Annotated in this window: 59 protein-coding genes and 2 pseudogenes (2 of these 61 only partly in view); 37 read left to right on the plus strand and 24 right to left on the minus strand. The window is 65.7% G+C overall.

Annotated features, from left to right (window positions below; genetic code table 11):
• The 3 genes from HZ99_RS18660 to HZ99_RS18670 form a co-directional block, all read left to right on the plus strand.
• On the plus strand, nt 1-315 hold the final stretch of the coding sequence (locus HZ99_RS18660) for a ParB/RepB/Spo0J family partition protein (protein ID WP_008786716.1). Its footprint begins 1,707 nt before the window's first position; 315 of the gene's 2,022 nt are visible here — the last part of the coding sequence; the start codon falls outside the window, past its left edge; it ends in the stop codon at nt 313-315.
• 107 nt (nt 316-422) lie between these two features.
• Nucleotides 423-632 carry a hypothetical protein gene (locus HZ99_RS18665; RefSeq protein ID WP_032941617.1) on the plus strand — a complete coding sequence of 70 codons (210 nt, stop codon included), beginning with the start codon at nt 423-425 and terminating at the stop codon, nt 630-632.
• A 787-nt stretch (nt 633-1,419) separates the two neighbouring features.
• Complete coding sequence (locus HZ99_RS18670) at nt 1,420-1,734, plus strand: DUF736 domain-containing protein (RefSeq protein ID WP_032941615.1); 315 nt, start codon at nt 1,420-1,422, stop codon at nt 1,732-1,734.
• A 383-nt stretch (nt 1,735-2,117) separates the two neighbouring features.
• Here HZ99_RS18670 and HZ99_RS18675 read toward each other — a convergent pair whose 3' ends face one another.
• Complete coding sequence (locus HZ99_RS18675; RefSeq protein WP_008786720.1) at nt 2,118-2,411, minus strand: helix-turn-helix domain-containing protein; 294 nt, start codon at nt 2,409-2,411, stop codon at nt 2,118-2,120.
• A 296-nt stretch (nt 2,412-2,707) separates the two neighbouring features.
• Here HZ99_RS18675 and HZ99_RS18680 point away from each other — a divergent pair, with 296 nt between their 5' ends.
• The 10 genes from HZ99_RS18680 to HZ99_RS18720 all read left to right on the plus strand — a co-directional run bounded on the left by HZ99_RS18680 (nt 2,708) and on the right by HZ99_RS18720 (nt 10,207).
• Nucleotides 2,708-3,058 carry a DUF2958 domain-containing protein gene (locus HZ99_RS18680; RefSeq protein WP_020996168.1) on the plus strand — a complete coding sequence of 117 codons (351 nt, stop codon included), beginning with the start codon at nt 2,708-2,710 and terminating at the stop codon, nt 3,056-3,058.
• Between the two features lie 106 nt (nt 3,059-3,164).
• Nucleotides 3,165-3,347 carry a hypothetical protein gene (locus HZ99_RS28720; RefSeq protein ID WP_008786722.1) on the plus strand — a complete coding sequence of 61 codons (183 nt, stop codon included), beginning with the start codon at nt 3,165-3,167 and terminating at the stop codon, nt 3,345-3,347.
• 54 nt (nt 3,348-3,401) lie between these two features.
• Nucleotides 3,402-4,172 (plus strand): DUF2285 domain-containing protein, encoded by a 771-nt coding sequence (locus HZ99_RS18685; protein WP_008786723.1) that lies wholly within the window; start codon nt 3,402-3,404, stop codon nt 4,170-4,172.
• A gap of 112 nt (nt 4,173-4,284) precedes the next feature.
• Nucleotides 4,285-4,569, plus strand: coding sequence for a helix-turn-helix transcriptional regulator (locus HZ99_RS18690; protein WP_011241663.1), 285 nt, complete (start codon nt 4,285-4,287; stop codon nt 4,567-4,569).
• A 26-nt stretch (nt 4,570-4,595) separates the two neighbouring features.
• Entirely contained in the window at nt 4,596-5,453 is an 858-nt protein-coding gene (locus HZ99_RS18695; protein ID WP_020996166.1) for a replication initiator protein A, read from the plus strand.
• Nucleotides 5,454-5,706: 253 nt separating this feature from the next.
• Nucleotides 5,707-6,345, plus strand: a complete 639-nt coding sequence (gene parA / locus HZ99_RS18700; protein ID WP_008786726.1) for a ParA family partition ATPase — start codon at nt 5,707-5,709, stop codon at nt 6,343-6,345.
• Nucleotides 6,342-6,626: a hypothetical protein gene (locus HZ99_RS18705; RefSeq protein WP_032941614.1), complete on the plus strand. Its 285-nt coding sequence runs from the start codon at nt 6,342-6,344 to the stop codon at nt 6,624-6,626. The genes parA and HZ99_RS18705 overlap by 4 nt, the downstream gene beginning before the upstream one ends.
• A complete protein-coding gene (locus HZ99_RS18710; RefSeq protein WP_032941613.1) occupies nt 6,623-7,168 on the plus strand; it encodes a DUF2840 domain-containing protein in 546 nt (181 codons plus the stop codon). Before HZ99_RS18705 ends, HZ99_RS18710 begins: the two co-directional genes overlap by 4 nt.
• The gene (locus tag HZ99_RS18715; protein WP_020996165.1) at nt 7,165-7,764 is read left to right on the plus strand and encodes a S26 family signal peptidase; all 600 of its coding nucleotides are present in this window, start codon (nt 7,165-7,167) and stop codon (nt 7,762-7,764) included. Before HZ99_RS18710 ends, HZ99_RS18715 begins: the two co-directional genes overlap by 4 nt.
• Before the next feature lie 448 nt (nt 7,765-8,212).
• A complete protein-coding gene (locus HZ99_RS18720) occupies nt 8,213-10,207 on the plus strand; it encodes a relaxase/mobilization nuclease domain-containing protein (protein ID WP_019396546.1) in 1,995 nt (664 codons plus the stop codon).
• 6 nt (nt 10,208-10,213) lie between these two features.
• On the opposite strand, the gene HZ99_RS18725 is transcribed toward HZ99_RS18720, so the two are convergent.
• The 9 genes from HZ99_RS18725 to HZ99_RS18765 form a co-directional block, all read right to left on the minus strand.
• A complete protein-coding gene (locus tag HZ99_RS18725) occupies nt 10,214-10,480 on the minus strand; it encodes a glutaredoxin family protein (protein ID WP_008786730.1) in 267 nt (88 codons plus the stop codon).
• A 10-nt stretch (nt 10,481-10,490) separates the two neighbouring features.
• Complete coding sequence (locus tag HZ99_RS18730; protein WP_008786731.1) at nt 10,491-11,189, minus strand: DUF305 domain-containing protein; 699 nt, start codon at nt 11,187-11,189, stop codon at nt 10,491-10,493.
• A gap of 224 nt (nt 11,190-11,413) precedes the next feature.
• Nucleotides 11,414-12,610, minus strand: coding sequence for an MFS transporter (locus HZ99_RS18735; protein ID WP_008786732.1), 1,197 nt, complete (start codon nt 12,608-12,610; stop codon nt 11,414-11,416).
• A gap of 91 nt (nt 12,611-12,701) precedes the next feature.
• The gene (locus HZ99_RS18740; RefSeq protein ID WP_019396549.1) at nt 12,702-13,094 is read right to left on the minus strand and encodes a MerR family transcriptional regulator; all 393 of its coding nucleotides are present in this window, start codon (nt 13,092-13,094) and stop codon (nt 12,702-12,704) included.
• Between the two features lie 50 nt (nt 13,095-13,144).
• Nucleotides 13,145-14,650, minus strand: a complete 1,506-nt coding sequence (locus HZ99_RS18745) for an efflux transporter outer membrane subunit (RefSeq protein WP_008786734.1) — start codon at nt 14,648-14,650, stop codon at nt 13,145-13,147.
• A 20-nt stretch (nt 14,651-14,670) separates the two neighbouring features.
• On the minus strand, nt 14,671-17,847 hold the full coding sequence (locus HZ99_RS18750) for an efflux RND transporter permease subunit (RefSeq protein WP_008786735.1): 3,177 nt from the start codon (nt 17,845-17,847) through the stop codon (nt 14,671-14,673).
• The gene (locus HZ99_RS18755) at nt 17,844-19,082 is read right to left on the minus strand and encodes an efflux RND transporter periplasmic adaptor subunit (protein ID WP_008786736.1); all 1,239 of its coding nucleotides are present in this window, start codon (nt 19,080-19,082) and stop codon (nt 17,844-17,846) included. The genes HZ99_RS18750 and HZ99_RS18755 overlap by 4 nt, the downstream gene beginning before the upstream one ends.
• A gap of 424 nt (nt 19,083-19,506) precedes the next feature.
• Nucleotides 19,507-19,884 (minus strand): ArsR/SmtB family transcription factor, encoded by a 378-nt coding sequence (locus tag HZ99_RS18760; RefSeq protein WP_008786737.1) that lies wholly within the window; start codon nt 19,882-19,884, stop codon nt 19,507-19,509.
• Between the two features lie 43 nt (nt 19,885-19,927).
• Complete coding sequence (locus HZ99_RS18765) at nt 19,928-21,025, minus strand: cation diffusion facilitator family transporter (protein ID WP_008786738.1); 1,098 nt, start codon at nt 21,023-21,025, stop codon at nt 19,928-19,930.
• Between the two features lie 224 nt (nt 21,026-21,249).
• Between HZ99_RS18765 and HZ99_RS18770 the strand changes: the two genes are divergently transcribed.
• Together HZ99_RS18770 and HZ99_RS18775 are read left to right on the plus strand one after the other, a co-directional pair.
• Complete coding sequence (locus HZ99_RS18770) at nt 21,250-21,507, plus strand: metal-sensing transcriptional repressor (RefSeq protein ID WP_019396551.1); 258 nt, start codon at nt 21,250-21,252, stop codon at nt 21,505-21,507.
• Between the two features lie 9 nt (nt 21,508-21,516).
• Entirely contained in the window at nt 21,517-22,827 is a 1,311-nt protein-coding gene (locus tag HZ99_RS18775; RefSeq protein WP_008786740.1) for an MFS transporter, read from the plus strand.
• Nucleotides 22,828-22,865: 38 nt separating this feature from the next.
• Here the strand turns inward: HZ99_RS18775 and HZ99_RS18780 are convergent, their stop codons facing one another.
• Nucleotides 22,866-23,222 (minus strand): ArsR/SmtB family transcription factor, encoded by a 357-nt coding sequence (locus tag HZ99_RS18780; RefSeq protein ID WP_008786741.1) that lies wholly within the window; start codon nt 23,220-23,222, stop codon nt 22,866-22,868.
• A 238-nt stretch (nt 23,223-23,460) separates the two neighbouring features.
• Here HZ99_RS18780 and HZ99_RS18785 point away from each other — a divergent pair, with 238 nt between their 5' ends.
• From HZ99_RS18785 to HZ99_RS18800, 4 genes are all read left to right on the plus strand, one after another.
• Complete coding sequence (locus HZ99_RS18785) at nt 23,461-25,956, plus strand: heavy metal translocating P-type ATPase (RefSeq protein WP_008786742.1); 2,496 nt, start codon at nt 23,461-23,463, stop codon at nt 25,954-25,956.
• 15 nt (nt 25,957-25,971) lie between these two features.
• A complete protein-coding gene (gene cueR, locus HZ99_RS18790; RefSeq protein WP_038445154.1) occupies nt 25,972-26,451 on the plus strand; it encodes a Cu(I)-responsive transcriptional regulator in 480 nt (159 codons plus the stop codon).
• A 16-nt stretch (nt 26,452-26,467) separates the two neighbouring features.
• A complete protein-coding gene (fdx, locus tag HZ99_RS18795) occupies nt 26,468-26,806 on the plus strand; it encodes an ISC system 2Fe-2S type ferredoxin (RefSeq protein ID WP_008786744.1) in 339 nt (112 codons plus the stop codon).
• 217 nt (nt 26,807-27,023) lie between these two features.
• Nucleotides 27,024-27,782, plus strand: a complete 759-nt coding sequence (locus HZ99_RS18800) for a MauE/DoxX family redox-associated membrane protein (RefSeq protein ID WP_008786745.1) — start codon at nt 27,024-27,026, stop codon at nt 27,780-27,782.
• 74 nt (nt 27,783-27,856) lie between these two features.
• Here the strand turns inward: HZ99_RS18800 and HZ99_RS18805 are convergent, their stop codons facing one another.
• Nucleotides 27,857-28,051 carry a heavy-metal-associated domain-containing protein gene (locus tag HZ99_RS18805; protein ID WP_003821167.1) on the minus strand — a complete coding sequence of 65 codons (195 nt, stop codon included), beginning with the start codon at nt 28,049-28,051 and terminating at the stop codon, nt 27,857-27,859.
• Nucleotides 28,052-28,108: 57 nt separating this feature from the next.
• On the minus strand, nt 28,109-28,483 hold the full coding sequence (locus tag HZ99_RS18810; RefSeq protein ID WP_008786746.1) for an Lrp/AsnC family transcriptional regulator: 375 nt from the start codon (nt 28,481-28,483) through the stop codon (nt 28,109-28,111).
• Here HZ99_RS18810 and HZ99_RS28730 point away from each other — a divergent pair.
• The 3 genes and pseudogenes from HZ99_RS28730 to HZ99_RS18820 all read left to right on the plus strand — a co-directional run.
• Nucleotides 28,440-28,598, plus strand: a pseudogene (locus tag HZ99_RS28730) (4-hydroxyphenylpyruvate dioxygenase); the annotation flags it as partial. The gene HZ99_RS18810 and the pseudogene HZ99_RS28730 overlap by 44 nt on opposite strands.
• Nucleotides 28,599-28,884: 286 nt before the next feature.
• Nucleotides 28,885-29,829, plus strand: a complete 945-nt coding sequence (locus HZ99_RS18815) for a LysR family transcriptional regulator (RefSeq protein ID WP_008786747.1) — start codon at nt 28,885-28,887, stop codon at nt 29,827-29,829.
• Complete coding sequence (locus HZ99_RS18820; protein WP_008786748.1) at nt 29,826-30,104, plus strand: EexN family lipoprotein; 279 nt, start codon at nt 29,826-29,828, stop codon at nt 30,102-30,104. The genes HZ99_RS18815 and HZ99_RS18820 overlap by 4 nt, the downstream gene beginning before the upstream one ends.
• Here the strand turns inward: HZ99_RS18820 and HZ99_RS28735 are convergent.
• Nucleotides 30,094-30,345, minus strand: a complete 252-nt coding sequence (locus HZ99_RS28735; RefSeq protein WP_124014400.1) for a hypothetical protein — start codon at nt 30,343-30,345, stop codon at nt 30,094-30,096. The genes HZ99_RS18820 and HZ99_RS28735 overlap by 11 nt on opposite strands.
• On the opposite strand from HZ99_RS28735, the gene HZ99_RS18825 reads away from it, so the two are divergent.
• From HZ99_RS18825 to HZ99_RS18885, 13 genes are read left to right on the plus strand one after another with little or no spacing between them, the layout of a single operon-like run.
• On the plus strand, nt 30,340-32,343 hold the full coding sequence (locus tag HZ99_RS18825) for a conjugal transfer protein TraG (RefSeq protein WP_019396555.1): 2,004 nt from the start codon (nt 30,340-30,342) through the stop codon (nt 32,341-32,343). The genes HZ99_RS28735 and HZ99_RS18825 overlap by 6 nt on opposite strands.
• Nucleotides 32,340-32,804 carry a CopG family transcriptional regulator gene (locus HZ99_RS18830; protein ID WP_008786751.1) on the plus strand — a complete coding sequence of 155 codons (465 nt, stop codon included), beginning with the start codon at nt 32,340-32,342 and terminating at the stop codon, nt 32,802-32,804. Before HZ99_RS18825 ends, HZ99_RS18830 begins: the two co-directional genes overlap by 4 nt.
• On the plus strand, nt 32,801-33,853 hold the full coding sequence (gene trbB, locus HZ99_RS18835; protein WP_008786752.1) for a P-type conjugative transfer ATPase TrbB: 1,053 nt from the start codon (nt 32,801-32,803) through the stop codon (nt 33,851-33,853). Before HZ99_RS18830 ends, trbB begins: the two co-directional genes overlap by 4 nt.
• Complete coding sequence (locus tag HZ99_RS18840) at nt 33,850-34,233, plus strand: TrbC/VirB2 family protein (protein ID WP_008786753.1); 384 nt, start codon at nt 33,850-33,852, stop codon at nt 34,231-34,233. The genes trbB and HZ99_RS18840 overlap by 4 nt, the downstream gene beginning before the upstream one ends.
• Nucleotides 34,230-34,502, plus strand: coding sequence for a VirB3 family type IV secretion system protein (locus HZ99_RS18845; protein ID WP_008786754.1), 273 nt, complete (start codon nt 34,230-34,232; stop codon nt 34,500-34,502). Before HZ99_RS18840 ends, HZ99_RS18845 begins: the two co-directional genes overlap by 4 nt.
• A 12-nt stretch (nt 34,503-34,514) precedes the next feature.
• Nucleotides 34,515-36,968 (plus strand): conjugal transfer protein TrbE, encoded by a 2,454-nt coding sequence (gene trbE / locus HZ99_RS18850; protein ID WP_008786755.1) that lies wholly within the window; start codon nt 34,515-34,517, stop codon nt 36,966-36,968.
• Nucleotides 36,965-37,690 carry a P-type conjugative transfer protein TrbJ gene (trbJ, locus tag HZ99_RS18855; RefSeq protein WP_008786756.1) on the plus strand — a complete coding sequence of 242 codons (726 nt, stop codon included), beginning with the start codon at nt 36,965-36,967 and terminating at the stop codon, nt 37,688-37,690. The genes trbE and trbJ overlap by 4 nt, the downstream gene beginning before the upstream one ends.
• A gap of 12 nt (nt 37,691-37,702) precedes the next feature.
• The gene (locus tag HZ99_RS18860; protein ID WP_008786757.1) at nt 37,703-37,987 is read left to right on the plus strand and encodes a hypothetical protein; all 285 of its coding nucleotides are present in this window, start codon (nt 37,703-37,705) and stop codon (nt 37,985-37,987) included.
• Nucleotides 37,984-39,354 carry a P-type conjugative transfer protein TrbL gene (trbL, locus tag HZ99_RS18865; RefSeq protein WP_021221531.1) on the plus strand — a complete coding sequence of 457 codons (1,371 nt, stop codon included), beginning with the start codon at nt 37,984-37,986 and terminating at the stop codon, nt 39,352-39,354. The genes HZ99_RS18860 and trbL overlap by 4 nt, the downstream gene beginning before the upstream one ends.
• A gap of 24 nt (nt 39,355-39,378) precedes the next feature.
• Nucleotides 39,379-40,083: a conjugal transfer protein TrbF gene (trbF, locus tag HZ99_RS18870; protein ID WP_008786883.1), complete on the plus strand. Its 705-nt coding sequence runs from the start codon at nt 39,379-39,381 to the stop codon at nt 40,081-40,083.
• Nucleotides 40,080-41,078 carry a P-type conjugative transfer protein TrbG gene (trbG, locus tag HZ99_RS18875; RefSeq protein ID WP_008786882.1) on the plus strand — a complete coding sequence of 333 codons (999 nt, stop codon included), beginning with the start codon at nt 40,080-40,082 and terminating at the stop codon, nt 41,076-41,078. The genes trbF and trbG overlap by 4 nt, the downstream gene beginning before the upstream one ends.
• A 2-nt stretch (nt 41,079-41,080) precedes the next feature.
• Entirely contained in the window at nt 41,081-42,355 is a 1,275-nt protein-coding gene (locus tag HZ99_RS18880; RefSeq protein ID WP_008786881.1) for a TrbI/VirB10 family protein, read from the plus strand.
• Nucleotides 42,352-42,594, plus strand: a complete 243-nt coding sequence (locus tag HZ99_RS18885) for a DUF2274 domain-containing protein (protein WP_008786880.1) — start codon at nt 42,352-42,354, stop codon at nt 42,592-42,594. The genes HZ99_RS18880 and HZ99_RS18885 overlap by 4 nt, the downstream gene beginning before the upstream one ends.
• Nucleotides 42,595-42,888: 294 nt before the next feature.
• Here the strand turns inward: HZ99_RS18885 and HZ99_RS18890 are convergent.
• The 6 genes and pseudogenes from HZ99_RS18890 to HZ99_RS18915 form a co-directional block, all read right to left on the minus strand.
• Nucleotides 42,889-43,329 (minus strand): annotated as a pseudogene (locus HZ99_RS18890) (acyl-CoA dehydrogenase family protein); the annotation flags it as partial.
• 185 nt (nt 43,330-43,514) lie between these two features.
• Nucleotides 43,515-44,291 (minus strand): hypothetical protein, encoded by a 777-nt coding sequence (locus tag HZ99_RS18895; RefSeq protein ID WP_038445161.1) that lies wholly within the window; start codon nt 44,289-44,291, stop codon nt 43,515-43,517.
• A gap of 305 nt (nt 44,292-44,596) precedes the next feature.
• Nucleotides 44,597-45,343, minus strand: coding sequence for an L-cystine ABC transporter ATP-binding protein TcyN (tcyN, locus tag HZ99_RS18900; RefSeq protein ID WP_038445163.1), 747 nt, complete (start codon nt 45,341-45,343; stop codon nt 44,597-44,599).
• A gap of 3 nt (nt 45,344-45,346) precedes the next feature.
• Nucleotides 45,347-46,012, minus strand: a complete 666-nt coding sequence (gene tcyL, locus HZ99_RS18905; RefSeq protein WP_029299561.1) for a cystine ABC transporter permease — start codon at nt 46,010-46,012, stop codon at nt 45,347-45,349.
• Entirely contained in the window at nt 46,012-46,806 is a 795-nt protein-coding gene (tcyJ, locus tag HZ99_RS18910; RefSeq protein ID WP_038445165.1) for a cystine ABC transporter substrate-binding protein, read from the minus strand. Before tcyJ ends, tcyL begins: the two co-directional genes overlap by 1 nt.
• Before the next feature lie 272 nt (nt 46,807-47,078).
• A complete protein-coding gene (locus HZ99_RS18915) occupies nt 47,079-48,071 on the minus strand; it encodes a D-cysteine desulfhydrase (protein ID WP_038445167.1) in 993 nt (330 codons plus the stop codon).
• A gap of 167 nt (nt 48,072-48,238) precedes the next feature.
• Between HZ99_RS18915 and epsC the strand changes: the two genes are divergently transcribed.
• Together epsC and betT are read left to right on the plus strand one after the other, a co-directional pair.
• Complete coding sequence (gene epsC / locus HZ99_RS18920) at nt 48,239-49,165, plus strand: serine O-acetyltransferase EpsC (protein WP_038445169.1); 927 nt, start codon at nt 48,239-48,241, stop codon at nt 49,163-49,165.
• A 405-nt stretch (nt 49,166-49,570) separates the two neighbouring features.
• Nucleotides 49,571-51,535 carry a choline transporter BetT gene (betT, locus tag HZ99_RS18925; protein WP_181883241.1) on the plus strand — a complete coding sequence of 655 codons (1,965 nt, stop codon included), beginning with the start codon at nt 49,571-49,573 and terminating at the stop codon, nt 51,533-51,535.
• A 101-nt stretch (nt 51,536-51,636) separates the two neighbouring features.
• On the opposite strand, the gene tauD is transcribed toward betT, so the two are convergent.
• The 4 genes in view from tauD to tauA are tightly spaced (at most 16 nt apart) and all read right to left on the minus strand, a layout consistent with a single transcriptional unit that may run on beyond the window.
• On the minus strand, nt 51,637-52,473 hold the full coding sequence (tauD, locus tag HZ99_RS18930) for a taurine dioxygenase (protein WP_038445174.1): 837 nt from the start codon (nt 52,471-52,473) through the stop codon (nt 51,637-51,639).
• A 12-nt stretch (nt 52,474-52,485) separates the two neighbouring features.
• Nucleotides 52,486-53,313, minus strand: a complete 828-nt coding sequence (gene tauC, locus HZ99_RS18935) for a taurine ABC transporter permease TauC (RefSeq protein WP_038445176.1) — start codon at nt 53,311-53,313, stop codon at nt 52,486-52,488.
• Complete coding sequence (gene tauB, locus HZ99_RS18940) at nt 53,310-54,089, minus strand: taurine ABC transporter ATP-binding subunit (protein WP_038445178.1); 780 nt, start codon at nt 54,087-54,089, stop codon at nt 53,310-53,312. Before tauB ends, tauC begins: the two co-directional genes overlap by 4 nt.
• Nucleotides 54,090-54,105: 16 nt before the next feature.
• A protein-coding gene (tauA, locus tag HZ99_RS18945) for a taurine ABC transporter substrate-binding protein (protein ID WP_038445179.1) crosses the window boundary here: on the minus strand, nt 54,106-54,467 show its 3' portion. Its footprint extends 616 nt past the window's final position; the window shows 362 of its 978 coding nt (coding positions 617-978); its start codon lies beyond the right edge, outside the window; it ends in the stop codon at nt 54,106-54,108.

Consider the following 54,467-nt stretch of genomic DNA (forward strand, 5'->3'; position numbering starts at 1 on the left):
GTGACGCCCCGCGCTGCACAGCACCAAGCCGGCGCCGAACTGGCGCAGGCCGTTGGGCTGGACATGGCCGCATGGTGGAAGCCTACCGATGAGGGTTATTTCCGGCATGTGCCGAAGGCCGCGATTCTGGAAGCCGTGGAGCAGTTTGCCCCGTCGCACGTCACCCGGCTGGCGAAGTTGAAGAAGGCCGACATTGCCAGCGAAGCCGAACGGCTGGCGGATGGCACAGGCTGGATGCCTGCCATCTTCGCCACCGAAGGCACGCAGAAAGCCACGCAGGCAGAACCGCAGGAGCAGGATGACGCCCCGGAGTAAGCCGAGGCAATGGCGGATGAACTCGCCGTCGCGCTGGCCGCTTGACCCGCGCCGACAGCAAGCGCCCCGGCCTCGACCGGGGCGCTTCGCTGGAAGGAGAACACCCCATGACCCGCATCCCCACCAGCCGCCCACGCATGGCGGCGATCTACGCCCCTGGCACGGTACGCGCCCGCCGCTGGCACGGCGATGGCGACGTGCGTGGCTACCGTCCGCCTTGCGGCTGGACGGCCTGCGCCGACCTGACCGACATTCACCCCATCACGGGCCGCGCCTTGCCGTGTGCCGTGTGGTGGATTGTCGAAACGAAGGAATAACCACGATCAGCCCCGCGCCCACGCCCTTCCGACCTGGGCGCGGGAGACGCAAAATCCGGGCGCGGCGGTGGCCGCGCCCGGTTTCAAGGCCCAAAGCCAGAACGCCCCTTCGCCGCCTTCGGGCAGGCGGCGAAGGGGCGGCGCACAAGCGGCCTTGTGCGCGAGAAACCTGCGAAGCCCAACAGAGCGTCGGCGCACAGCGCCGACGACATGCCGAACGCGCCCCGCCGCAAGGAGCGGGACTTGTGGGGCTACGCCCCGGCTTGCTGCGGCAGGTTGCACGAAAGCGTGCCGTCCTCGACGCTGGCGGTTCGTCGCCTGTACGTCACGAAGGACGGCTCACCGACACACCGCCCGACCCTGTATGGAGCTTCCACACCACCCCTCACGCAAGAGGCCGCCTGCTACGTCAAGGGCGCTTGCGCCCTTGTCTCCGGTGTTGTCCTTGCCCGTGTCAGGGCGCAGGCCGGTGAAGCCGTCACGCGGGGATGCCGAGTCGGCCATGTCTCCATTCGGGAGCGGGCGGCCAGTACGTCCTTGTGTTGTTGTGAATCCTGGCGGTGGCACGGCTGCGCCTTGGGCTTCATGGCCGCAACCTTCCAGCGAAAACAATTTCCCCGCCTTTGTCACTGCGTTCGGCGGCTTCCTCGCGCAACAAATTCTTTTCGCTTCCAGGCGCTCCACTGCGTTGCGCCCGCAAGCGGTGCGGCCCGCCCATCCCCCGCCTGACGGATCACAACAAGGACGCACTGGCGCGACCTTGTTCAACCCGAAAGGAGAAATCATCATGGCTAACATCGGCACCTTCACCGCAGACAAAGACGGCTTCACCGGCCAGCTTCGCACCCTGACCCTCAACGTCAAGGCCAAGCTGGTTCCCAACGACAAGGGCGAGAACGAAAGCGCCCCGGACTTCCGCCTCCAGGCGGCCGGCCACGACTTCGGCGCGGCGTGGAAGAAGACCAGCGAGGCCAGGCGGGATTACCTGTCGGTGGCCATCGACGATCCTTCGTTCCCGGCGACGGTCTATGCCCGCCTGATCGAAGGTGAGAACGGCACGCATGACCTGATCTGGTCGCGCAGCAAGCCCAAGGCGGGCTGACTGCCGCCCACCGCGCCCCGTCCATTGCGACGGGGTGCGGTGCTGCTGATCGCAGCACCGCACGCACAGGGTTTCGGCGGTTGCCTCATGCCCGGCGTGTTCAGGGCAGGCATCGCATCGGTGATGGTCGAATGTTCCGAAGCCCGCGGCAGCAGGAACAGCATGGCGTGTCGGCGCGATGCGCCGCCGGGCTTTCGAGCTGCGCCCCGTGCCGCTTTTGTCGTCACGGCCATTCGGCTTCAATCCCTCACGCCTTCGCGCCTGCGGCGCTGCGCGCTTTGCTTGCCTCCGGGGGAAAGCCCTGCGGGCTATCCCCGCCGCGCTGCGCTTGGCCACCCTTGAACACCGCCGAACCGGCTACGCCGGATCGGCCCGGCCCGCGCCTACGGCTGGGCCGCCGCTGCGAGCTGGCGTTCAGCCTCGCTCATCAGCACTGCCGTGCTGCACTCAAGCGCACCGGCGATCTTGAAGATCAGTGCCAGCGTGGGCATGTGTTCGCCACGCTCGACCTTGCCCATGTGCGAACGCTCGATGCCGGCCAGGTGCGCCAGCGATTCTTGCGCAATCCCTCGTTCCATCCGTAGCGCGCGCACCGCCGCGCCGAAGGCTTGCGCCAGGTCGGCATCAAAGGTGGTAACGCCGGCCGGTCGGCCTGGCTGAACGGATCGCTTCTGCATAGACAGAAGCGTCGAAGCGAAGGTCAATTAAAACCACGTTATATTTAACTCATTGGCGAAAAAACGCTGTTCCGTGTTTTTACGGAAATCCGCCTCTACGGTTTCCGACAGAACCGGGGAATCGCATCCGTGTCTTTCCGGCTTCCTACAATTCCGCTTCTGCGCTTGCGTGCTTCTGCGGATGCGATGGCTTGCGCATCCGTGCTTCCCCACGAAAGCACGGAGACGGTTAGGCGGTTCCGTGCTTCGACGCAGAAGCGCATCCGCGCATCCTCGGTTTCGTGGAGGTTCCGGCCATGACCTTGCCACTTGTCACCACCGACGAACGCGCCCGGCTGCTGGCCCACGGCGCGGCGCTCGCTGCCGGCCAAGGCATCGACCCGCTGCCCGTGGTGCGGCTGTTCACCCCGGACGCGCATCTAACCTGGCTGCTGGTGTCGCTCGACCCGGTGGACGGCGACACGGCCTACGGCCTGATCGACCTCGGCATCGGCATGCCTGCGCTGGGGACGGTCAAGCTCTCCGACCTGGCCGGCATCGTCGGCCCGTGCAAGCTGCCGGTGCGACGGGATCGCTATTTCCAGGCGCTGCGCCCGCTGTCGGAGTACGTCCGGTTGGCGCAGGAGAACGGCGCGATCACGGACTGATGAAAGCCAGCGCAGTCCGGCCAGCCGGGGCGCATTGTGACTATTTCAGTCTTACCCAAGACCTGCACGGTCTGGATCGGCATTTTTGCACCGAAGCGGTGCGACCATGCTGGAAACAGTCATGATCTTTGGCGCGGACTGCGCCACGGTATCCGGTGCCGCGCACCATTTCCGGGTGTCGCAGCCGTCGCATTCAGACGATTTCCGCAACGCGCAGGAGCCAAACGGTCTTGACACCGACAGTTACAGCTTAACCTTTCTTGATGACGACCTGATGGCGATTCGATAGCTCCCGCACGGCGGAACCCGTGGCGACGCGCCCCAAGCACAGGGAGGTCTCGCCATGACTGATCGCAGCGCCGAGCATTGGTATCCGACAGCGGCCTATCTCTACGTCCTGCACCTGGACGGCCCCGCGCTGGCCTGGGAGTACCTGCGCCGAAATCCCAACTACCGCCGCGACTGGCTGCGCCGTCGCCGCCGACCGGACGCAGCGCAGGCATGGGGCCTGCGCCTGCTGGAAGACCCGGCCCTGGATGCGCGCGACGCGCATCCAATCTGGTTCCCCGATCACGATGCCGTGGTGCAGCTCTACCCCGATGCCGACCCGCCACCCGAAGCCCATGCCTTCGAGTTCTGGCGCGTTCCTGGCCGCAAGCAACTGATCCACGATGGCAAGCGCCTGGTGCTGGTGTCGCACTGGCCCGGCTGCTGCCTGCGGCTCGCGCTCGGGCCGGGCCTGGAAGACGGCATGGCCTACCTCTACGCCACCCGCGCGTGCGCCACGCCCTGCGCGCGCTATCGCACCCTCGCGGCCGAGCTGGATGCACTGTCGGCCGCTCCCGTCGCCACGCCTGCGGCGGCGGCGCGCTCCCGGCCCACACCGGCCGCAGTGCTCGAACTGCACACCTTGCAGGCGCTCGACGCCACCCTGGCGGGGGCGTCCTTGCGCGAGGTGGCCGAAGGCTTGTTCGGCGCGGATGCCGTCGTGGCCGACTGGCACAAGGACAGCGCTTTGCGTGCCCGTGTGCGGCGGCTGGTGCGGCGTGGCGACGCGTTGATGCGCGGCGGCTATCGCAGTCTGGCGCAGCTTCCGCCAGTCGCATCGCAGTAAGGGGGGACGTTTTGCAGTCCCTGCAATTCGTCCCTTAGCAAGAAGCCTGAATTTCTTGAAAGTGCCTCTATCCGGCCGCGTGGTGTGGCCGAGCTTGATGGAGGTACATCCCATGCGACCCGCTCCCTTGCGGCCTGCCGCCGCTGCTGTCGCTGCGCCCGCGCAGCCCCAACGCTATCTCACCAACGACGAAGCCGCCGACTACCTGCGCCTGTCGCCGCGCACGCTGGAGAAACAGCGCGTGATCGGTGGCGGGCCGAAGTTCCGCAAGTTCGGCCGCCGCGTCATGTATGCCGTGAGCGACCTCGATGCCTGGGCCGATGCGCGCAGCTACGCGGCGACTTCCGACCCGGAATATGCCGAGCGGCATGCGGGCGACTACCGTGACGGCCGCTGATTTCTGGCTCGCCGGTGGCCATCGCCATGTCCAGCCCATCGCTGCCCCTGCGGCAGCGACCAGTGCAGCAGCGCGAACAGCTCGACCTGTTCCGTGCGCTGCCGGGCGACATGGCGCCGCGCGACAGCCAGGACTTGATGGCCTTTCCGTTCTTCTCGCTGGCGAAGTCGCGGCGCACTGCGCCGATCGACTTCCAGGCGGGCGGCATCACCATCCGCGTGGAGGGCACGCAGGAACACGGCATCGCCACGATCTGGGATGCCGACATCCTGATCTGGGCTGCCAGCCAGATCGTCGAAGCCAAGGACGCGGGCATCAAGCCATCCCGGCTGATGCAGGTGCGCCCCTACGAGATCCTGCGTTTCATCGGGCGCGGTACGTCGCTGCGCGACTACCAGCGCCTCAAGGCGGCCCTGGATCGCCTGCAATCGACCACGGTAGCCACGTCCATCCGCGAAACCACGGGAAGGCGGCTGCACCGCTTCTCGTGGATCAACGAGTGGAAGGAACTGGCCGACGCCAGCGGCACGCCGCTGGGCATCGAGCTGATCCTGCCGGACTGGTTCTACGCGGGCGTGGTGGACGCCGCCCTGGTGCTGACCATCGACCCGACGTACTTCCGGCTCACCGGCGGCATCGAGCGGTGGCTGTACCGCCTGGTGCGCAAGCATGGCGGCCGGCAGGAGCACGGCTGGCAATTCGACTTCCAGCACCTGTACCGCAAGTCGGGCAGCGTGGCGCGTTTCTACGACTTCGCCGCCGACCTGCGTGCGCTGGTGGCACGGCAGTCGTTGCCCGGCTACGTCCTGGGCATCGAGCGGATGCCCGGCGAGAAAACCGAACTGCTGACTTTCCGGCGGGTGCCGTCCACGGCACGGGGATAAGTCTGGGAAAAGCTGTTAATTCACTCGTGCTATCAGGCAACAGGAGGCTCGTGCTATCAGGCAACAAATCCTCGTGCTATCAGGCAACAAAATCGGCTGCAAACCTGCGCCAGCGTTGGATTTTTCGGCCCTCTAACATTCCTAACTTAAATTCTCTAACTTTTAGTAGAGAAGCGCTGTTTCGGTGGACAACCACCCAACGGCACCAAACCCAGAAGCGAAAGACCGGCTTTCCAACACGGAGGGCCGCGCCATGATCCTCGCTCTGCTCAACCAGAAAGGCGGCGTCGGCAAGACCACGCTCGCCACCCACATCGCGGGCGAACTGGCGCTGCGCGGCCAGCATGTCGTCCTGCTCGATGCCGACCCGCAGGGTTCATCGCTGGACTGGACGCAGCGCCGGAGCCAGCAAGGCTTGCCACGGCTGTTCAGCGCAGTGGGTCTTGCCCGCGAAACGCTGCATCAGGAAGCGCCAGAACTCGCCAAGAGGGCCGATCACGTCATCATCGACGGCCCGCCGCGCATCGCCGCCTTGGCGCGCTCCGCGCTGCTGGCGGCCGAGCGCGTGCTGATCCCGGTGCAGCGCAGCCCCTACGACCTTTGGGCCAGCTCGGAAATGGTTTCGCTGATCCGCGAAGGCCAGGTGTTCAGGCCTGCGCTGCGCGCGGCCTTCGTCATCAACCGGCGCGTCAGAACCACCATCATCGGCCGCGAGGCGCGGCAATCGCTGGCAGAACAGCCGCTGCCTGTGCTGCGCTCGGAAGTGCATCAGCGCATCGCGTTCGCCGACAGCGTGGCCGCTGGCCGGCTCGCACGCGAGACAGCGCCCGACAGCGCCGCCGCCCGCGAAATCACTGCTCTGGTGGACGAACTGCTGCGGTGGCCGACATGACAGCGCAGCAGCCACCCAACAGCAAACGCACGGGCAAGCGCGTCGGCATCGGCGCACGTCCGCCCGCGAATCCGCACGCCGAAGCGTGGATTCGCCAGGGCGACGCCGATGCGCTGGGCAAAGGCGACCTCTACACCGCGCGCCTGACCCTGGACATTACGCCCGCCATGCGGGCGCGCATCAAGGTGTCGGCCTTCACGCAAGGCGTGACCGTGGCCGACTTGCTGCGCGGCCTGCTGGAGCGGGAGTTTCCCGATCACCGCAGGGAGAACACGCCATGACCACATCCGCTTCGCCGGCCGCTGGCGCGGCCACGGCTGCGCTGCCGCCGCATCCCGCAGCACTCGCCGGACAGGCCGGCAATGTTCCGCTGACGCGCGTTTCGCTGGCCTACCTCGAACATCGCTTCAAGCTCTACCTGCGCTTCGGCGAACCGGCGCGCACGCTTCCGCTCGACCGCTGGCGGCGCTGCGCGGTGTTCCTGCCGGGCGCGATGCTCTGCCGCATCCGCTGGCAGGCCAACGATTACGGCACCGTGCGCTGGCAGCTCATGGTGATGCAGACCGCCACGCCGCTCGATGCCGTGCAGCGCATCCCCGGCGTGCAGCCGGGCGCGCGTCTGCTGCTGCACACCGAAGGCGATGCCAACGTGCGCGCCGTGCTGGAGCGCATCGACGGCATCGAGGCGCTGGGCATCGCCCTCATCGACGTGTCGCCCGCATACTGGTGCACGCTGGGCAACCGTCTTGCGGCTCGCCTTGCGCTGCCCGAATACACCGCCGAGCGGCATACCGCCTCGCTGGCCGGGAAGGTGCTGCCATGACCGCCCCGACCACCACGGCCAATGCGCCTGCCGTGCCGCCGCGTCCTCGCTCACGCCTGCGCGCTCGCATCGTGCTGGCGACACTAACCGCCATCGGCTTCGCTGCGCTGGCCTGGGCGGCTTTCGTGTCGCCGCTGACGCGTCTGACCTACAACCCGTCCGACAGCGTGGCTGTCGGCTGGTATCGCATCGACCCGCTCGACCCGCGCACCGCCTCGCTGCCACGTCCGTTATCCGTGGACAGCATCGTGCTGGTGCCGCTTCCGGCTACGGCTGCCGCGCTCGCTGCGCAGCGCGGCTACCTGCCGACGCGCGTTCCGCTGCTCAAACGTGTGGGCGCGGTCGCGCCGCAACACGTCTGCATCGTCGCCGGTCAGGTACGCATCGACGGCGTGCCTTCGGCCGCCGCGCTGCCTGCCGACCGGCTGGGCCGGGCGCTGCCGTCCTTGCAGCTTTGCCGCCGCCTTGAACCGGGCGAACTGTTCCTGTTGGGCGTGACGAATCCGGCATCGTTCGACAGCCGGTATTTCGGCCCGGTCAGCGCATCCGCCGTGATCGGCATTGCGCGCCCGATCTGGCTGGAGACACGCCCATGACGGCCGCCGATTCGCTGTGCTCCGGCGTGCCATCGGGCATGTCGTTCTCGCTGTTGTTGCCGTGTCGTCGCGTTTGCCGTGCGGGTGCCAATCCAGCGAATTGGGCACCGCACGTCGCGCTGCCTTCGGCGCAGCCGTCCAACGTGCAGGCGTCTTGCCTCGAACGCTGCCGGCCTGCGGCCATTGGCGCGTTCGCCGGCGGACTGGCTGCAAGCAGCGCAGCGCCGCCGGGCCGCCGACGCCCGGAGCGACAGCGAAGGGCAAAGGCGGAAGGCAAGACAAAAGGACGCGGCACCGGGCCGCGTCGAAAGCCAGTCTGCACATGGGGGTGGCGCGGCACGGAGCGGCTTTGCCGCCGTGCCGCGTTCGGCGCGAAGGTCGCGCCAATGCAGGCATGTCCGCGTGCTTCGCACGACAGGACACGCCAGAGCTTGCAGGGAGCGCAGCCATGACCGACCGCCGCGACGACGATTTCCGCGTGCGCCCCAGCGCCCCGAAGAACCGGGGCAAGGGCCAGGGGCAGAGCTTCGTTTCCAAGGTGCTCAAACAGGCGGGCAAAGCCAGCAGCGGCAAGTCCACGGTGCGCCGTCCGGCATCGGCGAGTGGCACCGGCCAGCGGCCCGGCTCGCGCCTGGGGCGCGGCCACACGGCAGCACGCTTCGCCGGGGCGAAGCTGACGCCTATGTCGCGGCGCGCGACCATCAAGACGCTGCTGGTGAACCACCAGCGGGCCAGCCCGCAGTCGCTCGCCAAGCACCTGCGCTACATCGAGCGCGACGGCGTGGGCCGCGACGGCGAGCCGGGCCAAGCCTACGGGCCGCAGACAGACGTGGCCGATCTCGACGCCTTCAAGGAACGCTGCGCCGACGACCGGCACCATTTCCGCTTCATCCTCTCGCCCGAGGATGGCGCGGAGCTGGAAGACCTGCGCACCTACACGCGGCACCTCATGGGCCGCATGGAGGCCGACCTGGGTACGGGCCTCGATTGGGTGGCCGTGAACCACTGGAACACCGACAACCCGCACACGCACATCGTCGTGCGCGGGCGCGACGACACCGGCAAAGACCTCATCATCGCGGGCGACTACATCGCCGATGGCTTCCGCTATCGCGCCGCCGAGCTGGCGACCGAATGGCTGGGGCCGCGCACCGAACTGGAGATCCAGCAGACCTTGCAGCGTGAGGTGGAGCAAGAGCGGTGGACGAGCCTGGATCGCACCCTCAAGCGTGAGATAGGCGAGGCCGGCGGCGATGGCCTGGTGCGCGTCGAAAGGTTCAACGCCCCCCGCTTGCAGCGCCAACGCCTGATGCTAATCGGCCGCCTGCAACACTTGCAGCGCCTGGGCCTGGCCGACGAGACGCAGCCCGGCACCTGGGCCATCCATGCCGATGCGGAAAAGACATTGCGCGCGCTGGGCGAGCGCGGCGACATCATCCGCACCGTGCAGCGGGCCATGCGCGGCGAGCCGCGCGAGCTGGCCGTGTTCGAGCCGGGGGACGATGGCCGAACCATCCTCGGCCGTGTGGCCGCGAAGGGGCTGGCCGACGAGCTGCGCGACCGGGGCTATCTGGTCATCGACGGGGTGGACGGCAAGGCCCATTACGTCGCGCTCAACGCCCGCGACGAGCTGGCGAACTACCCGAGCGGCGCCGTGGTGGAGGTGAAAGGCTCGGCCGACGTGCGCGCAGCCGACAAGAACATCGCCGCGCTGGCGAGCGATGGCCTGTACCGCACTGACCATCACCTGGCGATCGGGCAGGGCCGGGCCAAGGCCGGACGCGACCCGCAAGAAGTCGTCGCCGCCCACATCCGCCGGCTGGAGGCCCTGCGTCGGGCCGGCATTGTGGAGCGCGTTGCCGAAGGGCTATGGAAGGTGCCGGACGACCTGGCCGAGCGTGGCCGCCAGTACGACGCGCAGCGCCTGGGCGGCGTGGCCGTGGAGCTGAAATCGCACTTGCCCATCGAGCGGCAGGCCCGCGTGATCGGGGCCACGTGGCTCGACCAGCAGTTGATCGGCGGCGGCTCGGGCCTGGGCGACCTGGGCTTTGGTGGCGAGGCCAAACAGGCCATGCAACAGCGCGCCGACTTCCTGGCCGAACAGGGGCTGGCCGAGCGGCGCGGGCAGCGCGTGATCCTGGCGCGCAACCTGCTGGGCACACTGCGCAACCGGGAACTGGCACAGGCCGCGAAGGGCATTGCCGCTGAAACCGGCCTGGAGCATCGCCCGGTGGCCGACGGGCAGCGCGTGGCTGGCATCTACCGGCGCAGCGTCATGCTCGCCAGCGGGCGCTACGCGATGCTGGACGACGGCATGGGATTCAGCTTGGTGCCGTGGCGGCCGGTGATCGAGCAGCGGCTGGGGCAGCATATCGCCGCCGTGGTGCGCGGTGGCGGCGTATCTTGGGAGCTTGGACGGCAGCGCGGGCCAAGTATTTCTTGAGACCCTTCATCTACTTGTCGAACGGCCGAGCGCCTTCATCAGCCCCGGCTTCTGGCTCGCAAAGGTGCCATAGAAGACCTCATTACCGATGAGCGTGATCGGAGCCACGCGCACGCCGGTTCGTGACTTGGCTTCCGCAGAAATCTTCGGGTCGGTCAGGTCGCGTTCTTCAAACACGATGCTCTGCTGGGACAGCCACTCCTTCAGCACCCGACAGTCCGGGCAGGCTGGAGTGCTATAGATGATGATGCGCGGGGTGCTGGCTTGGTTCATGGTCGTGCCTTCACTTTCCCCGAGCGGCAAGCCAGCTCTTCATCATGGCGATCTCTCCTTCCTGCGCAGAGATAACCTCCTGAGCCAACTCGCGGACCTCCGGGTCCTTGCCGTACTGCAACGCCACCTTGGCCATGTCGATCGCGCCCTGGTGATGCGGGATCATGCCGCGCATAAAGTCCACATCGGCATCGCCGCTGAAGTCAATCATCATGTCGGCGTGCATGCGGTCATTGCCGGCACGGTAGGCGGTCGTCGAGGCGTCGCCCGAGCTGCCGGTCGCCGCCTGTTGGCCGCGTTCTCCAAGCCACTTATTCATCATGGCGATCTCGCCTTCCTGCGCAGAGATAACCTCCTCAGCCAACTTGCGGACCTCCGGGTCCTTGCCGTACTGCAACGCCACCTTGGCCATGTCGATCGCGCCCTGGTGGTGCGGGATCATGCCGCGCATGAAATCGACGTCGGCGTTGCCAGTGAACTGCGCTCCCATCCCCGCGTGCATCTGGTCGTTCACGGCGCGATACGCGGTCGTGGAAGGGCTGTCATTGGCCGAGGCGCTGGAGGGCATCGCGTGCCCTTGGTGATCTCCGCTCGCATTGGCCTGCATCACTTCACCCGACGGGACCACCTTCTTCTGAACGGCCATCAGGCCGATGGCGACCACGACGGCGCCCGCAATGAACAACAGGCTGAACTTGTTGACTCTCATGAAAAACTCCTTGAATGAGATTGATGGAGTCACTGTAGGGCTTCCCATTGTTGGAAGGTCAAGCCCCTCATTTCGCCGTTGATGCCGATGAAGACCCTCGGCGCAAGATCCAGTCCTTCACTTCCGCCGCCTACGACAACGCGCTGTCGAAGCTGCAGCGGTGGAAGCAGGTGATGTAGCGCCTGAGGCGACCGCTAGATGGAACACCTCCCGCATCGGCCCGATCAGCCCGGACCTAGCCGCACCGGCTTTCGCGCGGTCTGCCACAGCAGCGGCACCAAGATCAGCGCCAGGGCCGGGAAGATCATCCAGTTGACCGCCTGCCAGCCCGAGCTGTGCAGGATCGATCCCGCGAGGAACGACACGGCCGCCGTGGCGGCGAAGACGAAGAAATCGTTCATGCCCTGCGCCTTGCTGCGCTCGGCCGGGGTGTGGCAATCGGTGACCACCGCCGTCGCGCCGATGAAGCTGAAGTTCCAGCCGATGCCCAGCAGCGCCAGCGAGCCCCAGAAGTGGGACAGGCCGAGCCCGCCCAGGGCCACCACCCCGGAGGCGGCGAGCAGCACCATGCCCACGGCGGTCACGCGCTCCTTGCCGTAGCGCACCATCAGCCGCCCAGTGAAGAAGCTCGGCCCGAACATCGCCAGCAGGTGCCACTGGATGCCCAGGGCGGCGTTGTCCACCGAATGCCCGTGGTTGACCATCGCCACCGGCGCGGCGGTCATCACGAACGCCATCACCCCATAGGACACCACGCCCGCGGCCACGGCCAGCGCGTAGCGCGGCATCGCCAGGAGCTGCAGCACCGTGCGGCCGCTGTCGGCGGCGGCTTCGGCCGGGGTCTGGCGCGGCGTGCGCAGCATCAGCAAGATCGGCAGGGCGATCAGCGGCAGCAGCGCCTGGCTGAGGAAGCTGCCGACGTAGGGCGTGCCCGCTACCGCGTCGCGCGTGAAGATCACCAACTGCGGCCCGATGATGGCACCCGCGAGACCCCCCACCATTACCCAGGAAATCGCCTTGGCCTTGAGCGCGTCCTCGGCGGTGTCGGCGGCTGCGAAGCGGTAGCTCTGCACATACGCGCCGTAGAAGCCCGCCAGGAAGGTGCCGGCGCAGAAGATCCAGAACGAGGCCAGCATGATGCCCAGCGCGGCGATCAGGCCCGAGGCCACGCCGAAGCCGACCCCGACCACGTATCCGTTGCGGCGGCCATGGCGCCGCATGATGAACGCCGCAGGCAAGGTGCCGATGGCAAGACCCAGGCCGAACAGGCTCACGGGCAAGGTGATCCAGGCCGAGTCCTTGGCAAGCTGCTGGCCGACCAGCCCGCCCAGCGACATCACGATGGGCGCGCTGGCGCCACCGAGCGCCTGCGCGGCGGTGAGAACGCCGATGTTTCGGCGCGTGATGCTCTGGTCGGTCATGGGCGGTCTTTCTTGTTCGTTTGTCTGGCCGGAAATATTACACGCATGAATATATGTTCAGTTATCCGACCATGATTCGGCCATGCGATGCTCATGAACCGCCGCAACCTGGTCGCTCCTCGCAAATCTCCCGAGCGGCAGAAGGAACAGCCTGCCGTTCCAATGCGAGCAGGTGCTCTTTCACCCGGGTCAGTTGCGCCATGCGTTCCTCGACATAGGCGAGATGGTCCCGGACAGCCTGCGTCAGCAGCTCGGGTTCCGGGGACTCGCGATGCGTCCAGCCCAGCAAGTTGCGCATGTCATCCAGGCCGATGCCCGACGCGCGGTAGTTGCGAATCAGGTAAAGCCGCTCGACATGGGCCGGGCCATAGCGCCGGTAGTTGTTGCGGGACCGCTCGGGAGCGGGCAGCAGGCCCTCCCGTTCGTAGAACCTGATGTTCTCAGGGGGCGTGCCGGTCAAGCGCGCGAGTTCACCAATCCTCATCCAGCTCTCCGCGCGCAGCGATGGGGGACGCCACCGCTGCGCGCCGGCCCTCATCCCGGCGACCGGGCGGACTGCTGCGCCGTGGCGCCCGATTGCACCGTGTGCTCAGTCCAGCCGCCGCCCAGCGCCTTGTACAGATGGATGAGGTTGTTCAGCCGCGTCAGGCGCGTGCGCACCAGGGTCTGCTGCGTGCCGTAATGCGTGCGCTGCGCGTCGAGTACAGTGAGGTTGTCGTCCACGCCCTCCTGGAAGCGCTGCTCGGCCAGCTCGTAGGCCTTCTGGCTGGCCGCCACCAGGAGCTGCTCCGCGCGGATCTGCTCATCGAGCGTGCGCTTGCCCGCCAGGCCGTCGGCCACCTCGGCGAAGGCCGCCTGGATGGACTTCTCGTAGTTGGCGATCTCGATGCGCTTCTGTACGTGCGCCACGTCCAGGTTGGCGCGCAGCGCGCCGCCGCGGAAGATGGGCAGCGTGATCTGCGGCAGGAAGCTCCAGGCCCGCGAGCCCGAATCGAACAGGCCGTCCAGCGAAGCGCTGGCCGTGCCCGCCGAGCCCGTAAGGCTGATCGTCGGGAAGAACGCGGCCCGCGCCGCGCCGATGTTGGCGTTGGCGCCGATCAGCATCTGCTCGGCGGCGCGGATGTCCGGCCGGCGCGCGAGCAGTTCGGACGGCAGGCCGCTCGGCAGGCCGGTCGGCACGATGTCGTCCGGCAGCGCCATGGCCTCGTCAAGCTGCCGGGACAGCTCCGGCGTCAGCGGCTGGCCCAACAGCAGCACCAGCGCGTTGCGGTCCTTGGCCGCCTGCCGTGTGTAGGCGGCATGGTTGGCCTCGGCGGTGCGCAACGCGATCTCTGCGCGGCGCAGGTCGAGCTGCGTGGAGTTGCCCGCTTCCACCAGTTGGGTGGTCAGCCCGTAGGAGCGCTTCTGCGTGGCGAGGGTGTCGCTCGTCAGGCGCAGCAGTTCCTGGTCGGCACGCAGCGTGAGGTAGGCGCTGGCCACCTCGGACACCAGGCTCATCTGCGTGGCGATGCGGGTCTCGTCGAGGGCCAGGTAGGACGCCAGCGCCCGGTCGCTGAGGCTGCGGATGCGGCCCCACAGGTCCAGTTCCCAGGCGGCCGTCACCCCGGCCACGTCGTAGCGCCGGAGCACGTCGCTTTGCCCCGTGGTGCTGAGGTCGGCCGGTACGCGCTCTGACGCGCCGCGGGCGGAAACGCCCAGGTTCGGCAGCATCTCGGCACGCTGGATACGGTACAGCGCCTGAGCCGCCTCCACGTTGAGCGCGGCCTTGCGCATGTCGCGGTTGTTCTCCAGTGAAATGCCGATCAACTGCTGCAGCAGCGGGTCGCGGAAGAAGTCCCGCCAGCCGATCTCGGCCGTGATCGCGTCGTCGGGCGTCGCGGCCGCCGGTTCCACATAGGCCGCGCCCAAGGGATAAGCCGTGTCGATCGGCGCTGCGGGCCGGTCATACTTCGGTGCCATGGAGCAGCCAGTCAACGCCGCCGCGAGGGCGAGCGGCGCCAGCGTCCTGGCGGGTCGTGTGAATGCGAAAGATGTTTTCATGTCGTATGTCCTCCTGGCCGTCATGCGTGCTGGTCGGTCATGCCGACACGGGCATGGCGCGCTTCGCGGCGCAGCGCCAGCTTGCGCACCACGACGTAGAACACCGGCGTCAGCACCAGGCCGAATACCGTCACGCCCAGCATGCCGGCGAACACCGCGATGCCCATGGCGTGGCGCATCTCGGCGCCCGCACCGCTGGCCAGCACCAGCGGCACCACGCCAGCGATGAAGGCGAACGACGTCATCAGGATCGGGCGCAGCCGCAAGCGCGCGGCTTCGAGCACGGCTGCCAGCGGATCGGCCCCTTCGCTTTCCTTCGCGCGGGCGAACTCCACGATCAGGATCGCGTTCTTGGCGGCCAGGCCGATCAGCACCACGAAACCGATCTGCGTGAAGATGTTGTTGTCCCCCCCAGAGAGCCAGACGCCGGCGATCGCCGAGAGCAGCGCCATGGGTGCAATCAGCAGCACAGCGAACGGCAGCGACCAACTGTTGTACTGGGCCGCCAGGAACAGGAAGGCGAGCAGCACCGCCAGCGCGAAGATATAGATAGCAGTATTGCCAACTCGCTTTTCCTGGAAAGTCAGGTCCGTCCATTCGTAGGTCATACCGTCAGGCAGCGATTCGCTCACGATCTTCTCAATCGCGGCGGTGGCCTGGCCGGATGAGTAGCCCGGCGCTGGCCCGCCGCTGATGTCCGCCGAGGGGAAGCCGTTGTAATGCATCACCCGGTCGGGGCCGGAACTGCGCTCGATGGTCGCGAACGCGCTCAGCGGGATCATGTCGCCCGCTGCATTGCGCACCTTGAGCATGCCTATGTCCTCAGCCTGCATGCGGAACTGCGCATCGGCTTGGGCCATTACCCGGTAGGTGCGACCGAAGCGGTTGAAGTCGTTGACGTAGAGCGAGCCAAGGTTGACCTGCAGGGTGTCGAACACCTCGGTCAGCGACACGCCCTGCGACTTGGCCTTCACCCGGTCGATGTCCACCTGCAACTGCGGCGCATTGGTCTGGAAGCTGGCGAGCATGTTCGCCAGCTCGGGCGCCTGCATGGCCTTGCCCATGATCTGGCCCTGTGCTTGTGCAAGCGCCTCGGGACCCAGGCCCGCCCGGTCCTCGATCTGCAGCTTAAAGCCGCCCATAGAACCCAGGCCCGGCACCGGCGGCGGCGGGAAGATGCCGACGAAGCCGTCCGGGATCTGGCTGAACTTGCCCATGAGCTTGCCCTGGATGGCGAAGGCCGACAGCGACGGGTCCTTGCGCTCATCGAAGGGCTTGAGCATGGCGAACATCAGCGCGGTGTTCGGCTGGTTCACCGGTCCATTGACCGACAGGCCCGGGAAGGCCACCACGCTCTCGACGCCCGGCTCAGCCAGTGCGATCTTGGTCATCTCCTTGACGACCGCCTCGGTGCGATCCAGCGAGGCGCCGGTCGGAAGCTGGGCGATGCCCACGAGGTAGTACTTGTCCTGGGCGGGCACGAAGCCCGCAGGCACCTTGTGGAAGCCCAGCCAGGTCAGGCCCAGGAAGCCGACGTAGAGCAGCAGCACGATGGCGCTGCCGCGCACCGCGCGGCGCACGCCCCCGACGTAGGAATTCGAGGCGCGGTCGAAGAAGCGGTTGAAGCGGCGGAAGAAGCCGCCGAACACGCCGTCGATGATGCGCGTGACGCGATCGGGCTTGGCCGCGCCGTGGTGCGGCTTGAGCAGGATGGCGGCCAGCGCTGGCGACAGCGTAAGCGAGTTGATCGCCGACAGGATGGTCGAGAACGCGATGGTTAGCGCGAACTGGCGATAGAACTCGCCCTGCAGCCCCGACAGGAACGCCGAGGGGATGAAGACCGCTGCCAGCACCGAGGTGATGGCCAGGATCGGGCCAGTCACTTCATCCATCGCCTTGCGCGCCGCGTCCTTGGGTGATTCGCCCAGCGCTATGTGGCGCTCCACGTTCTCCACCACCACGATGGCGTCATCCACCACGATGCCGATGGACAGCACCAGTCCGAACAGCGACAGTGTGTTCAGCGAGAAACCGAACATGTGCATCACCGCGAACGTGCCGACCAGCGAGACCGGCACGGCGATCAGCGGGATGATCGACGCGCGCCAGGATTGCAGGAACAGCACCACCACGATCACCACCAGGAAGATGGCCTCCAGCAGCGTGACGGCGACGGACTGGAGCGAGGCGCGCACGAAGACCGTGGGGTCGTAGGCGATCCTATACTCAATGCCGTCGGGGAACTTAGCTTGAAGTCGGTCCATTGCCGCGCGCACCGCGCTAGACACATCCAGCGCGTTCGCGCCCGGGCTCTGGATGATCTGTATCCCCACCGCCGGCTCGCCATTGAGCAGGCTGCGCAAAGAGTAGGAATCGGCCCCCATCGAGATGCGGGCGACATCCCGCAGGCGAGTTACCTGGCCGTCGGCGCCCGTCTTCACGACGATCTCGCCGAATTGCTCCTCGCTCGACAGTCGGCCCAGAGTGTTGACCGTGACCTGGAACGCCGCCGAGGCATCCGGCTGCTGACCAACCGAACCAGCGGCAACCTGTATGTTCTGCTCGCGGATGGCGGCAACCACGTCGCTCGCGATCAGCCCACGAGCAGCGACCTTGGCGGGTTCGAGCCAGACCCGCATCGAATACTCCCCGGCGCCCCAGACTAGGACATCGCCGACGCCTGGCGTACGAGCCAGCTCATCCTTCACATGAAGTGTGGCGTAGTTGGAGACGTACAGCGGATCATATCGACCTCCAGGCGAAAGCAAATGCACCACCATGAGAACGTCCGGCGACGTTTTCTCGGTGACAACACCGATGCGCTGAACTTCAGGCGGTAGGCGCGGCAACGCCCGCGAGACCCGGTTTTGCACCTGGATCTGCGCAATGTCGGCGTTGATATGCTGCTCGAAGGAGACGGTGAGCACCATTTTCCCGTCGGTGGACATCTGAGACTGCATGTACATCATGCCTTCTACGCCGTTGATCGCCTGCTCCAGCGGTGATGCCACGGTATCGGCGATCACTTGCGGGTTGGCACCGGGATAGCTAGCGGTGACCTGCACCGTGGGAGGCGTGACCTGCGGGTATTCGCTCAGCGGCAGCTGGAAGTAGCTGATCGCGCCCGCGATCAGCATCAGCACCGACAGGACGATGGCGAAGATGGGCCGGTTGATGAAGAAGCGGGGGAAATTCATTTGCGGGCCTCCGCCGAGCCGGCCGCGCCGTCAGCCTTGGCGGGGTCCGCGCCGGCGGCCGGTGCCGCGGGCGGCTGCATGGGCACCATGCGCGGCGTGACCGCCATGCCGGGGCGCACGAGGCCCTTGATGATGATCTTCTCACCGGCCTGCAGGCTGCCGTTGATGACGCGCAGCCCGTCCACCACCGGCCCCAGTTCGATGGGCCGGTACTGGGCCTGGTTGTTCTCGCCCACGACCAGCACGTAGTTGCGCCCTTGGTCGGTGCCCACGGCCTGATCGTCGATCAGGACGGCCTCGCGCGCCGCGCCGGTGGACAGCTTGGCCCGGGCGAACATGCCGGGTGCCATGCGCCCATCCGGGTTGGGCACAACGGCGCGCGCGCGGATCGTGCCGGTGCTTCGGTCAATGGTGTTGCCCACGAAGTCGAGCGCGCCCCTGTGCGGGAAACCCTTGTCCGTGGTCAGCCCGACCTGCACGGGCAGCGAGGCCTTGCCGCCGGCGCCCGCAGCGGGCCGCGAGCGGCTCACGACGTTGAGGTACGTGGCTTCGTCGATGTCGAAGTACACGTGCAGCGGGTCGATGGACACGATCGTGGTCAGCAGCGTGGCCGCGCCGGCGACACCGCCGCTGACCAGGTTGCCCTCGGTCACGAGCACGCGGTCAACGCGCCCGGCGATGGGCGCCGTGACGCGGGCGTAGGACAGATCCAGCCGCGCCGCAGCGACGGCGGCCTTGGCCGCTTGCACCTGGGCCTGGCGCGCACTGCGCGCGGAGACGGCATCGTCGTAGGTCTTGCGCGCGACAGCGCCGGTCGCCACCAGGCGCTCGGCGCGGTCGAAGTCGGCCTGGGCCTGACTGGCCAGCACCTCGGCCTGTTGCAGTTGCGCCGCAGCCGTGTCGAGCGTGACCTGGAACGGTCGGGGGTCGATCTGGAACAGCAGTTGTCCCTTGCGCACCAGGCTGCCCTCGGGGACGCTCACAGCATCGACGGCGCCGCCGACCCGCGAGCGCAGCTCGACGGTCTTGGGCGCGGCCAGGAAGCCGGTGTACTCGGCCGATGGCGCGACCGTGCGGGTGATGACCTCGGCCACGGGCACCTGCGGCGCCATCGGCGCGCCCGCCGGGGGCGCCGCGGCCTTGCCCTCGTCCTTGGCGTCGCGGGCGGCAATCGCTATGCCCCCGACGGCTGCGATGACGCCTGCCACCACAACGATTCTGATTTTTTTACGCATGGAAGTGCCCCTTTCTTGGATGCAGGACTCCGGCCCTTCCGAAGCGCTCTGCAGAAATTTGTGTGGAGGCTAGGCGTTACAACGAAGGCAAGGTCAAGCCCTTTGGGTTGCCCTAGCGGGCAGGCTGCATGGACAAGGTGGTGGGAAAACCCCGCGTCGTCGCTGTGGCCACTCCGACATCCAGCTCACGAGTGCCGTTGTGCGGTTGAACCGGTCGGTCTTGTGGGTGATTGCGAGCGCGGGAGGCTCAGGCGTCCAAGCTGCCGCCGCCCATTGCTGTGCCTGCGCGGCATCCCGGCGCCCAGGCAGGGCCCGCGATTCAGGGTGTTGCGCCCAGGCCGCATCGAGGACGTCCTTGAGGCTAACCGGCGGCGTGGGTACCGGCGCCTCGCAACCTGCCATTCGCCTGGGTGCTTGGGCCTGGTCAGTCGTCGGCTTTGTCCTCGGAAATGTGGACCGCCATGTCCTGCAGCACCTGGCTGACGTGCTGGTCCGCGATGCTGTAGAAGATGTGCTTGGCTTGGCGTTCGCCGCGCACGAGGCGCGCACCGCGCAGCAGCCGCAGGTGATGGCTGACCAGAGACTGCGACAGGTCGAGCGCTTCGGCGATGTCCCCCACGGCGACCGAGCCATGCATGCACTGCAGCAGGATCTTCAATCGCGATTGGTCGCCCAGCAGGCGGAAGGTCTCGGCCAGAACAGCGACGTCACTTTGCGACATTGCGAGGGCATCGGTCGCCGCGTCGTGGCTGGTGGTCGAGCATTGCGCGGTGTCGGCGCTGGTGGTTTTGCGGGACGTCATGGATGCAAATCCTCAAGTGGAGTGCGAGCCGGCTCGCGCGGCCTCAATGCCTGTGACCAGGAGCGGAATGGTCGTGGTCATGGCCGTGGCTGTGCCCGCCGCCATGCTTGTGATTGCCATGATCATGGCCGCTGTGGTCGTGCCCGCTGTGGTCATGACCGCTGTGATCGTGGCCGCTGTGGTCCTGACGCTCCGACGTGGGCTGCAAGCTGCAGACGTTCTCGTCGGTGCCCGAGTTCCAGTCGATCCCGACCGTGGCGTGTTCGATGCTGAATTGCTCTCGAAGCACCGCTTCGACGCGCTTGACCACGGCGCGTGCTTCCTCGTCCACGTTGGGGCGAACGTGCAGCGTGGCCATCGTGCGCCCGGAGGTGAGCTGCCACACGTGAACGTGGCTGACGGCCGCCAGGCCCGGCACGGCGCCCATCAGGCCTTGCTCCACCTTCTCCGGCGAAGCATCCTCCGGCGCGCCTTCCAGCAGGATGTGGATCGACTTGGCGAGCAGCTTCCATGCGCTGCGCAGGATCAGCGCCGCGACCAGGACCGACAGGATGGGATCGATCGGCGTCCAGCCCGTGAGGTAGATGACGATCGCAGCGACGATGGCGCCGACCGAGCCGAGCAGGTCGCCCATCACGTGCAGGATGGCCCCCTTCACGTTGACGTGATCGGTCTCTCCGCGGGTCATGATCCACAGCACGAGCACGTTCACCAGCAGGCCGAGCACGGCGACGATCATCATCGGGCCGGCCAGGATCACGGGCGGCGCCTGCAGCCGCTCCCACGCCTCGTAGGCGATCCAAGCGACGATCGCGAACAGGGTCACGGCGTTCAGGAAACCGGCGATGACCTCGAAGCGCAGGTAGCCGAAGGTGCGCTTGCTGTCGGCCGCGCGGCGGCCGAACCGGAATGCTGCGTAGGCCAGTGCGAGCGCCGCGGCGTCGGTCAGCATGTGGCCCGCGTCGGCCAGCAAGGCCAGCGAGCCCGACAGCACGCCTCCGACGGCCTCCACGACCATGAAGCCGAAGATCAGGAAAAAGGACAGCAGGACCTTGCGCTCGTTGGCGCTGGTCACGGTCGGGGTGTGGTCATGATCATGGTCGTGATCGTGACCATGGTCATGTGCGTGGGATTGGGACATGGGGCCTCGGGAAACTGGGTCTTTGACTGTGGCTCAAAATATAACACATGAACATGTTTTCATGTGAATTGTTGTACACATTTGTGTTCGCGTCTCACCACGGCCGGGATGCCGCTCCGGGCAATTGCCTTAGCCTGGCTCGGCGACCATTCCCCCCGCCTGGCAAGCAGCCGTTGATCTAACATCCAGTGGCAGTATCCCCCCTGGGGGGATATGATTTCAGCATGGAAGACATGCATAAGCACACCACCCATCCCGACCTGGTGAAGCGGCTCAAGCGCGCCGAGGGGCATCTGCGGCACGTCATCGGGATGATCGAAGGGGGAGAAACCTGCCTCGACATCGCCCGCCAGCTCGCGGCGGTGGAAAGCGCGGTGACGGCGGCCAAGCGCGTCCTGATCCACGACCACATCGACCACTGCCTGTCCCATGACGAGGACTCCGTTCTGACCGAAATGAAGGCGCTGACCAAACTGCTCTGAGGCCGTCCGATGCTCTCCGTCCTGAATAACCGCACCTACCGCCACCTGTTCACCGCCCAGGTGATCGCGCTCGTCGGCACCGGCCTGATGACGGTGGCGCTCGGCCTGCTGGCCTACGAGCTGGCCGGCGCGGATGCAGGCGCGGTGCTCGGGACGGCGCTGGCCATCAAGATGCTGGCCTACGCGGGGGTCGCGCCGGTCGCGCAGGCCTTCGCCGACCGGCTCCCGCGGCGCTCGCTGCTCGTGGCGCTGGACCTCGTGCGAGCGGCCGTCGCGCTGTGCCTGCCCTTCGTCACCGAGGTCTGGCAGATCTACCTGCTGATCTTCGTTCTGCAGGCGGCATCCGCCGGCTTCACGCCGACCTTCCAGGCCACCATCCCGGACATCCTTCCCGACGAAGAGGACTACACGAAGGCGCTGTCGCTGTCCCGGCTGGCCTACGACCTGGAAAGCCTGATTTCCCCGATGCTGGCCGCCGCGCTGCTGACCGTCATCAGCTTTCACAACCTGTTCGCGGGAACGGTGCTCGGTTTCCTCGTTTCAGCCGCTCTCGTGGTCAGCGTGCGGTTGCCCACGTCCGTCCCCGGCCCGCGCCGCGGCATCTGGGAGCGAACGACGCGCGGCACGCGCATCTACCTCGCCACGCCTCGCCTGCGGGGCCTGCTGGCGATCAGCCTGGCCGTCTCGGCGGCCGGCGCGATGGTGATCGTGAACACGGTGGTGCTCGTGAAGGCGCGTTTCGGCCTGGGCGAAGTCGAGGTGGCGTGGGCACTGGCGGCGTTCGGAGGCGGCTCGATGGTGGCCGCCTTCGTCTTGCCGTCCCTACTGGAGAAAGTAGCCGACCGACCCGCGATGCTCACCGGCGCCGCTGTCCTCGTCGTGGGCACGGCGATCGGCGCACTGCTGCCGAGCTATGCGCTGTTGCTGCCGCTGTGGCTGGTGATCGGCTTTGGCTACAGCGTGGCGCAGACGCCATCCGGCCGTCTTCTGCGCCGCTCGGCCCACGCCGAGGACCGTCCAGCGATCTTCGCGGCCCACTTCGCGCTGTCGCACGCCTGCTGGCTCATCTGCTACCCGCTGGCCGGACGCTTCGGCGCGGCCATGGGGCTGCAATCGACGTTCGTCGTCATGTCCTTGATCGGCCTAGCTGGCGTGGCGCTGGCGCTTCGGCTGTGGCCGGCCAGCGACCCGTCGGACTTGGCCCATGACCATCCGAACCTGTCGGCGGATCACCCCCACTTGCGTCAGCACGCGAACCAAGGCGGGCACCATCACGTGCTGGTCGTGGATGACTTGCACCGGATCTGGCCGAAAGGATAGGCCTCACGGGACGCGGTAAGGGCTGTTTCGCACCAAGGCTAGTCGTCGCTGTTGTCCTCAACGATGTGGATGGCCATGTCCAGCAGCACCTGGCTCACGTGCTTGTCCGCTACCTCATAGAAGATCTGCTTGGACTGGCGCGCGCCCTTGACCAGACGGGCTCCACGCAACAGTCGAAGGTGATGGCTGACCAACGACTGCGAGAGTTCGACGGCTTCCGCGATGTCGCTTACCGACGTGGACCCCTTCATGCAGCACAGCATGACCTTGAGCCGCGACGGATCGCCCAGGAGCCGGAAAGTCTCGGCCAGGATGGTCACGTCATTCTGTGACAGGGAGGCCAGATCGGTGCTTGGGCCCTTCGGTGGGGCACTGGCTGGTTTGCGTGGAGTCATCTCTCAAAAATTCCTACCCTCGAACGGCTGTTCGTGCCCTTCAGGATCAACGAGGCTGCGACCGCTTGAGCGCGCGCACAGCCCGGGACCAGGGCGAGCCTGGCGACCAAGGCCCCTCGTTTCCCCCGTGCGCCGGGCCATTTCTGAAACCTGACAGTACCCGAAAAAAGCGCTTGACCTTCCCACGATGGTAAACCCTAAGCTCCCCCATGTCGAATATCAACTATGGGAAACAACCATGAGCATGCCAATAACGAGTGATGCTCGTGCCACCGCAGCAGCGATCAGCCTACCCATCGAGGGCATGACCTGCGCGAGCTGCGTCGGCCGAGTCGAGGCCGCCCTGGCCAAGGTGCCGGGCGTGGACAGCGTGTCCGTCAATCTCGCCACCGAGCGGGCGGACATCCGCCTGGCCAGTCCTGTCGATCGCATCGCGTTGATCCAGGCGGTCGAGAAGGTCGGCTACGACGTGCCGGCTGGCACCGTCGAACTGGCGGTCGAGGGCATGACCTGCGCCTCCTGCGTGGGCCGCGTCGAGAAGGCACTCAAGGCCGTGCCCGGCGTCACCGAGGCCACGGTCAACCTCGCGACCGAGCGTGCCACCGTGCGCGGCGTGGCCGCCGTGGCGGACCTGATCGCGGCCATCGAGAAGGTCGGCTACGAGGCCAACCCGGTGGATACCGGCGCGCAGGCCGACGAGGAAGCCGCCGAGAAGAAGGACGCCGAGCGCGCCGAACTCAAGCGCGACCTGACCCTGGCCGCCGTGCTGGCGCTGCCTGTGTTCGTGCTCGAAATGGGCTCGCACATGATTCCCGGCATGCATGAGTGGGTGGCTTCCACCATCGGCATCCAGCAGAGTTGGTATCTGCAGTTCGTGCTGACCCTGCTGGTGCTCGCCATTCCGGGCTGGCGCTTCTACGAGAAGGGCTTCCCGGCGCTGTTCCGCCTGGGTCCCGACATGAACTCGCTGGTCGCGGTCGGCACGGCCGCAGCCTTCGGCTATTCGATGGTCGCCACATTCGCGCCCAGTCTGCTGCCGGCCGGCACGGTGAACGTGTACTACGAGGCGGCCGCCGTCATCGTGGCGCTGATCCTGCTGGGCCGCTTTCTTGAGGCACGGGCCAAGGGCCGCACCTCCGAGGCCATCAAGCGCCTGGTCGGCCTGCAGGCCAAGGAGGCGCACGTGCTGCGCGACGGCCGCATCGTGGACATCCCGATCAACGACGTGGCGCAGGGCGACATCGTGGAAGTGCGCCCCGGCGAGCGCGTGCCGGTCGATGGTGAAGTGACCGAGGGCCGCAGCTTCGTGGACGAGTCGATGATCACCGGCGAGCCGATTCCCGTCGAAAAGGCGGAAGGCAGCACCGTGGTCGGCGGCACCGTCAACCAGAAGGGTGCGCTGACGCTGCGTGCCACCGCCGTGGGCGGTCAGACCATGCTGGCGCAGATCATCCGCATGGTCGAGCAGGCGCAAGGTTCCAAGCTGCCGATCCAGGCCGTGGTGGACAAGGTGACACTGTGGTTCGTGCCCGCCGTCATGCTGGCCGCCGTGCTGACCTTCCTGGTCTGGCTGGTGTTCGGCCCGTCGCCCGCGCTGTCCTTCGCGCTGGTCAATGCCGTGGCGGTGCTGATCATTGCCTGCCCGTGCGCCATGGGTCTGGCGACGCCGACCTCCATCATGGTCGGCACGGGCCGGGGCGCCGAGATGGGCGTACTGTTCCGCAAGGGTGAAGCCCTGCAACTGCTCAAGGACGCCAAGGTGGTGGCCGTGGACAAGACCGGCACGCTGACCGAGGGCCGCCCGGTCCTGACCGACCTGGAGATTGCCGACGGCTTTGACCGCAACCAGGTGCTGGCGAAGGTCGCCTCTGTCGAATCGCGCTCGGAGCATCCGATCGCACGCGCCATCGTCGAGTCGGCCGTGGAAGGTGGCATCGCGCTGCCGACGATGACAGACTTCGATTCGGTCACGGGCATGGGCGTGCGCGCCACCGTGGACGGCGCGCGTGTCGAGGTCGGTGCCGATCGCTTCATGCGTGAGCTGGGGTTGGACGTGAGCGGCTTCGCTCGCACGGCCGAGCGCCTGGGCAATGAGGGCAAGTCGCCGCTGTACGCCGCGATCGACGGCCGACTGGCCGCCATCATCGCGGTGGCCGATCCGATCAAGTCCAGCACGCCCGCGGCCATTGCCGCGCTGCACCAGCTCGGCCTGAAGGTGGCGATGATCACTGGCGACAACGCGCGTACCGCGCAGGCCATCGCCAAGCAACTGGGCATCGACGAGGTGGTGGCCGAAGTGCTGCCCGAGGGCAAGGTCGAAGCCGTGCGCCGCTTAAAGGCCACCCACGGCCAGATCGCCTACGTGGGTGACGGCATCAACGATGCGCCGGCGCTGGCCGAGGCCGACGTGGGCCTGGCGATCGGCACCGGCACCGACGTGGCGGTGGAGTCGGCCGACGTGGTGCTGATGTCCGGCAACCTGCAGGGTGTGCCCAACGCCATCGCGCTGTCCAAGGCCACCATCGGCAACATCCGCCAGAACCTGTTCTGGGCGTTTGGCTACAACACGGCCCTGATCCCGGTGGCCGCTGGCGTCCTATACCCCGCATACGGTGTGCTGCTGTCGCCGATCTTCGCGGCCGGAGCGATGGCGCTGTCCAGCGTGTTCGTGCTCGGCAACGCGCTGCGCCTGCGCCGCTTCCAGCCGCCGCTGGCGGCGGATACCGCTCATTGAGAAAGGAGGAACACCATGAACATCGGTGAAGCATCCAAGGCCTCGAAGGTCTCGGCCAAGATGATCCGCTACTACGAGCAGATCGGCTTGATTCCCCCGGCCGACCGGAACGATTCGGGCTACCGCGCCTATAGCCAGGACGACGTACACCGGCTGCACTTCATCCGGCGTGCGCGCGACCTCGGCTTCTCGGTGGCCGAGATCACGGACCTGCTGGGACCGTGGAACGACAAGTCGCGCCGGAGTGCCGACGTCAAGCGCCTGGCGCAGCAGCACATCTCCGAGCTGGACCGGCGCATCGCGAGCATGTTGGAGATGGCCGAGACGCTCAAGGCGCTGATCCGGTGCTGCGCCGGCGACGAACGGCCCGACTGCCCGATCCTGCACACGCTGGAGCAACTCGATACCAGCGACGACGAGCCCGAAGCGCGCACCGGCGCCGTGCCACGGCGTGCAAGTGGCAACGCAGCGGCAAAGAAGCCGCGTGCGCACTGAGCAGCCGGGAGAGACCATGCCCAAGATCACCGTCTTGCCCCATCCTGAACTGGCGCCCGAGGGCGCCGAGCTGAACGTGCCGGTCGGCACCTCGATCTGCGAGGCGCTGCTAGACAACGGCATCGAGATCGAACATGCCTGCGACATGAGCTGTGCCTGCACGACCTGCCACTGCATCGTGCGCAAGGGATTCGATTCCCTCAACGAGGTCGAGGAGTGCGAGGACGACCTGCTTGACCGGGCCTGGGGGCTAGAGGCGCAATCGCGCCTGAGCTGCCAGGCCATCGTGGCGAACGAGGACCTGACCGTCGAGATCCCGAAGTACACGATCAACCATGCCAAGGAGAACCACTAGGACCCAGCGTGCCGCCGCGGGCGCGCCGGCCTGCGGCGGGGTTGCTCTGGCAGACGGAGGACTGACGGCGTTGCAGCCTGACGACCGCCCCGGGAGCCAGATGCCTACACCCCCTTGCACCACCGCCGGTTAGGCTGGAAATGTCGTCAAAGTCCTTCAATCCGTGATAGTCGGCGCTGCGGCCGGCCCATGAAAAGTCCCACAGGAGAAGTCCAGCATGTCTGCGCCCAAACAAGCCACGCTCTACCGGATGGTCATGCCCGGCCATACCTGCCCCTACGGGCTGAAGTCGCTCGATCTGCTCAACCGCAAGGGCTACGAGGTCGAGGACAAACACTTGGCGAGCCGCGAGCAGACGGATGCGTTCAAGAAGGAGCATGGCGTCGAGACCACGCCCCAGGTCTTCATAAACGGGCGGCGCGTGGGCGGCTACGACGACCTGCGCAAATTCTTCGGCATGTCCGTGAAGGACAAGAACGCCGTGACCTACACCCCTGTGATCGCGCTGTTCGCCATGGCGGCCGCGATGGCGCTGGCGGCGAGCTGGGCGGCCTTCGGCCAGCTCTGGAGCATTCAGGCGGCAGAGTGGTTCGTGGCCTTTGCCATGTGTCTCCTGGCGCTGCAGAAGCTCAAGGACGTGGACGGCTTCGCGACGATGTTCCTCAACTACGACCTGCTGGCCAAGCGCTGGGTTCGGTATGCCTATTTCTACCCGTTCGCGGAGGCCATCGCAGGCGTCCTGATGGTCGCGGGCGTGGGGATGTGGGTGTCGATTCCGTTGGCGCTGTTCATCGGGACCGTCGGGGCCGTGTCGGTTTTCAAGGCGGTCTATGTCGATCGCCGGGAACTCAAGTGCGCCTGTGTGGGCGGGGACAGCAACGTGCCGCTGGGCTTCGTGTCCCTGACCGAGAACCTGATGATGGTGGCGATGGCCCTGTGGATGTGGGCCAAGGTCGCCTACCTTGGGATGCACTGAGCGCCGCGCCAGGTACGGCGCAGCGCACGTGCTCGCATCGGCCGTCCTGTGTGCAGGCCGGCCACGACGCGGTGTTACTGCGCGCGCGGCGGGAAGCCAGCTTCGCTCAGGGCCGCGGCGATCTGCTCTTGCGAGGCCGAGGTCTGGACCTCGACACGGCGGGTCGGCGGGTCCGTGACGATCTTGGCGTTGGGGTCGATCGTTTGGATCGTTTTCGTAACGGTGCGGGCGCAGCCGCCGCAGGTCATGTCTTCGAGATGGAATTGCATGGAAAACTCCTTTCGGGTTGGGGTGTTTGAAGTCTGGTCCTTGCCACGGTTGGAAGGTCAAGCGCTATTTGCATCCCCGCTACACCAATCGGCCGAATGCTCATAGGGCAAGGCCGTGGTGCTCTTTACCCGATCCAGCACGAAGCTTGTCTTGCAGTCCTGCACGCTGGGGTGCTTGAGCAGCGTGTCGAGCACGAAGCGAGAGTAGTGAGCCATGTTCCTGACGACCACCCGCAGCAGATAGTCCATGTCGCCGGTCAGCGCATGGCATTCCACGACCTCCGGCCATTTCTGGACCGACGCGCGGAACACGTCCATGGGATTGCGCTTGTGCGAGTCGGAGTGCTTTTCGAGACGCACGTTCAGGTAGGCCGTGAGCGTGAGGCCGATCTTCTCCGAGCCGCTGCTCGGCCCGGTGTTCTTCGAGTTCATCGAGCGCAAGGGCAACTACCGCGAGGGCTTCGGCGAAGGTAACTTCGGTGCCTTGTTCGAGTCGATGGAGCGCGACCAGATCAACCGCGGCGCGCTGGAAATCAACCCAGCCTGATTCGGGCTTTCCCCCTGAAGGCATAGCACCTTCCGCATCTCGCGAGCCCCGGTGGGGCTCGCACTATTTTGGCAAGCGGCCTCCACGATGCCCATTGGCCCTCGTGCAGCTTGCACCATTCATCTCCTCACAATCGAACATCACCACGGCACGGTGCAGGCTTCTTTGACTAATATATGAACACATGTATAATTGTTTATTCAATATTTGGCCTCAGCTCGACTGGTGCTACAGCAGGCGTGCATCTCGTCCCCCGAATCAACATGGATCATGGAAGGACAAGACTATGGAACTTCGTCACTTGCGCTGCTTCATTGCGGTTGCTGAGGAACTCCATTTCGCCCGCGCTGCCGAGCGGCTGCACATCGAGCAGTCTCCACTGTCACGGGCCATCAAGGAACTGGAAGAAGAACTGGGCGTGATGCTGTTTGCCCGCACCACGCGCAGCACTCGGCTGACCCGTGCGGGCGAGCTGTTTCTGGAGCACGTGCGCCGCGTGCTCTCCGCCTTGGAGCAGGCACGCGATAGCGTGAAAGCGGCAGCAAACGGTTTTCATGGCCAGTTGCGCGTGGCATTGTCCGACGGCATCACGCCGTCGCGCCTTTCTGCGTTGCTCGTACTTTGCCGCCAGGAAGAACCCGAGGTCGAAATCCGGTTCTTCGAGGTGCCCCTATCGCAACAGATCAAGGGGCTGCATAGCGATCTGTATGACGTAGGGTTTGCTCAATCCGACGAAGTGGGCGACGGTATCGTCGCCACGCCCGCATGGAGCGATGCGCTGATGGTGGCCGTGCCAGCTCGGCATCCGCTTCTGGCCCACAAGCGCATCCCCTTGGATGAGTTGCTTCGCTATCCACTGGTTCTGTGCGATCCACAGGCATGTGAGGGCCATGCCAAGCAAGTTGAACGGGTGTTGCGCCGTGCGGATGTGGAGCCACTGATTGCAGAGAGGGTTTCGTCCACCGACCTGATGATGGCCCTAGTCTCGGCCGGTTTTGCGCTCGGCCTAGCAGGCAGTGCACACATTGCCGCCAGCCGTGAGCCGGGTGTAGTGGCCCGGCCGCTAGCTTCGCGCGTGTCGCCCCTCACGACCTATCTGTTGCGGCTGGACGGAGATCCGTCCGACGAGTTGGCGCGGTTTATTGAGCGCGCACAGGCCATCGAACAGCCGGAAACCCCCAGGCCCATACGAGGCCGTAATCCCGATCACCCGGAGGAACTGACGCCATGAAGAAGATCATCCCATTCTTGCTGGTTGCCGTGTTGACTGCCTGCGGCCAGTCCGATGGGCCACAGAAGTCCGCCGGTTCCGCAGCCAACATCCCGACAGTGGAAGAGCTGGCGGCCAACCCCGAACGGCTCAAGGAACTGCGCCAGCAGTGCAAGACCGACCGCCCCAAGCTGGGCGACGTGTTGTGCAACCGGGTGGCCGAGGCCACGCGCAAGCGGTTCTATGGCGACGGGGAAACGCCCTACACACCGCCGAAGGAGCCGCCTAAGTTTTGATCGTGGCCGCTTCGCCACGAATATTGGATTTCCTGACCGACACGCCGCAACGCGCCTGCGCTTGCGACGTTTTTCGTTGGCTCGCCACCGCGCTAATTCTTTCTTTTTGCTCGATCTTTCTGCTTAAAACGGTCTTTGACCGGCACTGACGCGGCACCGATCCTGACGCCTCCGGCACGTCCTTGTGCCGCTTTTTCCATGAGGAATCGGCGCAGGAGAAATCGGAGGCCAGGTCATGCAAGGGACGAACGTGCTGTTCGGTCAGATCGCCGTGGTATTCGGCATCGTGATCGCCGGAGTGTGGGGTGCCACACAATGGACAGCAGCAGCCCTTGGCTATCAAGTACGCCTTGGCTCGCCCTGGTTCGATCTTCTTGGCACGCCGATCTATCACCCGTGGAAGCTGTTTGAGTGGTGGTTTTCTTACGGCGCCTATACCCCGGAAATCTTCGACACCGGCGGAGCCATCGCTGGCAGCAGTGGCATGGTCGCCGTGGCCGTCGCCATTGCCATGTCGGTCTGGCGCTCGCGGCAGGCACGCCTTGTCACGACCTACGGATCGGCCCGCTGGGCGAACGCGCATGACATTCGCAAGGCGGGCCTCACGCAGCCAGAGGGCGTGTTCCTCGGCCAGCACGACCGCCAGTACCTGCGCCATGAGGGGCCAGAGCATGTCCTGACGTTCGCACCCACGCGCTCGGGCAAGGGCGTCGGCCTGGTGGTGCCGACGCTGCTTTCTTGGCCCGCGTCCGCCGTCATCCACGACATCAAGGGCGAGAACTGGCAGATCACCGCAGGCTGGCGCTCGCGCTTCTCGCATTGCCTGCTGTTCAACCCCACGGATGCGAAGTCGGCGGCCTACAACCCGCTGCTGGAGGTGCGGCGCGGCGCGCATGAAGTGCGCGACGTGCAGAACATCGCGGACATTCTGGTCGATCCCGAAGGCGCGCTGGAGAAGCGCAACCATTGGGAAAAGACCAGCCACGCGCTGCTGGTCGGCGCGATCCTGCATGTGCTCTACGCGGGCGAAGACAAGACGCTGCGCGGCGTCGCCAACTTCCTCAGCGACCCGGCCAGCCCGTTCGAGCTGACCTTGCATCGAATGATGACCACGCCCCACTTGGGCGAGGGGCCGCATCCGGTAGTCGCGTCGGCGGCGCGTGAAGTGCTCAACAAGTCGGACAACGAGCGTTCCGGCGTGTTAAGCACCGCCATGTCGTTCCTCGGCCTGTACCGCGATCCCACGGTGGCCGAAGTCACCTCGCGCTGTGACTGGCGCATCGCCGACCTGATCGCGGCCGAGCATCCGGTGTCGCTGTACCTGGTGGTGCCGCCTTCGGACATATCGCGCACCAAACCGCTCATCCGCCTGATCCTCAACCAGATCGGGCGACGCCTCACCGAATCGCTGGACGGCAGCGACGGCATCGAACGCCGCCACAAGCTGCTGCTGATGCTCGACGAGTTCCCGGCCCTGGGTCGGCTCGACTTCTTCGAGACAGCCTTGGCCTTCATGGCGGGCTACGGCATCCGCAGCTTCCTCATCGCGCAGTCACTCAACCAGATCGACAAGGCGTATGGACAGAACCATTCCATTCTCGACAACTGCCACGTCAGGGTGACGTTCGCCACCAACGACGAACGCACCGCCAAGCGCATTTCCGAGACGCTGGGCACTGCGACCGAGCTGCGCGCGCAACGCAACTACGCGGGCCACCGGCTCGCGCCGTGGCTGGGCCACCTCATGGTGTCGCGCCAGGAGACGGCCCGCCCGCTGCTGACGCCGGGCGAGGTGATGCAGCTTCCGCCGGACGATGCCGTAGTGATGGTGTCCAGCATGGCGCCGATCAAGGCCCGGAAGCTGCGCTACTACGCCGACGCCAATTTCAAGCAGCGCGTGCTGCCGCCGCCCGAGCTGGCGGACGGCCGGTACGCCGACGCGCCGCCACTGCGCCCCGACGACTGGAGTGGCCTGGCGATTCCTGCCGTGCCTGCCGCGCCTGCGGCCGATGCCGCCGAAGGCTTCCGGGCGTCGGCCGACGACGGCGGCCCGCGCCGTCAGCCCGAGCTAACTGAGGCCGTCGCCTACGACCCCGAGCTGGCCGCGCCCGCGGCCGACCTCGGCCTGCTCGATGACGACGACGACCTGCCGCTTCCCCTTCCTCGCCAGCTTGATCCGGCCATGCAGCGCACGGCCCGGCTGGCGTCCCTCGACCCCAACGACGGAATCGAGCTATGAGCCACTATCGCCTGAACCTCTTTATCCAGCCCGAGCACGCCCAGCGGCTCGATGAACTGGCCGCCAAGAAAGGCGTGTCCAAGTCCAGCATCGTCGCCGCTGCCTTGGCGTCCTGGCTGTCGCCGGACGCGGCCGACCAGCGCGAGGCGGCCATCGCCAAGCGCCTTGATCGCCTCTCGCGCCAGGCCGAGCGAATGGAGCGCGACCAGAGCATCGCCATCGAGACGCTGGCGCTGTTCATCCGCTACTACCTGACCGTCAGCACGCCGGTTCCCGAGGCGCACCAAGAGGCGGCCCGCGCCTTGGGCAAGGCGCGTTTCGAGCAGTTCACCGAGCAGCTTGGCCGCCACCTGATGCGTGGGCGCAGCCTGGTGCGCGACGTGGTGGAGGAATTGCATCCCGATTCGGTGCGGATGGAGGACGCGGCGGCAGCCGCCGATGCGCAGGAGCGTGCGTCATGAGCGCCGTTTCCCAATCCATGAGTGCCACGTCGCTCGACCGGCGCATCCAGATGCTGCGCACGGCAATGGGGCCGCTGATCGCCACCGCGCTCGAAGACCCCGACGTGGTGGAAATCATGCTCAACCCTGACCGCACCCTTTGGGTGGATCGCCTGTCGTCGGGCCGCGCGCCTATGGGCGTGGAGCTGCCCGAAGCCGATGGCGAGCGAATCATCCGCCTGGTCGCGGCCCACGTCGGCGCGGAGGTGCATCGCGGCCAGCCGCTGCTGTCCGCCGAACTGCCCGAAACCGGTGAACGCTTCGAGGGCATCCTGCCGCCAGCCGCGCCGGGGCCGGCCTTCGCGCTGCGCAAGCGCACCATCGGCGTGATCCCGCTGGAGCGGTACGTCGTGGACGGAATGATGACCGCCGCCCAGGCGGGCTTTTTGGTGCGCGCCGTGCGCGAGCGCCAGAACGTCCTGATCGCGGGGGCCACCAGCAGCGGCAAGACGACCTTGGCGAACGCGCTGCTGGCCGAGATAGCTGCCACGGGCGACCGCGTGCTGGTGCTCGAAGACACGGTGGAGCTGCAATGCGCGGCCCGCGACCACGTTCCGCTGCGCACGCGCTCCGGCGTGGTGTCCATGACCGAGCTGGTGCGCTCGTCCATGCGCCTGCGACCTGATCGCGTCGTCGTCGGCGAGGTACGCGGTGCCGAGGCGCTGGATCTCATCAAGGTGTGGGGCACCGGCCACCCCGGCGGCGTCGCCACGATCCACGCCGGCTCCGCGCTGGGCGCGTTGCTGCGCCTGGAGCAACTGATTCTCGAAGTGGCGGTGAATCCGCCGCGTGCGCTGATCGCCGAGGCGGTCAACGTGGTGATCCAGATCGCCGGGCGCGGACGCAAGCGCCGCATCGAGAACATCGCCCGCATCGTCGGCTTCGACGGCGTGGGCTACCAACTGGTGGACGCGCTGGAAACGCCGTTTCCCGAGCTGCCGCCGATCCCTGATGCCGCACCCGCTGCGGCGACTTCCTCGTCCCCTGACCAACCTGGAGAACTGCTATGACGCAGATGACCATTCCTGCTTTCCGTGTTTCCGTAAATCCGGCTTTGCGCCTTGCACGGCTGCGCTGCCTGGCCCGCCCTGCGGGGCGAGGGCTGCTGCTGGCCGCGCTGTTGCTGTTCCTGGCCGGCACCGCGCAGGCCGCTGGTTCCTCGATGCCCTGGGAAGGCCCGTTGCAGTCGATCTTGGAGTCGATTCAGGGGCCGGTGGCGCGCATCGTCGCGGTCATCATCATCATTGCCACGGGCCTCGCGCTCGCCTTCGGCGACACGTCGGGCGGCTTTCGCAAGCTGATCCAGATCGTGTTCGGCCTGTCCATCGCGTTCGCGGCTTCGAGCTTCTTCCTGTCGTTCTTTTCGTTCTCGGGCGGGGCTGTCGTATGAGCGGCCCGGATAGCTTCGCGGCCGGGTTCGAGGTGCCTTTGCATCGCTCGCTCACCGAGCCGATCTTGCTGGGCGGCGCACCGCGCACCGTGGCGATTGCCAACGGCACGCTGGCCGCCGCCGTCGGGCTGGGCCTGCAACTGTGGATTCCTGGCGTGGTGCTCTGGATCGTCGGCCATTCGCTGGCGGTATGGGGTGCGCGCGTCGATCCGCAGTTCATGGCCGTGTTCGCCCGGCACATCAAGCACCGCCCGCTGCTGGACGTGTGAGGGGACGCCGCCATGCTGAACCTCGCCGAATACCGCCAGCGCCCGGCCTTGCTCGCCGATTGGCTGCCGTGGGCCGGGCTCGTCGCGCCGGGTGTCGTCTTGAACAAGGACGGCAGTTTCCAGCGCACGGCCCGGTTTCGCGGGCCTGACCTCGACAGTGCCACGCAAGGCGAGCTGATCGCCACGTCGGCCCGCTTGAACAATGCGCTGCGCCGGCTGGGATCGGGCTGGGCGCTGTTCATCGAGGCCGAACGCAGCGCCGCCGCGGACTACCCGCACTCAGAGTTTCCGGAGGCGCTGTCGTGGCTGGTGGACGAAGAACGCCGCTCGGCCTTCGAGGACACCGGCCATCACTTCGAGAGCGGCTATCACTTGACGCTGGTGTACCTGCCGCCTGAAGAATCGCGCGCTCGTGCCGCCAAGATGCTCTACGAGAACACGCCGACGAATGGCGTGGACTGGCGCGAGCGGCTGCAAGCCTTCGTCGCGGAAACGGATCGGGTCTTTGACCAGCTCGATGGCGTCATGCCGGAAATTGCCTGGCTCGATGACGCGCAGACCCTGACCTACCTGCACGCGACCATCTCGACGCGACGCTATCGCGTCGGTGTGCCCGAGGTGCCTTTCCACATCGACGCGCTGCTGGCCGACTCGCCGCTGGTTGGCGGCCTGGCCCCCATGCTGGGCGACCGGCACCTGCGCGTGGTGTCGGTGCGGGGCTTTCCGACCTCGACCTGGCCGGGGATTCTGGACGACCTCAACCGCCTCGGATTTGCGTATCGCTGGAGTACGCGCTTCCTCTGCATGGACAAATCCGAGGCGGAAAAAGACCTCGCCCGCCTGCGCCGCCAGTGGTTCGCCAAGCGCAAGAACGTCATCGCGCTGCTGCGCGAAACGATCTTCCAACAGGAGTCGCCGCTGGTGGACACGGATGCCTCGAACAAGGCGACCGATGCCGATGCCGCGTTGCAGGAGCTGGGCAGTGATCAAGTCGCCTTCGGCTACCTCACCGCCACGGTGACGGTGCTCGATGCCGACCCGGCCGCAGCCGACGAGAAGCTGCGCATGGTGGAGCGCGTCATCCAGGGCCGGGGCTTCGTGACCATCTCCGAAACGCTCAATGCCGTGGATGCGTGGCTGTCCTCGCTCCCCGGCAACGCCTATGCCAACGTGCGCCAGCCGATCGTCTCGACGCTGAACCTGGCGCACATGATGCCGGTGTCGGCCGTGTGGGCCGGCCCCGAGCGCAACGCGCATCTGGACGGCCCGCCTCTCATCGTGACGCGCACCGATGGCGCCACACCGTTTCGCTTGGTCACGCACGATGGCGACGTGGGCCACATGCTGGTGGCCGGCCCGACGGGCATGGGCAAGTCAGTGCTGCTCGCCACGCTGGCGATGCAGTTCCGCCGCTACCTCGGCTCGCGCATCTTCGCGTTCGATATGGGGCGTTCGATGCGCGCCACGATCCTCGGGCTTGGCGGCGAGCACTACGACTTGGGCACGGACGGCGAAATCGCCTTCCAGCCGCTCGCCCGCATTGACCGCGAAGGCTACCGCACCTGGGCCGCCGAATGGATCGAAGGCCGTTTGCTGCATGAAGGCGTAGCAGTCGGCCCGGACGAGAAAGCCGCCATCTGGTCGGCGCTGGGCAGCTTGGCCGGTGCGCCCGTCGAGCAGCGCACGATGACCGGCCTGTCGGTGCTGCTGCAATCGAACGCGCTGCGCCAGGCGCTCGCGCCCTATGTGCTGGGCGGCGCGCACGGCAAGCTGCTGGATGCCGACCACGACCGGCTGGGCATGGCGGACGTGCAGGGTTTCGAGATGGAGGAGCTGATGCACAGCAAGGCCGCCGTCATGGCCGTGCTGCATTACCTCTTTGCGCGCTTTGACGAACGCTTTGACGGTGCGCCCACGATGCTGATCCTCGATGAAGCGTGGCTGTTCCTGGATGACCCGGTGTTTGCCGCGCGCATCCGCCAGTGGCTCAAGACGCTGCGCAAGAAAAACGTGTCGGTGATCTTCGCCACGCAGTCGCTCGCGGACATTAAGGATTCGAGCATCGCGCCCGCAATCATCGAGAGCTGCGCAAGCCGCATCTTCCTGCCGAACCCGCAGGCGACCGAGCCGCAGATTCGCACGATCTACGAGGGCTTCGGGTTGAACTCGCGCCAGATCGAGATCGTCGCCACCGCGCAACCCAAGCGCGACTACTACTACCAATCCCGCCTCGGCAACCGCCTGTTCGACCTCGACCTGGGGGCGGCGACGCTGGCCTTCGCGGGCGCTTCCACGCCGCAAGACCAGCGCGACATAGACCGCGTGCTGCTGGACGCCGGCACGCCCGGCTTCGCGGGTGCCTGGCTGCGCCATCGCGGCCTCGATTGGGCGGCTGACCTGCTGCCCTCGTTCCCCGGCCTCGCGCCGGATTCCCTCGCTGACCAACCACAGGAGATCCTGCCATGAAGAAGCGCCTTGTCGCCGCTGCCATCGCGGCCATGCTTTGCACCGCCACTGCCCATGCGCAATGGGTCGTGATCGACCCCACCAACCTCGTGCAGAACACGATGACCGCGATCCGCACGCTGGAGCAGATCAACAACCAGATTCGCCAGCTCCAGAACGAAGCGCAAATGCTGATGAACCAGGCGCGCAACCTCGCCAGCCTTCCATCCAGCGTGGTCGGCCAGTTGCGCGCCAACCTGGCGACGACCGAGCGGCTGATCGCCCAGGCCCGAGGCTTGGCCTACGACGTGACGAATCTGGATCGGGAGTTTGCCCGCCTGTACCCGGAGCAGTACGCCGCCACCGTCAGCGGCGACCAGATGTACCGCGACGCCCAGGAGCGGTGGAAGAACACGCTGGGCGGCTTGCAGACCACCATGCAGATGCAGGCGCAGGTGTCGCAGAACCTGGGCGAAGACGAAAGCGTGCTGGCCGATCTGGTCGGCAAGAGCCAGTCGGCGCAAGGCGCGTTGCAGGCGATGCAGGCCATGAACCAGTTGCTCGCCTTGCAGGCCAAGCAGTCGATCCAGTCGCAGCGGCTCCAGATCACGCAAGACCGGGCCGCCTCGCTGGAACTGGCGCGGCAGGCGGCGGCCACCGAGCGCGCCCGCGAAGTGCGGCGGCGCTTCCTCGGGGAAGGCACGCCGTACACGCCGCAGTCCGTCAACTTCTACCGCGACTGACAGGAGGCCGCCATGCGATGCGTCCTCGTCCTTGGTGCCGTGCTGCTGGCCGCTTGCGGCGAGCAGCCGGCCGACAACCTCGCCGATGCCCTGGCCGCCGATCGCGTGCGGCTCAAGGCATTGCGCGCGCAATGCGCGGCCGACCGGCAGGCCACGGGCGAGGACGCTTGCCGCGCCGCCGCCGAAGCCTTCCGGCGGCGCTTCTTTTCCGGCGAGGCCGGGCCGGATGAATACCAGACGCTGGCCGACCTGCCGCCGATCCCGCCCAGCTTCGAGGAACCGGAGGGCACGCCATGAATGACGTGACCATCATCGACCAGTTCCTCAACACCTTCGCCACCTACATCGACTCGGGTTTCGGGCTGCTGCGCGGCGAAGTGGCGTTCCTCACGGCCACGCTGATCGTCATCGACATGACGATCGCCGGGCTGTATTGGGCCATGAGCCACGCCACCGGCCAAGGCGATGACGTGATCGCCAAGCTGCTGCGCAAGGTGCTCTACGTCGGTGCCTTCGCCTACATCCTCAACAACTTCAACTGGCTGGCCAGCATCGTGTTCCGCTCGTTCGCGGGGCTGGGCATCACCGCCACCGGCTCGGCCATCACGATGGAGAACTTCTTGCAGCCGGGCCGGCTCGCCAAGACCGGCATCGACGCCGGGGCGCCGATTCTGGAGCAGATCGGCGAGATGGCGGGCTTCCCCGAGGTGTTCGCCAATCTCGATCCCATCGTGGTGATGTTCCTCGCGTGGCTGGTCGTGGTGCTGTGCTTCTTCGTGCTGGCGATCCAGCTTTTCATCACGCTGATCGAGTTCAAGCTGACCACGCTCGCCGGGTTCGTGCTGGTGCCGTTCGCGCTGTGGAACAAGACCAGCTTTCTCGCCGAGAAGGTGCTGGGCAACGTCGTGGCCGCTGGCATCAAAGTGCTGGTGCTGGCTGTGATCGTCGGCATCGGCTCGGGCCTGTTCGCGCAGTTCCAAGTCCACCCCGCCGAGCCGAACATCGACCACGCGCTGGTCATCATGCTGGCCTCGCTCACCTTGCTCGCGCTCGGGATCTTCGGCCCCGGCATCGCCACGGGCCTTGTGTCCGGCGCGCCCCAGCTCGGCGCGGGCGCGATGGCCGGTGCCGCCGTCGGCGCGGCCGGAACGGCAGTGGCTGTCGGTGCTGCCGCGACGGGCGTGGGCGGCGCGGTGGCCGCTGGCGCGCGCATGGCCCCGGCTGCCGCCAAGCTGGCCGGCAGCGGCGCGCGTGCCGCCACGTCGGCGGCTGGCAGCGCGAAGTCGGCGTTCCAGGCGGGTTCCGCTGCCGCCGGCGGCGGTGCCAAAGGCGCGATGGCGGGCTTGGGCAACGTCGCCAAGACCGGCGCGCAGTCTGCCGGACGCGCTGCCGCATCCCGCGCTTCCGCTGCCGGGCAGCGCATGGCCGCACCGTTCCGCGCGGGCTGGAACGGCGACGCTGGCGCGTCAGCCGGCCAGGCCGCCACCAGCGAAGCGCCGGCAGGCGCTGCCGCTGCACAGGCGCCCGAGCAGCCCGCTTGGGCCAAGCGGCTGCATCGCCGCCAGCAGCTCACCCACGCCGCGACCACCGCTGCCCACGCGCTGCGCGGTGGCGACGGCGGCGGCTCCGGGCAAGGCCCGAGCCTGCGCGGCTCCGACGACTGACGCGATTCACAAGGAGAACTGACCATGCGATTCAAGAAACCGCAGGTGCGCTACGCCGACACGCCGCAGCCTGCCACGCCGTACCAAACCGCCGGCCAGGTGTGGGACGACCGTATCGGCTCGGCCCGCGTCCAGGCCAAGAACTGGCGATTCATGGCCTTCGGCTGCCTCACGCTCGCGCTGCTGATGGCCGGCGGACTGGTGTGGCGCTCGGCGCAATCCATCGTCACGCCCTACGTCGTGGAGGTGGACAACGCGGGCCAGGTGCGCGCCGTGGGCGAAGCCGCCACGCCGTACCGGCCCAACGATGCGCAGACGGCGCACCACATCGCGCGCTTCGTGACGCTGGTGCGCTCGCTGTCCATCGACCCCATCGTCGTCCGCCAGAACTGGCTGGACGCCTACGACTACACGACCGACAAAGGCGCGGCCGTGCTCAACGACTACGCGCGGGTCAACGACCCGTTCGCGCGCATCGGAAAGGAGTCGGTGACGGTGCAGATCACCAGCGTCGTGCGTGCCAGCGACACGTCTTTCAACGTGCGCTGGACGGAACGCCGCTACGTCAACGGCGCTGCGGCGGGCCTGGAACGGTGGACGGCCGTGGTGTCCATCGTGCTCCAGCCGCCGCGCACCGAAGAACGCCTGCGCAAGAACCCGCTGGGCATCTACGTCAACGGCCTTTCCTGGAGCCGCGAGCTGGATTCTTCCGAAGGAGCAAAACCATGAACCTGTCTTTCCGCTTTTACGCTTTGCCGTTGATGCTTGTTGCCCTGGCGGGCTGCGCCACGCAAGGCAAGCCGCCGCCGACCATCTCGCTCGATGAGCCGGTGCCGGTGCAGGCCCAGCCGATGCCGGAGCCGCCCGCGCCCGTGGAGGTTGTGGCCGTGCCCGAGGTGCTGCCGATGCCGGCGCAGTTGATGCCGGCACCCGAGGCCGAGGACGCCAAGCCCACGCCCGAGCCGGCCGACGAGAAGGTGCGCGTTTCACGCGCCAATGCCGAGGCGCGTGTCGCGCCCACGCGCGAGGGCTACGTCAACGCGATTCAGGTGTGGCCCTTCACCGATGGCGCGCTGTATCAGGTCTATGCGGCCGTGGGCCGGGTGACGATGGTTGCCTTGCAGCCGGGCGAGGAGCTGGTGACGGTGGCCGCCGGCGATACCGTGCGCTGGATCGTGGGCGACACGTCCAGCGGCAGCGGTGCCGACTTGCGCGTCAACGTGCTGGTCAAGCCGATCCGCTCGGGCCTCAAGACCAATCTGGTCATCATCACCAGCCGGAGGACGTACCTGCTGGAACTGACTTCCACGGAAAAGACGTGGATGGCGTCGGTGTCCTGGGAGTACCCGCGCGACCGGATGCTGGCCTTGCAGCGCCAGGCGCAAGCGGCCAGCGCCGCCGCGCCGGTGGATAGCGGCCTGTCGCTGGAGAACCTGCGCTTTCGCTACGCGATCGGCGGCAGCAATCCGTCGTGGAAGCCGCTGCGCGCTTTCGACGACGGGCAGAAGGTCTATATCCAGTTCCCCGCCGGCATCGCGCAAGGCGAACTGCCGCCGCTGTTCGTGATCGGGCCGGAAGGCGACGGGCAACTGGTGAACTACCGCTTCCGTTCGCCGTACTACATCGTGGATCGCCTGTTTGGCGCGGCAGAGTTGCGCCTGGGCGGTGACAAGGGCGACGTGGTGCGGATCGAGCGCACGGATGGCGTGGCACGGAGGAACTGACCATGAGCCAGGACGATACCCCCGACCTCGCCACGCGGCAGGCAGGCAAGGTCGCGCCCGAGGCGGTGGCGCTTCGCGCCCAGCCGCGTGCCGTGACCCGGTTGAACCGGCGCACGCTGGCCGTCCTCGTCGGCGGCCTGTCGGTCGCCGTGCTCGGGGCCACGATCTGGTCATTGCAACCGCACCGGCGCGGCGCGGGCGAGCAGACCGAGCTTTACAACGTCGATCGCGTCTCGAAGTCCGAAGGGCTGGACGGCCTGCCGTCCGACTACTCGAAGCTGCCGCCGAAGGTGCCCGAGCTGGGGCCGCCACTGCCGGGCGATCTTGGCCCGGCCATCGTGAACTCGCAGCAGTCCGCCGTGGCCGCTTACGCGGCCCCCGGCCACGATCCCAACGACGCCTTGCGCAAGGAGGCGGAAGCCGCAGCGGCTTCGTCGGTGTTTTTCCGCTCGGGCGGCCAGGGCCAGGCCGCCGCCACGGCCACGGTGGCGCCGCCGGGTGTGCCTGGTGCTGCCAACACGCTCGCGGCCTTCGACCCGCTCGCGGCTGGGCCGGCCTCGGCGGCGCCCCAGCCTGCCGATCCGACAGCTGTGCAAAACCGGCAAGACCAGAAAGAGGCGTTCCTGAAAGGCGGCTCTATGGAAACCCGCAATTCCGGAAACCTGAAAATGCCGGCCTCGCCGTATCAGGTCATGGCCGGAACGGTGATTGCGGGCGCGCTGGTGACGGGCATCAAGTCGGACTTGCCAGGCGACGTGATCGCCACGGTGACGGAGCCGGTCTATGACTCGGCCACGGGCAAGTTCCTGTTGATCCCGCAGGGGTCGCGCATCCTGGGTAAATACAACAGCCAGGTCAGCTACGGGCAGAGCCGCGTGCAGGTGGTGTGGAACCGGGTCATCCTGCCCGATACGTCCTCGCTGACGCTCGACAACCTTGTCGGCACCGATCCAGCCGGCTACGCCGGCCTGGAAGACGACGTGGACTGGCATTGGAATCGCATCGTCGCGGGCGCCGTGCTGACGACGCTGCTGGGCGTAGGCGCCGAGTTGGCCGCGCCAGAGAACCGCCAGGACGGCAACCGCATCGTCATCGCGGGGCGCGACAGCGCCCAGGACAGCATCAATCAGGTGGGTCAGGAGATCACCCGGCGCAACATGGACATCCAGCCGACGCTGACCATTAGGCCGGGCCTGCCGGTTCGCGTCATCGTGAACCGGGATCTGGTGCTGCGGCCGTGCCAGCCGCTGTTCTTCAACCGGGGAGCTTCCCAATGAACACGAAGAAACTGCGGCTAGGGCCGCTGCCCAAGACCGAGAGCGTCAAGCTGACCTTTGCCTGCCCGGCCAGCTTGAAAGCCGACCTCGACCGCTACGCCGCGCTGCACGCGCAGGCGTATGGCGAGGCCGTCGATGCCGAGAAGTTGATCCCGCACATGCTGGAGGCGTTCATGGCGGGGGATCGGGGATTCAGGAAGGGCACCACGACGCGGAGCGTGCCGTCCAAGCCGACGTGATGGCCCTCGAAGCCTGCCCAGCAACATCCATCGAACGCGCAGCCCAAGGCTGCGCGTTCTTCATTCTGGATGCCGCCAAGAGCCGCCTGGGCTATGATGACAAGACAAGCCCGCCGTCCCTCGGCAATCCAGCACGACACAGTGCGATGTGGCTTTCTCTCCCAACGCTCCTATGTGGCTCCTAGCCCACGAAGCCACACCGCGCCAAAGTGGCCGAGAAAAGAGCTAACCTACTGTCCCATATACGGTTTCAAGTCCTGCGTGATTTGCACAAAGGACTTGACACCAGAACTTTTTTGTGCCGCGTTCCGGGCCGCCATTACCGATACGCCAGCCGTCGAGGACGCTTTGGAACAGCTGCTTTTTCTGCTCATCGCTGGCAGCACCTTGCAGCGTGTGCAAGATGCCGAAGTGGTTCTGCGGGATCTGCCCCAGGGCCGGGTCGGCGGCGCTGATGATCGCAAACACTTCGGCCAGGGTCACGAACGACACTTGTGGGCCGCCGTATGGGCGGGGGATGGAAATGCTACCCAGGCCGCTGCGGGTGAACTGTTCGATTTCGGCCCAGGGTAGTTTGCGCTGGCGGTCGCGCAGCCCGGCTTGCAGGCGGGCTGCCTGGGCAAGCTCGTGGGCGGCGGCGAGGGCTTCACTGTCGTTGCGCAGCACCTTGGCAGGCAACAGCAGCGGGGCGACATCCAGATCGCTCTGGAGGGGCGATTGCGCCAAGTTAGACATCGGTGCGCCCCTGCGTGGCTACACGTAATGCCCTGGCGTTGTGCACCGGGGTAATTCTGACCATACCTACCTCACATCCGTGGAAAAGCTGAAAAATCAGGAAGGTCCGGTGGTCCGGTTTATATACCCTAAACGTGTTTATTTTTTAAATAAACTAACTTTTAGGAATATGCATAGAAGGTCTGTCACCCCGGCTCGCACGGCGAGCCAGGACGCCGGGGTTGGTACACCGACGGAGTGTTTGCCGCGTCTTGGGCCTGAGCCTGGGCGATGCTCAGGGTCCGTGGTGGTGCCCAGCGGGAGTTATTGCCCACGCGGTCGATCACGCAGTAGGTGACCTCCTGGCGAGCATCGTCCCCCGCTTCGAGGATCAACGCCGAAGGCACCCAGACCTGCACGGCCTGTCCCACTTCGTTGGCCTGGATGGGCGGCAGGTCCAGGCGCGCATCGCCCCAGCGCAGGGTAATTGCATCACCGGTGGCCATGTTCAGGTACGGCTCGATGGTCAATGGCACGCCACGGCGGATCTGGTTGGGATTGACGCCATGGCGGCGGATGGTTTCAGGCAGGTCGACGGGGGCCAGGTTCTGGTTTTCTTCGCCACACAACACCGATGGCTGGCCGCCAGGGCAAGCGGTCTTGACCTGTACTCGGGTAATCAGCGAGCGCGCCGGGCCACGCCCCACCTGCATGATGCGGTAATGAATCCGGGCGGCGCCGTTTTGTACAAAACTCTCCGGCACCCGCAGGCTGCTGGGTTGGCCGATATCGGCGGCGCCCACCCGCTTGGACGCGGCAAAGCAGTTGTTCCAGAACAGCTCGATCAAGTCCCCCTTGCCCATGTCTGGGTAAGGGGCAACATCGACCTGCAAATGGGTGGCGGCCTGCGCATTGATACCTTGTTTGAGGGCCTGGGGCACTGTCGGCGCGGCGAGCATGGCCAGGGGGGAAATGTGTGTCATAAATAATCTCCGTGATGCAGCCAGCAGCGATCGTTCCGAACCCCAGGCATGGGGTTCGAAAGGAACGATTTTTTGAAAAGCCAGGATAGGATCCAATCCTCCGGGCCTTAGATAAGAGGGTTGGCCAAGGGGCGTCAATGGCGGCAAAAGGCTAAACGGCGGGTTCGGGATTATTCAGAAGGGTCTTACTGGCGGGGGGTATTCAAGGGGGGGGCTGACAGACGCTTTGCCCAGTGATGACGGGGCCTTTTCCGAAAACGATAATCCTTGTAGGAGCCGGTAAGCCGGCTCCTACAAGGGGAGGGTCAATGGGTGAGGAATTTGCTGAGGAACTGCCGGGTCCGTTCTTCCTTGGGGTTGGCAAACAAGGCCTTGGCTTCGCCTTGCTCGACGATCACGCCCTTGTCGAAAAAAATCACGCGGTTGGCCACGTCCCGGGCAAAGCTCATTTCGTGGGTAACGATAACCATGGTGCGCTTCTCTTCGGCGAGGCCGCGGATGGTCGCCAGGACCTCGCCCACCAACTCCGGGTCAAGGGCCGAGGTCGGCTCATCGAACAGGATCACTTCCGGCTCCATCGCCAGCGCCCGGGCAATCGCCACCCGCTGTTGCTGGCCGCCGGACAGGCGCCGTGGGTAGGCGTCTTCCTTGCCTGCCAGGCCAACCTTGGCCAGCAGTGCACGACCGAGGCGGTCAGCGGCTTCGCGCGGCATCTTCTTGACCACCAGCGGGCCTTCGATGACGTTTTCCAGGGCGGTGCGATGGGGGAACAGGTTGAAGTTCTGGAACACAAAGCCCACATGCTGGCGCAGGCGCCGCACCAGGCCCTGCTGCTGGTTGAGCGGGCGGCTGCCGTCGATCTCGATGTCACCGACCTTGATTCGACCGCTGCTGGGTTCTTCAAGGAAGTTCAGGCAGCGCAGGAAGGTGGTCTTGCCGGAACCGCTGGGGCCAATGATGGCGACGACTTCGCCCTCCTTGACCTGCAGGTCGATCCCGTTGAGCACCACCTGGCTCTTGAATTGTTTGGTCAGCTTTTCAACCACGATCATGCTTCAAGACTCCAGGTCATGCCGGTTGACCCGGTCTTCCAGGCGATTCTGAAAATGCGCCAGGATGCTGGCCAGGACCCAGTAGATCAGGGCCGCGGACAGGTACATGGTGAAAATTTCAAAGGTTCGCGCCGACACCAGTTGGGCCTGGCGGAACAGCTCGGGTACCTGGATGGTGGCGGCCAGGGCCGTGTCCTTGACCAGTGAAATAAAGCTGTTGCCCAGGGGCGGCAGGGCGGTGCGCATCGCCTGCGGCAGGATGGCCCGGCGCAGGGTCTGCGCGCGGGTCATGCCGATACTGGCGGCAGCTTCCCACTGGCCACGCTCGATGGAGCCGATGGCGGCGCGCAGGATTTCACAGGCGTAGGCGGCCATGTTCAGCGAGAAGCCGATCATTGCCGCCGGAATCGGGTCCAGTTCGATGCCCACTTGCGGCAAGCCGTAGTAGATCAAAAACAGCTGTACCAGTAACGGCGTACCGCGAAAGAACGAGACGTAGACCCGGGCGGTCCAGCTCAACAGCTTGAAGCGCGACAGGCGCATCAAGGCCAGGCCGAAGCCCAGCAGCAAGCCGAAAAACATCCCGCCGAGGCTGAGGATCACCGTGTAGTACGCGCCCTTGAGCAGAAAGGGCGCAGAGTCGAGTGCGAGTTGGAAACCTGCTTCCATTATTGAGTGACGTCAGCGTTGAAGTATTTTTCGGACAGCGTCTTCAAGGTGCCGTCGGCGCGCAGTTTGTCGAGGGCCTGGTTGACCGCTTCGAGCAGCTCAAGCTCGCCTTTGCGCAGGGCAATCCCGGATTCCTGGCGGGAGAAGGCCGCGCCGGCAGCGGCAGTGTCCGGGGCTTTTTTCGCATATTCCAGGGCCGCCAGGCGGTCGATCAGAGTCGCGTCGATACGGCCGATGCGCAGGTCCTGGAACTTGGTGGGGTCGTCGTTATAGGTCTTGATGATGGCTTTGGGTTGGTTGTCCTTGAGCCATTGTTCGTAGTTGGTACCCAGGCCTACGCCGATTTTCTTGCCGGCCAGGTCATCGGCGGTCTTGATGGTGTCGACGTTTTTCGCCAGGACCAGCGCCTGGATACCGGAGACGGTATAGGGCTTGGAGAAATCGTACTTTTTCTTGCGCTCTTCGGAGATTGTCACTTGGTTGACCACGGCGTCCAGGCGCTTGGACTCCAGCGCGGCGAGGATACCGTCCCACGGGGTGGCTTGCAGCTTGACCTTGACGCCCAGCTCCTTGGCCAGGGCTTCGGACAGCTCGACTTCAAAACCGCTGAGCTTGCCGCTTTCATCGACGAAGCTGAACGGCGGGTAGGTGCCTTCCAGGCCGATCTTGATCACGCCGGCCTTCTTGATGTTGCCCAGTTGCTCGCCGGCAACCGCCTGGCCCAGCAACCCGGCGCCAAGGGCCAGGCCCAATGTGCCAACCAGCAACGTGCGACGCAGTACAGAAATAGTCATGACAAGCCCCTGTGTTTTTTATGGTGTGCGAAGCAGGTGACGCAGTGGTCGTATCCTGCCCTAAAAACGCGGTGTGTGGGAGCGCGACTATAGGGCGGGTTTTAAAGCATTAAAAATAATATAAATTAAGTTTTATATTTCATTAAGGAATATAAGTTCGATGAAAATTCAATTGTGAGAGCGGGCTTGCTCGTGAATGCGGTGGGTCATTGATGGTGATACACCGCGTTCGCGAGCAAGCCCGTTCCCACATTTAGTAGGCATGCCTCCCGTCAGAACAATGAGTCATAGGCAAACAACGCAGGCGCCCCGCCGGTGTGCAGGAAGATGATCGGCCCGTCCTCGAAGGCCCCGCGCCCGATACCGTCGAGCAATCCGGCCATGGCCTTGCCGGTGTAGACCGGGTCCAGCAACAGGCCTTCCTGGCTTGCCAGCAGCTTGATTGCTGCCAGGGTGCCGGCGTTGGGTTCGCCGTAACGCGGGGCGAAGTATTCGTCCCACAGGATCACCTTGAACGCCTCGGGTACAGCCACCCCCAGCAACTGCGCGGTGCGTTCGGCCAGGCCTTGCACTTTGGGGCGTTGGGCTTCGTCGGTGCGCGAGACGGTGACGCCAATCACCGGCAGGTCTGGTAGCACCTCACTCAACGCCAGGGCCAGGCCGCTGTGGGTGCCGGCGCTGCCAGAGGCCAGGACCACCGCCGCGAACTGCATGCCGCTGTCCTGGATCTGCCCGGCCAGCTCCAGCCCGGCGCGCACATAGCCCAGGGCGCCCAGGGCATTGGAGCCACCGATCGGCACCCGATAGGGTTTTTTGCCATTGTTGCGCAGGCGTTCGGCCAGGGCGTCGAGCTGTTCGTCGGCGTTGTCCAGGTTCTCCACACGTTCGACCTTGGCGTCGAACAGCTCCACCAGCAGGCGATTGCCATTGCCCAGGTAGTTGGGGTCGTCGGTGCCCGTGGGGTTTTCCAGCAGGGCGACACATCCCAGGCCAAGCTTGGCCGCCAGGGCTGCGGTCTGGCGCACATGGTTGGACTGGATCGCGCCGGCAGTGATCAGCGTATCGGCGCCCTGGGCCAGGGCATCGGCGGCAAGGTATTCGAGCTTGCGCAGCTTGTTGCCGCCCATGGCCAGTGGTGTGGTGTCATCGCGCTTGATGTAGATATCACGGCCCAGCCAGGTCGACAGTCGTTCGAGTTTTTCCAGAGCGGTGGCGCCACCAAGCAGTTCCAGACGATTAAAACGGTCGAGCTGTTGTTTGATCATGGTTACGCACGGGTAATAGGAGATGGGGAGGACTATAGGCAGGGCTTTTTACGGGGGCAACCGTCAGTTGCTTATGCCGGGATGTTATTAGCATTGCACCATTGGTTCTTAAGGGCGGCCCGGTTGCATACCGTAAAGTGGCGGCCATTACGTCAGGAGTGAATACCGTGAGCGAGCGTTCCAGTCATTGGCAATTACAGACCATCGTCAGCCAGTTGCGCGGCGCCCGGGACCAGTGGCGCACGCGCAACGGCCGGGTCAGCGGCGAGCAGGGCGGTCGTGAGTTACCTTCCCGTGATGCGGTGGCGCAGATTCTTGAGGCGTTGTGCGGCGCACTGTTCCCCATGCGCCTGGGGCCGGTGGATTTGCGCGAGGAAAGCGAGGATTTCTACGTCGGCCATACCCTCGATGTGGCGCTCAATGCCCTGCTCGCCCAGGCCCGCCTGGAGCTGCGCTATGCCGCGCGCCAGGGCGGCCGGGCCGACGATGAAGTCGATGCATTGGCCATTCGCCTGATCCAGGACTTTGCCCTGGCCTTGCCGGCGCTGCGCAGCCTGTTGGACACCGACGTGCTGGCCGCTTATCACGGCGACCCGGCTGCGCGCAGTGTGGATGAGGTGTTGCTGTGCTACCCGGGGATCCTGGCGGTGATCCACCATCGCCTGGCCCACCATTTGTATCGCGCCGGGTTGCCTCTGCTCGCGCGCATCAGCGCGGAAATCGCCCATTCGGCTACCGGGATCGATATTCACCCTGGCGCCCGGATCGGCCCGAGCTTCTTCATCGACCACGGCACGGGTGTGGTGATCGGCGAGACGGCGATCATTGGCGAGCGGGTGCGTATCTACCAGGCGGTGACCCTGGGCGCCAAGCGTTTCCCGGCGGATGAGGATGGTCAGTTGCAGAAGGGCCATCCGCGCCACCCGATTGTCGAGGACGATGTCGTGATCTATGCCGGGGCGACGATCCTGGGGCGGATCACCATTGGCCAGGGCTCGACCATTGGCGGCAATGTGTGGCTGACGCGCAGCGTGCCGGCGGGGGCGAATATTACGCAGGCGAACTTGCAGCATGATGACGGTACGCAGAAGTAGTGTTGAAGTAGCGACGATCTAATGTGGGAGCGGGCTTGCTCGCGAATACGGTGTGTCAGGCACAACGTCAGTGGCTGACACTGCGCATTCGCGAGCAAGCCCGCTCCCACATTTTTGCCTGTATTCCAAATTCAACCAGCAATCGCTGAACGTTTTGCCTTTCGCAGCCGTCATACCGTTCCTTGAGCTAGTGTAGGAAATACCTACCACTCAGCCCTGCGATTAGTCCCAGACCGCCTATCCATGTTTAACTTGAATGCTCGTTCAAGTTAAACCGGTGGTTCGCTGCCCGCTCACAACAGGAGGCTTACCTTTGCTGAGTCCGTTTTATACAGCCACATCCAACACCCTTGAGGTGCGCCGTTCATGAGTGCATCGTCTACCCCTGCAAGCGGCCTGGTGCGCATGAATGCGCCGGTATTTTACTTCGCCGCAAGCTTCATCCTGCTGTTTGGCCTTACCGTTATCGCGATGCCTGAACAGGCCGGCGCCTGGTTGCTGGCTGCGCAAAACTGGGCGGCCAATACGGTTGGCTGGTACTACATGCTGGCGATGACCCTGTATCTGGTCTTCGTGGTGGTCACCGCGCTGTCTGGCTACGGCAAGATCAAACTCGGTGCCGACCACGACGAGCCCGAATTCAGTTACCTGTCCTGGGCCGGCATGCTGTTCGCCGCCGGGATCAGCATCACGCTGTTTTTCTTCTGCGTCTCGGAGCCCTTGACCCACCTGGTGCAACCGCCCCAGGGCGAGGCCTTGAACGCGGATGCGGCACGCCAGGCCATGCAGGTGCTGTTCCTGCATTGGGGCCTGCACGGCTGGGGGGTATTTGCGTTTGTCGGCATGGCCCTGGCGTACTTTGCCTACCGGCATAACCTGCCGCTGGCCTTGCGCTCGGCGCTGTACCCGTTGATCGGCAAGCGCATCAACGGCCCCATCGGCTATGCGGTGGATGGTTTCGGCATCATCGCTACGGTGTTCGGCCTGGGGGCGGATATGGGCTTTGGGGTATTGCACCTCAACTCGGGCCTGGACTACCTGTTCGGCATCGCCCATACCCAATGGATCCAGGTCGGCCTGATCACCCTGATGATGGGCGCGGCAATCCTGGTTGCGGTGGCCGGTGTCGACAAGGGCGTGCGGGTCATGTCCGACATCAACATGCTGCTGGCCTGTGCGCTGCTGCTGTTTGTGTTGTTTGCCGGGCCCACCCAGCATTTGCTCAACACCTTGATCCAGAACCTGGGCGACTACCTCGGCGCCCTGCCGACCAAGAGTTTTGACGTCTACGCCTACAACGAACCCAGTGACTGGCTCGGTGGCTGGACCGTGTTTTACTGGGCCTGGTGGATTGCATGGTCACCGTTCGTGGGCCTGTTCATCGCCCGGATTTCCCGTGGCCGAACCATCCGCGAATTCGTCTTCGGCGTGCTGCTGATCCCGCTGGGCTTCACCCTGGCGTGGATGTCGATCTTTGGCAACAGCGCCATCGACCAGGTGCTCAACCATGGGATGGCTGCGTTGGGTCAGTCGGCCATCGACAACCCATCGATGAGCCTCTACCTGCTGCTGGAAACCTATCCCTGGAGCAAGACCGTTATCGCGGTCACGGTGTTTATCAGCTTTGTGTTCTTCGTCACCTCCGCCGACTCCGGCACTGTGGTGCTATCGACCCTGTCGTCCAAGGGCGGCAACGCCGATGAAGACGGACCGAAGTGGCTGCGGGTGTTCTGGGGCGCGATGACCGCGCTGGTCACCAGTGCCTTGCTGTTCGCTGGCAGCATCGACTCGCTCAAGTCCGCGGTGGTGCTGACCTCGCTGCCGTTCTCGCTGATCCTGCTGTTGATGATGTGGGGGCTGCACAAGGCGTTCTACCTGGAGTCGCAGAAGCAGATCGCCCGGATGCACTCCCTGGCACCCGTCTCGGCGGCTTCGCGCAGAGGCCGTGGCGGCTGGCGCCAGCGCTTGAGCCAGGCGGTGCACTTTCCATCACGCGATGAGGTGTACCGCTTCCTGGAAACTACGGTGCGCCCGGCGATTGAAGAGGTGACGGCGGTGTTTGTCGAAAAGGGCTTGAATGTCGTTACCCAGCCCGATCCGTCCAATGACAGTGTCAGCCTGGAAATCGGCCATGGTGAAGAACGTCCGTTTATCTACCAGGTGCAGATGCGCGGCTACTTCACGCCGTCCTTTGCCTTGGGGGGCCTGGGCTCCAAGGCGATCAACAACCGCCGCTACTACCGGGCGGAAGTGCACTTGAGCGAGGGCAGCCAGGACTACGACCTGGTGGGCTATACCAAGGAGCAGATCATCAACGACATCCTCGACCAGTACGAGCGGCACTTGCAGTTCCTGCACTTGGTCCGCTGACCCAACCTCGGTAGGAGCCGGCTTGCCGGCGATGGCGGCCTTGAGCGCGATACGAGGCCACCGGCCTCATCGCCGGCAAGCCGGCTGCTACACAGGGGGGGTCAGAAGGGGACGTCGCCGAGGATTGTCGCCCGATGCATTACCCGCCGTTGTGGCCGATAGTCGTCCACGGCGTAGTGCTGGGTCACGCGGTTATCCCAGAAGGCCACATCGTTGGCTGCCCAGCGCCAGCGGAGGGTGAATTCCGGGCGGGTGGCATGGGCGAACAGCAGCTTGAGGATGGCTTCGCTTTCGGCCGGCTCCAGCTCGTTGATCTTGCTGGTGAAGCCGTCGCTGACAAACAGTGATTTGCGCCCGCTGACCGGATGGGTGCGGATCACCGGATGGGACAGTGGCGGGTTCTTTCTACGGGCTTCTTCCCAGCGGGCCAGGTCTTGGGCGGTGTTGCCGTAGCGCTCCAGAGGGAAGGAGCGGGTGAAGTCATGGGTCGCCGTCAGGCCGGTCAAAAAGTGCTTCATCGGTGCCGACAACGCATCAAAGGCCGCGATACCGCTGGCCCACAGGGTGTCGCCCCCCACGTCCGGCAACAGCTTGGCGCTGAGCACCGCGCCCAGGGCCGGAGTGGGCAGGAAGGTCACGTCAGTGTGCCAGATGGCATTGTCGCGCACGTCGGTGACGGCGGTGTCGAGGATCAGTACTTGCGGCTGTTCCGGCACGTTGGGGTAGATCGGATGAATATGCAGGTCGCCGAAGTTTGCCGCAAAGCTCGCTTGCTGTTGCGGGGTGATCGGCTGATCGCGAAAGAACAGCACCGAATGCTGGAGCAGCGCCTGCTCAATGGCATCACGCTGTTCAAGGTTCAGCGGCTGGCTGATATCGACGCCACTGATCTGGGCGCCCAGGGCGGTGCTTAAAGGGGTAACGGTCAGGCGGCTCATGTTGTTCTCTTCTTAGTGTGCCTGGCCATGCCAAGGCACCAATTTACGCTGCAGGGCGCGCAGGCCCATTTCCATGGCGAAGGCGATTAGTGCAATGACCAGGATGCCCAGCACCACTACATCGGTCACCAGAAACTGCGCCGCCGACTGCACCATGAAGCCCAGGCCACTGGTGGCGGCGATCAACTCGGCGGCCACCAGGGTCGACCAACCGACACCCAGGCCGATGCGCACGCCGGTGAGAATGTCGGGCAGGGCGCTGGGCAAGATCACATGGCGGATCAACTGTACCCGGCTGGCGCCCAGGGACTGCGCTGCACGCAGTTTGGCCGGGTCGACCGTGCGCACGCCGGTAGCGGTGGCAATCGCAATCGGGGCGAAGATCGCCAGGTAGATCAGCAACACTTTCGACAGCTCGCCGATGCCGCACCAGATCACGATCAGTGGCAGGTAGGCCAGCGGCGGGATCGGGCGGTAGAACTCGATCAGCGGGTCGAGAATGCCACGGGCGATGCGGTTGGCGCCGATGGCGATGCCGACCGGCACGGCGGTCAGCACCGCAAAGCCCAGGCCCAGGCCGATGCGCCCAAGGCTGGCGCCCAGATGCTGCCAGAGGGTGGAGTCCATGTAGCCGCTGGTTGCCAGCAGCCAGCCTTTTTGCAGCACGGCAGATGGCGGCGGCAGGAACAGCGGCTCGATCAGCCCGCTGGCGGTCACGGCCCACCAGATTGTGAGCAGGGCAACCAGCGTCAGCACACTGATCCAGCGCGTGCTCAGGCTGCGACGCAGCGGCGGGGTGGCTTGGCTGACGGCGGTGGCCGGGATTTCATAGCTGCTCATGGGGACACCTGCCGTTGCGAGAACACTTTGCCCAGCACGTGTTCGCGGGTTTCGATAAACCGAGGGTCGGATTTGATCGCGCGGGCCGACTCGCCGGCGGCGTACCGCTGGCCGAAATCCAGGCTCAGGCGCTCGACAATTTGCCCTGGGTTGGGGGCCAGCAGAATCAGGTCGGTGGCGAGGAACACGGCTTCTTCGATGTCGTGGGTGATCAGGAACACCGGCTTGGCCGTGCGCCGCCAGACTTGCAGCAGCAACTCCTGCATCTGTTCACGGGTAAAGGCGTCGAGGGCGCCGAAGGGTTCGTCCATCAGCAGCACCCGTGGGTCGGCTGCGAGGGCGCGGGCCAGGCCCACGCGTTGTTTCTGCCCACCGGAGAGCTGCCAGATGCGCCGGCTGTCAAAGCCGGCCAGGTCCACCAGCGCGAGCATTTCACGCGCGCGGATGTGCCGCTGGACCTTGGGCACACCGGCCAGCTCCAGGCCGAAGCCGACATTGGCCAGTACATCCTGCCAGGGCAACAGGGCGTCGTCCTGGAACACCACGCCACGTTCGGCACTCGGGCCTTTGACGGGGACGCCATCGAGGGTAATGCGCCCGGCGCTGGGTTCGACGAAGCCGGCAATCAGGTTCAACAGCGAAGTCTTGCCACTGCCGGAAGGGCCGAGGGCCACCAGCAATTGCCGGGGCCCAAGGTTCAAGGAAATATCCGCCAGCACGGGCGTGGTCGCGCCTGGGTACTGTGCGCTGATGCGCTCCAGCTGTAGCAAGGCCATCGCGATGAACTCCTGATCAATTAGTGATGAACTTGGCGCTGACGTAAGGGGCGTAGTCGGGTAGCACGGCCTCGACTTTGCCTTGTTCCTTGAGGAACGCGGCAGTGTCGGTCACGGCCTTGGTGGTCGGGGCTCCGAGCAGGATCACCTGGTCGGCGGCCAGTGGGTAGACGTTGCCTTGCAGCAGCAGTGGGATGTCGCTGGCCTTGGCGCCGGAGAGTTTCACCAGTTTGTCGACGTTGCCTTTGTCCGCCAGCCAGGCTTGTGGGTCTTTGCGGTATTGGGCGTAGGCATCGAGGGTGACTTTGGCAAAGGCACTGACGATTTGCGGGTGCTTTTCGGCAAAGTCCTTACGCACGATCCAGGCATCGAAGGTCG

Origin of the sequence: Pseudomonas fluorescens (assembly GCF_000730425.1) — a bacterium.
In the GTDB taxonomy this organism is placed as follows: Bacteria; Pseudomonadota; Gammaproteobacteria; order Pseudomonadales; family Pseudomonadaceae; genus Aquipseudomonas; species Aquipseudomonas fluorescens_X.

Coding starts and splice junctions, on each gene's coding strand:
- tauD (WP_038445174.1), bottom strand. CDS start 52,473: ATGAGCCGCCTGACCGTTACCCCTTTAAGCACCGCCCTGGGCGCCCAG.
- HZ99_RS18705 (WP_032941614.1), top strand. CDS start 6,342: ATGACAGCGCAGCAGCCACCCAACAGCAAACGCACGGGCAAGCGCGTC.
- tauB (WP_038445178.1), bottom strand. CDS start 54,089: ATGGCCTTGCTACAGCTGGAGCGCATCAGCGCACAGTACCCAGGCGCG.
- HZ99_RS18755 (WP_008786736.1), bottom strand. CDS start 19,082: ATGCGTAAAAAAATCAGAATCGTTGTGGTGGCAGGCGTCATCGCAGCC.
- parA (WP_008786726.1), top strand. CDS start 5,707: ATGATCCTCGCTCTGCTCAACCAGAAAGGCGGCGTCGGCAAGACCACG.
- tauC (WP_038445176.1), bottom strand. CDS start 53,313: ATGAGCAGCTATGAAATCCCGGCCACCGCCGTCAGCCAAGCCACCCCG.
- HZ99_RS18715 (WP_020996165.1), top strand. CDS start 7,165: ATGACCGCCCCGACCACCACGGCCAATGCGCCTGCCGTGCCGCCGCGT.
- HZ99_RS18915 (WP_038445167.1), bottom strand. CDS start 48,071: ATGATCAAACAACAGCTCGACCGTTTTAATCGTCTGGAACTGCTTGGT.
- HZ99_RS18820 (WP_008786748.1), top strand. CDS start 29,826: ATGAAGAAGATCATCCCATTCTTGCTGGTTGCCGTGTTGACTGCCTGC.
- HZ99_RS18785 (WP_008786742.1), top strand. CDS start 23,461: ATGAGCATGCCAATAACGAGTGATGCTCGTGCCACCGCAGCAGCGATC.
- HZ99_RS18690 (WP_011241663.1), top strand. CDS start 4,285: ATGCGACCCGCTCCCTTGCGGCCTGCCGCCGCTGCTGTCGCTGCGCCC.
- HZ99_RS18695 (WP_020996166.1), top strand. CDS start 4,596: ATGTCCAGCCCATCGCTGCCCCTGCGGCAGCGACCAGTGCAGCAGCGC.
- HZ99_RS18825 (WP_019396555.1), top strand. CDS start 30,340: ATGCAAGGGACGAACGTGCTGTTCGGTCAGATCGCCGTGGTATTCGGC.
- HZ99_RS18805 (WP_003821167.1), bottom strand. CDS start 28,051: ATGCAATTCCATCTCGAAGACATGACCTGCGGCGGCTGCGCCCGCACC.
- HZ99_RS18680 (WP_020996168.1), top strand. CDS start 2,708: ATGACCTTGCCACTTGTCACCACCGACGAACGCGCCCGGCTGCTGGCC.
- HZ99_RS18750 (WP_008786735.1), bottom strand. CDS start 17,847: ATGAATTTCCCCCGCTTCTTCATCAACCGGCCCATCTTCGCCATCGTC.
- trbJ (WP_008786756.1), top strand. CDS start 36,965: ATGAAGAAGCGCCTTGTCGCCGCTGCCATCGCGGCCATGCTTTGCACC.
- HZ99_RS18675 (WP_008786720.1), bottom strand. CDS start 2,411: ATGCAGAAGCGATCCGTTCAGCCAGGCCGACCGGCCGGCGTTACCACC.
- cueR (WP_038445154.1), top strand. CDS start 25,972: ATGAACATCGGTGAAGCATCCAAGGCCTCGAAGGTCTCGGCCAAGATG.
- HZ99_RS18735 (WP_008786732.1), bottom strand. CDS start 12,610: ATGACCGACCAGAGCATCACGCGCCGAAACATCGGCGTTCTCACCGCC.
- HZ99_RS18845 (WP_008786754.1), top strand. CDS start 34,230: ATGAGCGGCCCGGATAGCTTCGCGGCCGGGTTCGAGGTGCCTTTGCAT.
- fdx (WP_008786744.1), top strand. CDS start 26,468: ATGCCCAAGATCACCGTCTTGCCCCATCCTGAACTGGCGCCCGAGGGC.
- HZ99_RS18895 (WP_038445161.1), bottom strand. CDS start 44,291: ATGACACACATTTCCCCCCTGGCCATGCTCGCCGCGCCGACAGTGCCC.
- HZ99_RS18775 (WP_008786740.1), top strand. CDS start 21,517: ATGCTCTCCGTCCTGAATAACCGCACCTACCGCCACCTGTTCACCGCC.
- HZ99_RS18815 (WP_008786747.1), top strand. CDS start 28,885: ATGGAACTTCGTCACTTGCGCTGCTTCATTGCGGTTGCTGAGGAACTC.
- trbG (WP_008786882.1), top strand. CDS start 40,080: ATGAACCTGTCTTTCCGCTTTTACGCTTTGCCGTTGATGCTTGTTGCC.
- HZ99_RS18670 (WP_032941615.1), top strand. CDS start 1,420: ATGGCTAACATCGGCACCTTCACCGCAGACAAAGACGGCTTCACCGGC.
- tcyL (WP_029299561.1), bottom strand. CDS start 46,012: ATGGAAGCAGGTTTCCAACTCGCACTCGACTCTGCGCCCTTTCTGCTC.
- tcyJ (WP_038445165.1), bottom strand. CDS start 46,806: ATGACTATTTCTGTACTGCGTCGCACGTTGCTGGTTGGCACATTGGGC.
- HZ99_RS18860 (WP_008786757.1), top strand. CDS start 37,703: ATGCGATGCGTCCTCGTCCTTGGTGCCGTGCTGCTGGCCGCTTGCGGC.
- HZ99_RS18730 (WP_008786731.1), bottom strand. CDS start 11,189: ATGAGAGTCAACAAGTTCAGCCTGTTGTTCATTGCGGGCGCCGTCGTG.
- HZ99_RS18800 (WP_008786745.1), top strand. CDS start 27,024: ATGTCTGCGCCCAAACAAGCCACGCTCTACCGGATGGTCATGCCCGGC.
- tcyN (WP_038445163.1), bottom strand. CDS start 45,343: ATGATCGTGGTTGAAAAGCTGACCAAACAATTCAAGAGCCAGGTGGTG.
- HZ99_RS18685 (WP_008786723.1), top strand. CDS start 3,402: ATGACTGATCGCAGCGCCGAGCATTGGTATCCGACAGCGGCCTATCTC.
- HZ99_RS18770 (WP_019396551.1), top strand. CDS start 21,250: ATGGAAGACATGCATAAGCACACCACCCATCCCGACCTGGTGAAGCGG.
- trbF (WP_008786883.1), top strand. CDS start 39,379: ATGCGATTCAAGAAACCGCAGGTGCGCTACGCCGACACGCCGCAGCCT.
- HZ99_RS18830 (WP_008786751.1), top strand. CDS start 32,340: ATGAGCCACTATCGCCTGAACCTCTTTATCCAGCCCGAGCACGCCCAG.
- trbB (WP_008786752.1), top strand. CDS start 32,801: ATGAGCGCCGTTTCCCAATCCATGAGTGCCACGTCGCTCGACCGGCGC.
- trbL (WP_021221531.1), top strand. CDS start 37,984: ATGAATGACGTGACCATCATCGACCAGTTCCTCAACACCTTCGCCACC.
- HZ99_RS18665 (WP_032941617.1), top strand. CDS start 423: ATGACCCGCATCCCCACCAGCCGCCCACGCATGGCGGCGATCTACGCC.
- betT (WP_181883241.1), top strand. CDS start 49,571: ATGAATGCGCCGGTATTTTACTTCGCCGCAAGCTTCATCCTGCTGTTT.
- HZ99_RS18780 (WP_008786741.1), bottom strand. CDS start 23,222: ATGACTCCACGCAAACCAGCCAGTGCCCCACCGAAGGGCCCAAGCACC.
- HZ99_RS18745 (WP_008786734.1), bottom strand. CDS start 14,650: ATGAAAACATCTTTCGCATTCACACGACCCGCCAGGACGCTGGCGCCG.
- HZ99_RS18720 (WP_019396546.1), top strand. CDS start 8,213: ATGACCGACCGCCGCGACGACGATTTCCGCGTGCGCCCCAGCGCCCCG.
- HZ99_RS18765 (WP_008786738.1), bottom strand. CDS start 21,025: ATGTCCCAATCCCACGCACATGACCATGGTCACGATCACGACCATGAT.
- HZ99_RS18885 (WP_008786880.1), top strand. CDS start 42,352: ATGAACACGAAGAAACTGCGGCTAGGGCCGCTGCCCAAGACCGAGAGC.
- HZ99_RS18840 (WP_008786753.1), top strand. CDS start 33,850: ATGACGCAGATGACCATTCCTGCTTTCCGTGTTTCCGTAAATCCGGCT.
- HZ99_RS18810 (WP_008786746.1), bottom strand. CDS start 28,483: ATGAACTCGAAGAACACCGGGCCGAGCAGCGGCTCGGAGAAGATCGGC.
- HZ99_RS18880 (WP_008786881.1), top strand. CDS start 41,081: ATGAGCCAGGACGATACCCCCGACCTCGCCACGCGGCAGGCAGGCAAG.
- HZ99_RS18740 (WP_019396549.1), bottom strand. CDS start 13,094: ATGAGGATTGGTGAACTCGCGCGCTTGACCGGCACGCCCCCTGAGAAC.
- trbE (WP_008786755.1), top strand. CDS start 34,515: ATGCTGAACCTCGCCGAATACCGCCAGCGCCCGGCCTTGCTCGCCGAT.
- HZ99_RS18725 (WP_008786730.1), bottom strand. CDS start 10,480: ATGAACCAAGCCAGCACCCCGCGCATCATCATCTATAGCACTCCAGCC.
- HZ99_RS18710 (WP_032941613.1), top strand. CDS start 6,623: ATGACCACATCCGCTTCGCCGGCCGCTGGCGCGGCCACGGCTGCGCTG.
- HZ99_RS18760 (WP_008786737.1), bottom strand. CDS start 19,884: ATGACGTCCCGCAAAACCACCAGCGCCGACACCGCGCAATGCTCGACC.
- HZ99_RS28720 (WP_008786722.1), top strand. CDS start 3,165: ATGCTGGAAACAGTCATGATCTTTGGCGCGGACTGCGCCACGGTATCC.